Source organism: Streptomyces prunicolor, from assembly GCF_045162825.1.
Classification (GTDB): domain Bacteria; phylum Actinomycetota; class Actinomycetes; order Streptomycetales; family Streptomycetaceae; genus Streptomyces; species Streptomyces prunicolor.
Window position 1 is genome coordinate 10623046 of sequence record NZ_CP108676.1, and the last position, 55152, is coordinate 10678197.

Genomic DNA, 55152 nt, shown 5'->3' on the forward strand with positions numbered 1-55152 from the left:
ACAGCTCGAAGACCTCGCGCAGCACGAACACCGCACGCTCGGTGGGCCCGAGCGTCTCCAGCACGGTCAGCATCGCGATCGACACGTTCTCCGCGAGTTCGACGTCCTCGGCGACATCGGGACTCGTCAGCAAGGGTTCCGGCAGCCACTCGCCCACGTACTCCTCACGGCGCCGCGACACCGTGCGCAGCCGGTTGAGCGCCTGCCGGGTGACGAGCCGGACGAGGTACGACCTCGGGTCCCGCACCTGTGACCGGTCGACGTCGGCCCAGCGCAGCCAGGACTCCTGCAACACGTCCTCCGCGTCGGCCGCCGACCCGAGCATCTCGTAGGCGACCGTGAACAGGAGGCCGCGATGGACGACGAAGGGGTCCTCGCTCACGCCATTGGCAGTCATGCCGTCGACGCTACGTCGGCGCCGGCGTGCGCCGTCCGGGATGCCAGCGGAATCTCGCACGAGTCCGCGTAGCCCTGCGAGGTGATCCCGTGCGCGGTGTTGCACCTGGCCGCCATGTTGGCGAAGCCGATGAACACGGTGAGTTCGACGAGCGCGGCCGGGCCGAGACGGTCGAGCAGGCTCTGGGACAGCTCGTCGGTGACGGTCGGCGGGGTGTTCGTCATGGCCTCCGCGTACGCGAGCACGTCCCGCTCCAGCGGTGTGAAGACCTCCGACTGCCGCCAGCGCGGGACCTGGCTCGCCTTGGCCAGGTCCAGGTTCTGGTTCAGCGCGTGGAAGTAGTTGACGTCGAGGCACCAGCTGCAGCCGACCTGCGCCGCGACGGCCATGTGCGCGAACGTCTTGAGGCTCGGGTCGGCCGCGTCCCACGTGCCCACCTTGGCCGCGAACTCCTGGTTGGCCGCGGCGAGTTGGGGCTGGTTCCACAGCACTTCGACGGGCTCGGGGACGGCCCCGAGCTGCTTGATCATGTGGTCGCGGAGCTCGGCGGGAAGCTCGGCCTTCGGAAGGCGAGGTGTCACGGTGTTCTCCTTGTACGTGTGTTGTACGTGTGCCTGGTCGGCGGTTCGGCATGAAGACACCGGCGGGCTCGCGGATGTGACACCGATGGCGCGCGGATGTGGCACCGGGATCGGGCACTCCGGTCGGCCTCCTGCTTGGTCACTCCGTGCGCGGGTACTCGGCCGACATGCTGATCGCCGAGAACGAACACGTGGAGCTCGCCATGTCCGGTGCCGCCATGGGCTTGGTGGTGGCCTTTGCCGGTGGTCTCGTCATCGTCGCGTTGCTGGTGTGGGCTGTCCGGCTGGGCATCAAGGTGCGACAGCGGGAACCGGCCCCGCCGCGCCCGGACGAGCAGCCCCGGCTGCCGGAATCCGGCCCCGTCGGGGAAATCAGGCAACAGCGGGAGCGTCCGCGCTGGAACGAGGGGACCGGCGGTTCCTGATGGCCGGCACCCGGACCGTGCGGGCGGGCCGCCGCAGCCTCTCCGTCCACCGGCCCGACAAGGTGCTGTTCCCCGCCGACGAGAACGGCAAGGAGTACACGAAGGGCGACCTCGTCGCGTACTACCGGGCCGTCGCCCCCTTCATGCTGCCGCAGCTGCGCGGACGCCCGTTGATGCTGGAACGGCACCCGGACGGCATCGACGGTCCCCGGTTCATGCAGAAGAACGTCCCGGCGCACTACCCGGAATGGATCAAGCGCGTCGAGGTGTCCAAGGAAGGCGGCACGGTCACCCATCTGGTCTGCGACGACACCGCCACCCTCGTGTATCTCGCCGACCAGGCCTGCCTCACCCCGCACCGCTGGCTGTCCCGGACCGGCCGACTCCACCGGCCCGACCGCCTGGTGTTCGACCTCGACCCCTCGGACGCGGGAAAGGGGAGCGACTTCGCCGCCGTACGTCAAGCCGCCCTGCTGCTGCGTGAGTTGCTCGACGAAGTACGGCTGCCGTCCGCGCCGATGACCACCGGCTCGCGCGGTCTGCACCTGGTGGTGCCCCTCGACGGGCGGGAGGACTTCGACACGGTACGCGCCTTCGCCAAGGACGTCGCCGACCACCTCGCCGAGGCACACCCCGACCGACTCACCACGGCGGCACGCAAGAAGGACCGCGGGGAACGCCTCTACCTCGACATACAGCGCAACGGCTACGCCCAGACCGCCGTCGCCCCCTACGCCGTCCGCGCCGAGCCCGGCGCCCCGGTCGCCGTCCCCATCAGCTGGGACCAACTCGACGACCGGGACCTCGACGCCCGGTGCTGGACCATCACCGACGCCGTGGACCAGGCCCGCACCAACCCCTGGGCAGGACTGGCGAGTCGGGGGCGTTCCCTCACCCCGGCCGGTCGACGACTCGACGGCCTGCGCGGCTGAACCACCACGACGACTGACGGCTCCCGCCCCGGGTACTCACCGGTTCATGCGGATGAGCGTGGTGGACGTGGGCTCGAACACGGTGCGGCTCGTGGTGGCGGACCTGGAGGACGGCGCACCGCTGCCCGTGCACACGGCCAAGTGGAAGTTACGGCTCTCCGAGCGCGTCGGGCAGCCGTACGGGGAGATCCCCGAGGACTCTGTACGCCACCTCGTGCAGGCGGTGGCGGCCGCCGCGGAGACCGCCCGGCACTGGGGCGCGGCGGGCCCAATCGCCTTCGCCACAGCGGTGGTTCGCGGCGCACCGAACCGGCTCGACGTGCTCCGCTCCGTGCGCACCGAGACCGGCGTACGGCTGTGCACACTGCCGGGAGAGGTGGAGGGCGAGCTGACGTTCCTCGGCGCCCGGCGCTGGATGGGCTGGCGCGCGGGCCCGCTCGCCCTGTTCGACATCGGCGGCGGCTCCTTCGAAGTCGCCTTCGGACGCGGCCGGTTGCCCGACTTCGTGGCGTCCCTACCCCTCGGCGCGGGCCGCCTGACCCGTGATTTCCTCTACGGCCAGGACCCGCCGCCCGAGCGTGCGGTCAAGGCGCTGCGTCGCGAGGTACGGCACCAACTGCGGGACGTGGCCGCACGGATCCGCTGGGAAGGGCCCCGCACCACCGTCGTCACGTCCCGCACCTTCCAGCAGCTGGCCCGCCTCTGCGGCGCCGCTCCCGGACGTCAAGGTCCCTTTGTGGAACGGCGGTTGGCGCGGGCGGAACTGCGTGTGGGCCTCGACCGGCTGGCCGCCCTCGCGGCCTCCGAGCGGGCCCTGCTCCCCGGCGTCTCGGCACCGCGCGCCGCGCAGAGCCTGGCCGGAGCCGTGGTCGGGCACACGGTCATGAAGCTCGCGGGCATCAGGACCGTGACCGTCTGCCCCTGGGGCATCCGTGAAGGAGTGCTGCTGCGGTACATCGAGGACGGCGGGTCGTGGTGGACGGAGATGACGCGGCGCAGCGACGACGCGGAAGCCGCCGGTGCGGTCGCCCTGCGGATCGCGCCGGTGCCGAAGCCGACCCACGCCGGTGGGTAGTTGACGTCCGTACCGCGCCGACCTACGCCGGGCGTGCGATCTCGGCGACCGCCGTGGAGATCCGCTGTTGCAGGTCCGTGGGCAGCGGCGCTCCATTGACCGAGTCGACGAGTTCTACGGCCAGTTGATGGAGCTTGGTGTTCGTGTGCTGCGAGACGTCGACCAGGACGCTCCACGCGTCCTCGGGACTGAGGCCGAAGGAGGCCATCAGCACTCCGCGGGCCAGGTCGATGACCGGCCGGGTCAGCATCGCGCGCTTGAGCTGCCCGACCTCGACGCGCAGCTCCTCGGCCTCGTCGGACACGCCGTTCTCCTCCATCAGGTCGTGCGCCGTGGGGGAATGTCCGCGCCAGGCGTTGACCACCCCGTCGGCGGCCGTAGGTCCTGGCGCGTGGCTGAACAGCGACGACGTGTCGGTGAGCGCGAACAGCCTCTCGACCCCGGCGCTGACGGCCCGGACGCCGAGCGTCTTGCCGTCCGCCAGGGCGAGTCGGCGCACCGACAGCAGGACGTTGAGCCCGGCGCAGTCGCAGAAACCGACTCCGGCCAGATCGAGGTCCAGCCCTCCGGGTGAACCGGCGAGTGCCCGTCGCAGGGCGCTCCGCACCGCTTCTTCTGTGTCGATGTCGATCTCCCCGGAGACCACGACGACCGTCCGGTTACCGGCAGGTCGCGTCACTATCTTCAAGGAGGCGGAAACCGACAAGGGATCCACCGCAGGGACGGGTGACACGGCACAGATCGTCCGGACCCCGCTCCTGAGAGGAGCGCTACGTTCGTGTTCTTGCATGGCAGCCGCTCCCGAGGCATCCGCCCTGTTTTCTGCCCGGTCAAGTCTCACCCGCTGCATTTAGCGCGTCAAGATATACATGAAATCTTTTTCGTGTCTCTAGATACGTGAAAGATGGGGCCTATGCTGGGGGTCATGGACGGAGTATCCGAGACACACGCAGGGTGGACGTTCCTCACCAGCCATGCCCGAGTACTGGCCGCGATCGCCGAGGACCACCGCACCCGTATCCGTGACATCGCCGTGCGGTGCAGGCTCACCGAGAGAGCCGTACAGAAGATCATTTCCGACCTGGAACAGGACGGCTATCTCAGCCACACGCGGGAGGGGCGGACCAATGCGTACCGGATCCAGCCGGGGACCATCCTCCGGCACCCGGCCGAGGCCGGAATGACCGTCGAGGCGCTGCTGTCCACCCTCGCGCAGCACGACGCGCAGCGCGAGCACTCGGGCACGCCGACGGGTGAGCGGGACTCCGAACTCGCGGAGTGACCCGCGGAGTTGGCGGGAGTCGGGAGTCATGCGGAAACCGCGCCCGAGCGGCCCGCCACTACAGCCGTCAGCGCGCGGCGACCGATGGCGGTTCCGCTCCGTCCTGATCGCTCAGGGGGACCCCAGGGCTGTGTCGACGTATCCGCGCAATGGATCCAGCCCGTCCGATTCGTCATTGTTTATAACGTTCTGGCGTCTAGGGGTCATCGCTTTCGCGCATTTGTTTCAGCGTGCCGAGTGCGGGCAGGCGCAGGGTGAGTGCTTCGGACAGGAGGCACGTCCGTGGGAGCCGGCGTATGCCGGATCGCGGGTGTGTTGCACCTGATCCGTGCGTGCCCGCTCCCATGGGGACCGTCCGTCGACAACCCCCAAAGGGAGTTGCAAGCACCATGGACACAGTCACCGTCACTCGGAAGCGCCATCCGCACGACGACGCCCCCCGTACCGCCGCCGCCTTCGCCCGCCTCTCGCACCTGCCCGGCGGCCCCGAACGGGACGCCCTGCGCGACGAACTCGTCCGCGTCTGGCTCCCCATGTCCGAACGCATCGCCGGCCGCTATCGGGGAAAGGGCGAGCCCTACGAGGACCTGCGCCAGGTCGCGGCCCTCGGTCTCGTCAAGGCCGTCGACGGCTACGACCCCGAGCGCGGCCACGCCTTCGAGAGCTACGCCGTCCCGACCGTCACCGGCGAGATCAAACGCCACTTCCGCGACCACATGTGGGCCCTGCACGTGCCCCGGCGCGTCCAGGAACTCCGCAACAGGGTGCGCGTCGCCCTCCGGGACCTCGCCGCCACCGGTTCGGACCGGCGTCCGAGCGTCGCCGAGCTCGCCGAGCACACGCAGCTGAGCGAGGAGGACGTACAGGCCGGTCTGGAGGCGCTGGACAGCTTCACCGCGCTCTCGCTGGACGCCGAGACGCCGGGTGAGGACGCGGGTATGACGCTCGTCGGGCTGCTGGGGGAGTGGGACGCCGGATTCGACCTGGTCGTCGACCGCGAGGCGGTCAAGCCCGCCCTGCTTACACTGCCCGAACGCGAGCGCATGATCCTCTACCTCCGTTTCTTCCAGGGCATGACCCAGAGTCGTATAGCGGAGCAGCTCGGCGTCTCCCAGATGCATGTCTCCCGACTGATCACCCACTCCTGCGCCGCCGTGCGCGAACGCGTACTGGCCGACGCCGCCTGACCGCGCCGGGGAGGGAGGCCGGCCGCCCCGCGGGAGTGTTCCCGGGGCGGCCGGTGGCGGGCTCACTGCCGAACCCTCCCGGGAGCGGTTGGGCAGTGATCGGCCCTCTTCGGACTACCGGGCTGGGCGCGGTTCAAACAACGACCGGCCCACCGGGCGGACGCGTCGCCCGGCGTGCTCGCGCAGTGACAGGCCGGTGAAGTGGGGGGTTCCCGGTCGACTCCCAGGGGGCCGCCGTACCCTCAACAGCGCCGAACGCAGGGCGTGTTGGGTGGTTCCGGTTGCGGTCGGGGAGAGTACGTACGGGACGTCCCGGCGTACCGGTATGCTCTCGACTGTTGTCTGACGGCAACTATGGTCGTGGGAAATCGTGCGGTGGGGAGGGCAGGGCCATGGTGGTGCCACAGCCGCGGGCCGACGACCTGCTGTCGGTGGGTGGCGAAGGGGCCGGCCCGGAACCCTGGGTGGCCTGGCAGCCCGCTGTTCTGCTGGTCGAGGACGACGCCGGTGACGCGCTGTTGGTGGAGGAACTGGTCGCCGACAGCGCGCTGAAGATACGGCTGCAGTGGGTGCGGTCGATGGCCGAGGCCGCCGAGGCACTCGCGGTCGATGTGCCGGACTGTGTGCTGCTCGACCTGCACCTGCCGGACGCCCAGGGCCTCGAAGCGCTCTCCCGGGTACGCGCGAGCGCCGAGCGGGCGGCTGTCGTGGTCCTCACCGGCCTCGCCGAGGAGGAGACCGGGCTGGCCGCCGTCGCCGCCGGCGCACAGGACTACCTGGTCAAGGGCCGGGTCGAGCCGGGCCTCTTCGGCAGGGCCGTGCGCTACGCGATCCAGCGCAAGCAGGCCGAGCGGGCGGCCGTGGCGCTCCAGGCCAGCCGCATGCAGGCCCAGGAGAACGCCCGCCTGGAACGAGGACTGCTGCCCCGCCCCCTGCTGCGCGGCGAGGGCGTCGAAGCGGTGGCCCGCTACCGCCCCGGCCGCGCGCAGGCACTGCTCGGCGGCGACTTCTACGACATCGTGCAGAGCGTCGACGGCACCGTCCACGCGGTGGTCGGCGACGTCTCCGGGCACGGTCCCGACGAGGCCGCCCTCGGTGTGGCCCTGCGCATCGCCTGGCGCACGCTGGTCCTCAGCGGTGTCACGGGCGCCGAACAGGTGGCCCGGCTGGAGGAACTCCTGGTCGCCGAGCGCGCCCGCAGCGAGGTCTTCGCCACCCTCGTCAGCCTCGTTGTCGCACCCGGCGAACGTACGGCCAAAGTCGTGCGGGCCGGACACCACGGGCTGCTGATGCGGGACGGCGGCCGCGTGGAGTGGGTCGAGGTACCCGGCGGCCCGGCACTGGGCGTGGTCCCCGGCCACGCGGACTGGCCCGTCGAGGAACTGGCTGTACCGACCGATGCCGCCGTGGTGCTCTTCACCGACGGCCTCTTCGAGGGGCATGTCGGGCGAGGCTCGGAGCGACTGGGGGAGGACGGGCTGCTACGGCTCGCACGGGAACGGGCCGCGCTGGCACCGGAGCCGTTCGTCGATGAACTGATCGCCCGCGCCGAGAGCCTGGCCGAGGCGCAGGGCGGCCTGGCGGACGACGTGGCCGTGCTGCATCTGCACTGGACATGAAGCGGCAGCTGCCCCGGACATGATTCACCGCGCCGGAAATGAGCAGGTGGGACGAGAGGATGTCGAAACGAGACGAACGGTGAGGGACATGGCGGGCGGAACAGGGATCGGGCGCCGGTTGACGGTGCAGGGATGGTTCTTCCTGGCGCTGTCGCTCATGGTGCTCCTGGTGGTGATCGGTACCGCGATCGGCGCCAACCTGCTGAGCCAGACCGCCCGGGTCACCGACGATCTGCTGCTGCGGGTCCAGCCCTCCCAGACCGAGGCGTACCGACTCCAGGCCGCCCTGGTCAACCAGGAGACCGGCATCCGCGGCTACGCGATCGCCGCCGACAAGCAGTTCCTCGCGCCCTACGTCAGTGGTCAGCAGGACGAGGCCCGCGCGGCCGCCCGGCTGCGCGGACTACTCCGCGACCGACCCGAACTCCTCGCCGATCTGAGCGCGGTGGAGCGCGGGGCGGCCGCCTGGCGCACGGACTACGGCGCGCCCCTCACCGCCGCCGTCACCCCCGGCCGGCCGCACGCCGTCGATCAGGCCACCGTGGACAGCGGCAAGCACGAGTTCGACCAGCTGCGCACCCTCTGGGCGAAGCAGAACGCCGACCTCGCGAAAGCCGTGAAGGAGGGCCGCGCCCACCTCGCCCACCAGCGGACCGTGCGCGACACCGTCCTCAGCGCCATGGTCGCCGCCTTCCTGCTGACCGGCATCGTCCTGGCTTTCCTCGTACGACTGCTCGTGACCCGGCCCCTTGAGGCGCTGAGCAAGGCGACGGAACAGGTCGCGGGCGGCGACTTCGCGCACCGCATCACCGGGGACGGCCCGGTCGACCTCACCGCGGTGGCCGGAGCCGTCGAGGGCATGCGCAGACGGATCGTCGCCGAACTCGACGCCTCCCGCGACCAGGAGGTGATACTGAGCCGACAGGCCGCCGAGCTGGACGCCCAGGCCGTCGAACTGCGCCGGTCCAACGCCGAGTTGGAGCAGTTCGCCTACGTCGCCTCGCACGATCTGCAGGAGCCGCTGCGCAAGGTCGCCTCGTTCTGCCAGCTGTTGGAGAAGCGGTACGGGGACAAGCTCGACGACCGCGGTCTCCAGTACATCGACTTCGCCGTCGACGGCGCCAAACGCATGCAGGTGCTCATCAACGACCTGCTCACCTTCTCCCGCGTCGGACGCCTCGACGACACCCGGGAGAAGGTCGGTCTCGGCCCGGCACTGGACAAGGCGCTGCGGAACCTCGCGGCGGCCGTCGAGGAGTCGGAGGCCCGGATCGACCGGCCCGAGACCCTGCCCGAGATCGTCGGCGACCCGACACTGTTGACGATGCTCTGGCAGAACCTCGTGGGCAACGCCCTGAAGTTCCGCCACCCGGACCGTGCCCCGCATGTGACCGTCACCTGCGACCCCGACCCCGAGAACCCCGGCATGTGGCGCGTGTGCGTCGCCGACAACGGCATCGGCATCCCCGAGGAGTTCACCGACAAGGTCTTCGTCATCTTCCAGCGGCTGCACAGTCGCGACGCCTATGGCGGCACCGGCATCGGACTCGCCCTCTGCAAGAAGATCGTCGAACACCACGGCGGCCGGATCTGGATCGACTCCCGTGTCGGCGAGGGCACCCGGTTCTGCTTCACGCTCCCGTCCGCCGATGCGACCGACGCCATCGAAGCCACGGAGACCGCCGAACCCGGCGACGACTCCGGCACCTCCCCCTCCACAGACGAGAAGGCCCTCACATGACCCTCCCTGGCGCGACCCCGATCGACGTCCTCCTGGTGGAGGACGATCCCGGCGACGAACTGATGACCCGGGAAGCCTTCGAGGACAACAAGATCGGCAACACCCTGCACGTCGTCCGGGACGGCGAGGAGGCCCTCGACTTCCTCTACAAGCGCGGCGAGCACATCGACGCCCCGCGACCCGACCTGATCCTCCTCGACCTCAACCTCCCGAAGTACGACGGCCGCCAGGTCCTGGAGAAGATCAAGTCCGACCCGGATCTCGCGCACATTCCCGTCGTCGTCCTGACCACCTCCTCGGCCGAGGAGGACATCCTGCGCAGCTACAAACTGCACGCCAACGCCTATGTCACCAAGCCGGTCGACCTCGACCAGTTCATCGCCGCGGTCCGGCAGATCGACGACTTCTTCGTGCAGGTCGTCCGGCTGCCCCACCGCTTCGGCTGAGGCGCTAGGGTCGTTCGTAAGGAGTGACGAATCCGGTGTCGAGTTGGTGAGGGCCATGATGTCGGAGGAAGACCGAGCCGACGAGATCACCGGGGTGTTCCTGCACAGGCTGCCGGAGGACACCTGGTGGTGGTCGGACGAGATGTTCCGCCTGCTCGGCTACGAACCCGACGCCGTCACGCCCGGCGCCAAGCTGCTGCGCGGCCACGTCCACGGCGAGGACCAGGCCGGGCTCGACAGCGCCCTGGAACACGGCAGGACCACCGGTCTCCCCTTCAGTTGCTATCTCCGCGTGGTCGGCACGCCGCACGAGGAACGCGGCGTCGTCCTGGTCGGCGACGGCCGCACCGGCGACGACGGCCAGGTGGTCGTGCTGCGCGGGTTCGCCGTCGACGTGACCAAGTCGGTACGGGAGGAGGCACGGCGTGCCGCCGACTCCGACATCGAGCGGGCCCGCGTCTCGCAGGAGGACATCGACCTCGCGCGCGGTGTGCTCATGGGCCTCTACGGCATCGACGCGGACGTCGCGATGCGCGTCCTGCGCCGCCACTCCCAGTACGCCAACGTCAAACTCCGCACGCTTGCCCAGTCCGTGCGCGAGGCCGCGCCCACGGCACCCGGCCGACCCCAGCACGACCTGCACCAGCGGATCTCGTCCGTGCTCTACCCCGACCGCGACTGAGCGGGCGTCCAAGCTCCCGGAGACGGGGTCGCTTGGGGGTGGGAATCTCGGGTAGGCCAACCCCATGAGCGGCGAATCACCACACTGCCGACTTCCCTGAGGTTTCGAACGCGTGGCACCGCACGGGGAGGCGGACCGGAAACCGGCGCAGGCGGACAGCACGGACGTCGCCGCGGGCCGGATCGCCGATGCCGTGGACGGACTGGCCGAGCTGTGGAGCCTGGCGGCGGCGGAGGCGTCGGTACGGCTCTCGCCGCATCAACTGCGCGCGCTGCACGCCCTCCAGGCCACACCGGGCGCGAATCTGACCATGCTCGCCGAACGGCTCGACGCGGGTCTGCCCACGGTGAGCCGGCTCTGCGACCGGCTGGAGGCGGCAGGCCTGCTGCTCAGGGACGCGGCACCGCACAACCGCCGGGAAATACAACTGAGCCTCACCGCACACGGCCGCGACGTGCTCGCCGAGGTGGCCGACCTCAGGTCCCGGGCGCTGACCGAGGTCGTACGCGGTATGGAGCCGGACGACCGCGCGGCCCTGGAGCGCGGCCTGCGGGCGTTCGTCGAGGCGCAACAGATTCGGGCGCCGGGCGAGAGTGGTTGATCACGGCGTCGCGGGGTCGCGTCCGTTCCAGTCCAGGCAGACCACGGCGGCGTCGGCGGTCAGGTCGGTGCTGCCGAAGTGCTCGACCAGGCTCGCCACCACCGAGCGCGCGACCTCCTGCGGAGCCTGCGTCGGCGCCGCGTCGAGCGCCCGGCGCAGTGCGTCCTCGCCGAACAGAAGGCCCTCCGGTGAACGGGCCCCGTGCACGCCGGTGCTCACCGCCACGAGCCGGTCCCCGGGCCGTACGGTGAAGATCTGCTCCTCGTAGGCGGTCTCCTCGAACATGCCGAGGGGGAGCTGTGCCTCCAGTTCGATCTGCTGCACCGTGTCGCCGCGGCGGCGGTACAGGCGGGGCGAGCCCGCGTCGACGGCCTGGACCGTGCCCGTCGCCAGGTCGAAGCGGAGCAGCAGGGTCGAGGCGTACACCTTGCCGCCGAACTGGGCGTACACGGCCTGGTCGGCAAGGCGCGCCTGGTCGGAGAGGCTCACGCCGGCCCGGCGGCCGTTGCGCAGGGCGCCCACCGTCACGCTGGTGAGCAAGGAGGCGTCGATGCCGCGGCCCATGCCGTCGGTGACCGTCAGGGTGAGCCGGCTGCCGTCGGTGCTCCAGTCGAAGTTGTCGCCGCCGACGGTGTACGCGGGCTCCAGATGGGCGCCGATCACGAACTCCGGGCGCCCGCAGCCGCGCCCCGGCAGGAGCTGCCACTGCATCTCGGCGGCGAGCGTGAGCCGTCGCGTACGGCGGGCCAGGAGGTACAGGTCGGTGTCGCGTTCCGCCGTGGCGATCTCGTGGCCCAGCGCGGTAGCGAACTCGGCGAGCGCGCGCACCCCGGCGGTGTCGGCACCGGCGGCGGGCAGCCGGGCGGAGAGGACACCGAGGCGGTCGCCGCGCACGGTGACCGGGACGTGCACGCCGGCCGTCCCGTCCTGAGACGGTTCGACGACGGGCGTCTGCACGGTGAACGCCCGTCCCGCGGGACCGTCGTAGGCGGACAGCGGTTCGTTGGTGCCCGGTGGCGGGGCGACCGGACGCAGCACGCGCAGGCCGTAGTCGGCGAGGAGGAGGGTGACATCCCGGGCTCCTGCTCGGTCACCGAGCAGGCGTCGAGCCGTCTCCACGAGTGCGTTGGGCGGGGCCGACCGCAACTCGCTCTCCACAGAGGGGAGCGGCTCAGAGGTGCTCACGGCGTTCACCCTTCCGGCTCAGTGTCTTCACACTAGCGTCACGCCGGTGGGCGCGGGGTGCGACGGTCACCGCCCGCGCCAGTCCAGGCACACCACCAAGGCGTCGTCGTCCGGAGTGGGCGTGCCGCGATGGCCGGTCAGCTCGCGCAGTACGGCCGGCGGCACCTCGGCGGCGGGCAGCAGCCGCGTGTGCTGGATCGCCCGCGCCAGCGCCGCGTCCCCGTACGCCTCACCCTTGGGCGAGGCCACGGCGTACACCCCGTCGCTGACGAACAGGAGCCGGTCCCCGGGCTCGATCCGGAAGTCCTGCTCGACGTAGTCGGTCTCCTCGAACATGCCCAGCGGCAGCTGCGCGTCGAAGGCGATCCGCTCCACCACCCCGTCCCGCAGCCGCAGCGTCTGCGGCGATCCGGCGTCCACCACCCGGGCCTGCCCGGTGGTGAGGTCGAAGTCGAACATCAACACGGACATATGGCTACGGCCCTGGTAGTGGGCGTACACGGCCTGGTCCGCGAGGGCCGCCTGGTCGGCGAGGGGGATGCCCGCCCGGCGCGCGTTGCGCAGGGCGTTGACCGTCAGGTTCGTCAGGAGTGATGCCTCTATGCCCTCGCCCATGCCGTTCGAGGCGTAGAGCGTGAGGTGGTCGGCGGTGGCGGACCAGTCGAAGTTGTCCCCGTGGATCGCGTACGCGGGCTCCAGCTGCGCGCCCAGGTCGAACTCGGAGCGGGAGCACGAGCGGCCGGGCAGCAGCTGCCACTGCATCTCCGCCGCCAGCGTCAGCCGGTCCTTGCGCCGGGCCCGCAGATACAGGTCCGTGTCGCGCTCGGCGACCAGCACCTCGTGCCCCAACACCTCGGCCAGCTCGGCCAGTTCGGGCAGGCACGCGCGTACGTGGTCGCCGCCGGGCAGCGTCACCGAGAGCACGCCGAGACGGTCCCCGCGCACGCTGATCGGCAGGTGGACGCGCACGCTGCCGTCGCCCAAGTTGCCCTCCACGAACGGTTCTTGGGCACCGAAGGCCCGGCCCGCCGGGGTGTTGTGCACGGAGACCGGCGGCAGGGTGTGCGGCAGTTCGGTCACGGGCTGGAGCACGGTCAGGCCGTAGTCGGCCATGAGCAGGTCCACGGAGTCCGCCCCGTACAGCCTGCCCAGCTCGCGGCCGACGACGTCGGGCAGCTCATGAGGGGCCGCCGTGCGCAAGGCGCGCTCGACAGCCAGGAATCTGTTCACGATCGTAGGTATGCCAATCTCTCACCCGAGGCACGCGTCGCCCGCTCTGCGGTGGGCCGTACGGCCCCGGCGTCACGTGTCGTCTCGTCCATCCGTGTCTGTTGCGCGTGCCTAGTAGGCTGGGGTTCGTCCCTGTGCCTGCGAGAGTGTGACCGTGACGTCCTTCCACCCCCGCCCCGAACCCGACGAGGTCGCGCGCGTCACCTCTACGGCCGCGGAACTACTGGAAGTCCTTTGGGGACGCGCCTCGACGGCGCCCGCGTCCGCCTCCCAGTTGCGCGTCCTGTTCATCCTGGAGCACCACGAGGGCATCAACCTGCGGACCCTCGCCGACCACCTCGCCTCGACCCCGCCGTCGACCAGCCGGCTGTGCGACCGTCTGCAGGCCGCCGGGTTCGTCGACCGCGAGGTGAGCCCCACGGACCGGCGCGAGGTGCGCCTGTACCTCAGCAGCCTGGGGCGGTCCTTCCTGTCGGACCTGCGGGCTCGGCGTGAGGAGGCGCTCGGGGCGGTGCTGGCGCAGATGCCGGCCGCCGGGCGCAGCGCGCTGCTCACCGGCCTTGAGGCGTTCTGCGCGGTGGCGGCGGCGCAGATACACGACCAAGAGGACTCTTCCGGCAGCCGTACCGCCTGACCGGGCCGCCCGACAGCCGACCGCTCGGTGGCTGTCCGTTGTTCGTGGCCGGTGCACGGAGTGGCCCCCGCCGACCGGGACATCCCAGATCCTTCCCCCTGCTGCGACGACACCCGCTACTTTCTTGCCTCATGGCCATAGTTGTCAAACGGCAAGTGTCACGGGTGCCGGTGCCGACGTGTGGTCGAGCAGGGGAAGTTCGGTGCAGGTTGTGGGCCGGTCAGCCGAGCTCGGCGCCCTTGGCCGCGGCCTCGGACTCGGAGTGCGCGTCACCGGTGGCGAGCGTGCCGCCCGCGCTCTCCAGGTGCGCCCGCACGAACCACTGGAACTGCTCCAGGTCGCGCAGCTGCCCGATCAGCAGATCCTCGGTCGCGGGGTCGATGTCGCCCGCCACCTTGACCGCGGCCCGGACGTCCTCGATCAACCCCGTGTAGACGAGGTTGAGCGCGCCCAGGTGGGCGATTGCGTCGGCCCGGCCGATGGAGTAGTCGTCCCAGGTGCGCTCGGCGACCAGCGTGCCCGGGGTGCCCGGTGCGACCCCGCCGAGCGCGGCGATGCGCTCGGCCACGTCGTCGGCCATCTCGCGTACTTGGTCGACCTGCGGGTCGATCATCTCGTGCACGGCGATGAAGTGCGGCCCGACGACGTTCCAGTGCACGTGCTTCAACGTCAGGTGGAGATCGTTCAGCGAGTGGAGCCGCAGCCGCAGCACGCCGATCAGCCGGCCCGCGGCCTCGCGCTGGACACCGGGAACGGTGTACTTCGGGGTCAGGTCCTTGATCTCCTCGGTCATGGTTCACCTCTGGTCATTCGGTAGGGCGTGCGGTTCCTTACCTGGTCACGGGTGCCCCTGTCCGGCGAGGTCAGACATCCCGTTTGTGCGTGATACGTCACGAACGGGATGTGGGCCGTCCGCCGGGCAGGAGATCCTGGATCTTCGCCTTGAATCCCTGCCTGAGCACGGCGGCGCGATCACTGTCGCCCTTGAGGACGGAGGACGCGGCGGCCTCGATCTGCTCCAGGGACGAGTGCGGCGGGATCGGTGGTACGGCGGGATCGGTCACGAAGTCCAGCACGCACGGCCGGTCGGCGGCGAGCGCGCTCTCCCAGGCGCCGGTCACCTCGTCCGGCTTCTCCACCCGGATGCCGGTCAGGCCCAGGGAGCGGGCGAAGTCGGCGTAGGCGACGTCCGGGATCGACTGCGAGGGCAGGAACTGCGGGGCGCCCTCCAAGCCGCGCATCTCCCAAGTCACCTGATTCAGATCCCGGTTGTTGAGCACGGCGACGATGAGCCGCGGATCCGCCCATTCCTGCCAGTACTTGGCGACGGTGATCAGCTCGGCCATGCCGTTCATCTGCATCGCCCCGTCCCCGACGAGCGCGATGGCCGGCCGGTCACCGTGCGCGAACTTCGCACCGATGGCATACGGCACACCCGCCCCCATCGAGGCGAGCGTCCCCGACAGCGAGCCGCGCATCGCACCGCTCAACTTCAGGTGCCGGGCATACCAGTTGGCGGCCGAACCGGAGTCGGCGGACAGGATCACGTCGTCCGGGAGCAGACCGCTGAGCGCGTGCACGACGTATTCGGGGTTGACCGGATCGGCCTCGACGGCGGCCCGCCGCTCCATGACCTCCCACCAACGGGCCACATTGGCCTCGATCTTGACCCGCCACGCCGGATCCTCCAGCTGCTCCAGCAACGGCAGCAGTCGACGCAGCGTCGCGCCGGCGTCACCGACGAGATTCACCTCGAAGGGATAGCGCATCCCCACCATGTGCGGATCGATGTCGATCTGCACGGCCCGCGCCTTCCCGAACTTCGGCAGGAACTGCGAGTAGGGGAACGACGACCCGATCACCAGCAGCGAGTCGCACTCACGCATCATCTCGTACGACGGTCGGGTACCCAACAGCCCGATCGCGCCCGTGACATAGGGCAGTTCGTCGTCCAACGCATCTTTACCGAGCAGGGCTTTGGCGACCCCGGCGCCGAGCCGGTCGGCGACCGCCTGCACCTCCGCACGGGCACCCCGGGCGCCCTGCCCGATCAAGATGGCTGTCTTTCCACCGGAGTTGAGGACATCGGCGGCCCGCCGCAGATCGTCGTCGTCCGGCACCGTCGTGTAGTGCGGCATGCCGGGACTGGACGGCACCATCTTGAAGGCGTGCTCGGGCGGGGCGTAGGGGAGATCCTGGACGTCGGCCGGGATGATCACGGCGGTTACCGTGCGGCGGGCCATGGCGGTGCGCAGCGCCCGGTCGAGGACGTTCGGCAACTGCTCCGGGACGGTGACCATCTCGCAGTAGTCGGAGGCGACGTCCTTGTAGAGGCTCAGCAGATCGACCTCCTGCTGGTAACTGCCGCCCAGGGCACTGCGGTTGGTCTGCCCGACGATCGCGACGACGGGAACGTGGTCGAGCTTCGCGTCGTAGAGGCCGTTGAGGAGATGGATGGCGCCGGGTCCCGAAGTAGCCACGCAGACACCGACCTTGCCGGAGAACTTGGCGTACCCGACGGCCTCGAACGCGGCCATCTCCTCGTGCCGGGCCTGGACGAAACGGGGGGTGTCGTCCGCGCGGCCCCAGGCGGCGAGCAGGCCGTTGATGCCGTCGCCCGGGTAGGCGAAGACGTGGGTGACGTCCCACTCGCGCAATCGCTGGAGGAGGTGGTCCGAGACCTTGGTGACCATGGGCGGGGGTCCTTCCGATGGGGGTGTCCGTCCGGTACGGACCTTCGGGTACCCCGGAAGTCGCCCCGACGACATGCCGCGGGCCGGAAGCCCTCGGCCTCCGGCCCGTTGTGCGGCCCCTGTTGCCCCGACTCGTCAGTCGTCACCTCTGACGATGTTGCCCTCGGTGAGCGTCTGCGGAGGCGGTGTCACGCTGTTGTCGTCGACGGGTGGGATACAGGTGCGTACGGCCTTCCCGCTACGGCGACGGGCCTTCGCCCAACCGGTCTCGGGCGGCAGATGCCGTTCTTCCTTCTTGACGGTGCGCGCGGTCACAGCGCTTCAACTTCTCTCTCTGTGTGAAATGTGTGGTCCCTTGAGCCAACCGTTCGGGTCCCCTCCGGGCACGGAATCAAACGCCGCCGGGCGGACTCGGCTCGCGGACCGTGGCGATCAACTCCGGGCGAACTCAAGAAGGTCGGCGTTGAACCGCTCGGCGAATTTCGGCACCATCGCCAGGCCGTGCGGAGCGCCCGGATACACCTTGTAGATCGCGTCCTTGACGAGCTTCGACGATTTGTCGCCGGAGGCCACGATGGGAACGATCTGATCGTCGTCGCCGTGCACGATCAATGTCGGGACGTCGATCTTCTTGAGGTCTTCGGTGAGATCGGTCTCGGAGAATGCCTTGACGCAGTCATAAGCGCCCTTGATCCCCACGGTCATGCTCCAGAGCCAGAACTCGTCCCGGGTTCCCTGGGTGACGGTCGAGTCGTCCCGGTTGGCGCCGTAGAACGGGGCGCTGAGATCTTTGTAGAACTGCGAACGATCCGCCGCCACACCGTTGCGGATGTCGTCGAAGACGTTGATCGGCAGCCCTTCGGGATTCGCGTCCGTCTTGAGCATGAGCGGCGGGATCGCCCCGAGCAGAACGGCCTTGGCGACCCGGCCGGAGCCGTGCCGGCCGATGTAGCGGGTGACCTCACCGCCGCCGGTCGAGTGCCCGACCAGGATCACGTCATGGAGATCCAGGGCCTCGATGACCGACGCCAGGTCGTCGGCGTACGTGTCGAGGTTGTTGCCGTCCCAGGGCTGACCGGAACGCCCGCCGCCACGCCGGTCGTGGGCCACGGCCCGGAAGCCGTTGTCGGCCATCAACTTCAGTTGGGGATCCCACGCGTCGGCGGTCAGCGGCCAACCGTGGGAGAAGACGACGGGCTGCCCCGCGCCCCAGTCCTTGTAGAAGATCTGCGTGCCGTCGGAGCTGGTGGCGAAGGGCATGGTGTGTTCCTCCAGAAATGATCGAACTGTTTGAGTACGTCACACGGAGATTCGACGACGGCAATGGGGTCAGCGGCGAGCGGCGACCGGAATGAGCACGTCGACCACAACACTCTAGGCGAGGCGAGGAACTTCCGCGTGTCGAGCGAATTCCTGGCCGTTTCCACCGTAACCCGGGGGTGGAGCGAAAAACGTCAGACCGCAGTTCGATCTTTCACACCCGTGCGATGGCTACCGTTTCGGCCATGCCAGAACTGACAGCAAGGAACGTCGGCCCGTCCGGAATCGAGATCGCCTACGAACGTTTCGGTGGCCCCGGGTCGCCGCCGGTCCTCCTGATCATGGGAGCGGGCGCCCAGATGATCAATTGGCCGGAGGAATTCTGCCAGGCGCTGGTAGACCGGGGTCTGCACGTGATCCGGTTCGACGCGCGCGACTCCGGCCGCTCGACCCATTTCCCCGACGCACCCGTACCGGACTTCGCGGCGGCCCTGGCCGGCGACCTCTCCACGGCGTCCTACACACTCTCCGACCTGGCGGCCGACGCCGTGGGCCTGCTCGACGCGCTCGGCATCACCGGGGCACACCTCGTCGGCTCGTCGATGGGCGGGATGATCGCCCAGATGATCGCGATCGAGTACCCGGAGCGGGTCCGCTCGCTCACCTCGATGATGTCCACGACCGGCGAGCGGGGTGTGGGGGAGGCCGACTTCTCTCTGTTCGCCGAACTGGGAGCACCCCCGCAGGACCGGGAGGCCTTCGTCGAGTGGCAGGTGCGCGCCCTGCGGCTCGCCGCGTCCCCGGGCTTCGCGTTCGACGCGGTCGCGGCGGCCGAGCGGGCCGGACGTGTCTTCGACCGGGGCTACGACGCTCTCGGCATCCAGAGGCAGGGCCTCGCGGTGGTGGCCACGGGCGACCGTACCGAACGGCTGCGGTCACTGCGGGTGCCCGCACTGGTGGTGCACGGCGCCGACGACCTCGTGTGCGACGTGAGCGGCGGTCGCGCCACGGCCGCCGCCGTTCCGGGCGCCGACCTGCTGATCCTGGAGGGAATGGGCCACGGCCTCCCGCGCGAACTGTGGCCCGAACTCGCCGACCGCATCGGCGAGTTCGTCCACCACGCCGAGACGGTCACCGCCTGACCGCTAACCCCGGTCCGAGTCGCCGCGTGCCCACCGCGCGGCTCGGACCGTCCCCTCCCTGATGTCCCGCTGGGGGAGTTGAAGGCCGAGTGAGATCTCCAGAGCGTGGAAGTACAGCTCGAAGTCGTGGAACAGCTCGGGGTGGTCCAGTTCGGCGTGGCGCACGGCCCGGTTGAGGAAGTCGAGTTGGCCGCCCCGGTAGTACGGGGCTCGGCCCCGCTTGTACCGGATCAGCTCCAGCATGCCCCAGTCGTCGTCGATGCGACGGCCGTCGCGTACGTAGTCGAAGGTGTAGATGGCCTTCGCGGAGGTAGCGGTCAATCTCACGGTCTCCGTGACACCGAGTCGGGCGAGAGCGGAGCTGTCGGCGCGGATGCCGGGCGGTGTCTCGTGGTACATCAGAAACGCCCAGCCGCCCGCCTCCCCGAAGTAGAAGGTCTGCCAGTCGGTCTCCCAGCCTTCGAGGCGGGGGTCGTCCCCGTCGCGCAGATCCAACAGCCTTGTCCCTGCGGTGACTTGTTCCGGGTCGGCTCCGTGGAGCAGGGCGATCCGCTCGGCGCTGACGCCCTCGCCGCGGAAGAAGGCGAGGGTGGTGCAGGGGTCCTGGTCGCGCCATCCGCGGACGATCCAGGCGAAGCGCTCCAGCGGGTCACGTCCACACGGCCGCGTCGTCTGCGTACGGTCCATGTCGGCTACGTCGCTCATGCCGCCGTCGCGGAATCTGCTTCCCCATACGGGGTTGATCCGGTCCAGCAACTCGGCCTGCCCGCTGACCAGATTGACGGCGGGACCGCGGCCGGGGGAGTGGGTCACGATGTGTTCGGTGAGATCGTGGACCGCCTGCTCCGCGACGAAGTACAGCACCTGGTCGTGGTCCTGGGTGGCGAAGACCTCCCGGTGGGTGTCCCGGTAACCGCGTACGGTGCCGTCCTCGTCCAGGACGAGGAAGAGGCCGCTGGTATCGACCGCACCGTGCCTGTGCTGGTCCCGCGATGTGCGGACGGGCGGGAACATCACGTCGTCGAGCAGGTCGGAGCCCGCCGCTATGGTGTGCCACGCGCGTCTGAGCGCGTCCTCCGTTGTCTGCATGGGCGTCAGTATGCAAGGGACCACTCTTGTGATCGCCGCCGGGCCTCTGTTCAAGTGGCGGGACAGGCACGGTAGTTGCGGACACCTGGACGCCCGTGTCCCGGCAACCAGGCTCGCCATCGCCTGTGACCTCGCCCGGTGTCACCACGGCACGCTCACCCTCATGGGCCGGGCCCCCGGCGCGAGTTTCGTGCTGCGGCTGCCCCGGGCGTCGGACTCCGGCGCCGGCAATGATGTGCCACCCAGGCACCGGAGTTGGCCCGTAGCAGGGAAATGCGTTGGACAACTCACCGGCAGGCGGCGACCGTTGGCGGAATGCGACAGGAGAAGATCTGGGACGCCGATACCGCCCAGCGGTACGACACCCCCGGCACCGGCATGTTCGCGCCCGGCACGCTGGAGCCGACCGTGGACCGCCTCGCACATCTCGCGGGGGACGGGGCGGCACTTGAATTCGCCATCGGGACCGGCCGGGTCGCCGTCCCGCTCGCCGAGCGTGGAGTCCCGGTCACCGGCATCGAGTTGTCGGTGCCGATGGTGGAGCAACTGCGCACCAAGACCGACGAAGCGACGATCCCCGTGATCATCGGCGACATGGCGACCACCGTCGTCCCGGCACGTACAGCCTCGTCTATCTCGTCTACAACACGATCTCGAACCTGCTCACCCAGGCCGAGCAGGTCGAGTGTTTCCGCAACGCCGCCCGTCATCTCACGCCCGGCGGACGGTTCGTGATCGAGCTCTGGGTACCGGAACTGCGCAAACTCCCGCCGGGTCAGAAGGCGACCGTCTGGCGGACCGACTCCGACTACATCGGCCTGGACACCTACGACGTCCTGCGCCAGCACGTCGTGTCGCACCACTTCCGGTACGACGAGACCGAGCAGGCGCGGCTGTACCGCAGTCCTCACCGGTACATCTGGCCGGCCGAACTCGACCTCATGGCGCAGCTGGCCGGGTTCGAGCTGGAGAGCAGGCACGGGGACTGGTCCGGCGCCGACTTCACCGCCGAATCGCGCCAACATGTCTCCGTCTACCGGGTGCCGCCGACGCCGTAGCCGCCTCAACTCGGCGGTGCGATACGGCACTTACGGCACCTGTGTCCCACCACCCGCTGCGCCCTCCGGGGCGTCCGTCAAGGGGATCCGGGCGGTGATGCGTTTGCCGACGGATTCGCGCTGAGCCTCGAAACCTCGCGCCACGGCCCGTACGATCTCCAGGCCGTGCTGGCCGACCCGTTGGGCGTCGGCGGCACGGGCGACCGGCAGCACCGGGTCGGAGTCCCACACCTCCACCTCGACCTGGGAATCGACGATCCGCAGATCCATCAACACCGGACCGGGCGCGTACTTACGGGCGTTGGTGACCAACTCGCTGACCACCAGCTGAGTGAGATCCATGGCGCGGGCCGACACCGGCAGCCCATACTCGACCTGCGCCCGGGCCAGGAATGTCGCGGCCAGCCGACGGGCCTCGGCGATGCAGGAGCCGTCGCCGTCCAACGCCACGGTGGACCGAAGGGCCGGGGCCTGCGGTGCTGGGTCGTCGTCCTCCGATGAATCTGGTTGCATCCGGATCGTTTCACCGCCTTCCGCGTTCCCGCGCATACCCCGTGAAGCGATGCGCACTCCGTCAATCTCCGTCGACTCCACCGGACACAAGCATCAACCGTACGATGCGGGGCAGCACTTCGGATGAAAATCCTGATCCGTAACGCTCACCGACCTGTGTATGAGGACAGATGGCGCACACCGAACAAGCGGGGCAGCCGGGGCGGTTGTCGGTCAGGACCGACGTCGTCGACGGAACCTTGGTCGTGGCTGTTGCCGGAGAGATCGACCAGCAGACAGGCGGCACACTGAGGGAGGCGCTGGAGCCACCGGAGGGCGCCGCACCGCGCATTGTCATCGACCTGCACCACGTCACCTTCATGGACTCCAGCGGCATCAACATTCTCATCGCCGTACACACCGCTCTCGTCGAAGCGGGCGGCTGGCTGCGCTTGGCCGGGGCCGCCGCACCCGTGCTGCGCGTCATCCAACTCGTCGGTATCGACGGCTTCATCGAATGCCACCCGACGGTCCAACAGGCCCTTGAGGGCTGACTGTTGCGGTGCCCGTGAAATTTACTGTGGGGTGGCCGCAGACCACCCGACTGCCCACACCCGCCGCGGACTTGAAGGCGGACGGCGACCGGCGCATCGTCGACCAGCTCTTGGCCCGGGCTGCTCTCCTACGCCCCGCTCGCCTCGCTCGTGATCGCGGCGAGTTCCTGATCGAGCGCCGGAGCGATACCGCCGACGTCGCGGCCGACGCGCCGCCGTACCCTCCGTACGAAGTCCGCGGTGTCCGCGACGGGCAGCCACACGCGTGCGACGGACGGGGAGCCGAGGGCCACCTCGATGCCCGCGAGCGGGTCCGGCGCGGGTCGTACGGTGATGTCTCCGTCGCCGGCCGGGTACATCAGGCCCAGCGCGAGCAGCTCCCAGGCAAAGGTCCAGGTGACCTCCATGCCGTCGGGCCCGACCAACACCAGCCGCACCGCCAGGCAGTCGTCCGGCCGGTACACCAACTCCGTGGCGACGACGGCCCCTTCGTCTTCCGCCAGCACCACGAACCCGGTCATGCCGACCCTCAGGGGATTGCCGCCCGAGTACTTCCTCACGACAGCAACTCCCGTTCCCAGGAAGAGGAGTTCGGCGCGATCACATCAGGCACGACGAGACTCCTCGCACAGGAAGAAGGCAGACCTGCCTGCCGAAGCACTGGACTGCGCTCGCTTGTGCCCCGTCCGTACGGTCCGAAACAGATCAGCCTCGATCCCCGGATCCCACTTGGACACAAAGGTGTTGAGCAGACCGGCGTGATGGGTGAACTCGCGGTAGTGGTCCGTCGCGACACGGTTGCGCTCGAAGCGTCCCTCGACACGCTGATCGACTGCCTGCGCGGGCACGATGACCGTTGACGTGGGTGCGGGGCCTGTTCGCCGGTCGTGCAGATCGGCGAACAGGCCCCGCATTGTTGCTAGTTGCTAGTTGCTAGTTGCTAGTTACGACGGCCCGCCGGGCCGTGGCTGACCGAGTCCTGGTCCCCTGTGCCGGAGACCGGCCCGGAGGTGTCGGAACCGGTGCCGGTGCCGGACTTGGGTTCCTGGGTGCGGTCGGCGTTGCCGGGCCACCAGGCGGCGTGGCCGATCAGGGCGGTGAGGCTCGGCGTGAAGAACATCGCCATCACGAAGGCGGCGACGGCGATGCCGAAGGAGACGGCGAAGCCCATCTCCGTGAGCAGCGCGTTGCCCGCCAGCATCATCGTCGCGAAGGTCGCCGCGAGGATGAAACCGGCCGCGGCCACGGTGGGCCCCGCGTGCCGTAGCGCCATGCTCGCCGCCTCGCGCGGATCGCGGCCCTCGCGGGCCTCCTCGCGGAGCCGGGCGATCATGAGGATGTTGTAGTCCGTGCCGATGGCGACCACGAAGAGATACATGATCACCGGGAGCATGAACATCAGCCCCGGGTGTCCCTGCGCGTCCTGGAAGATCCAGACGGTCGCCCCGAGGGTGGCGCCGAAGCCGAGACCCACCGAGGCGATCAGGTACCACGGCGCGACCACGCTGCGCAGCAGCAGCCCCAGGATCAGCATGATCAGCAGGGCGGCGACGGGGAACACGGTCCGGTAGTCGTGGTTGACCGCCGCGTTGATGTCCTTGTAGATCGAGGACATACCGCCGACCACCGCCTCGGTGCCGTCGGGCGCGGCGGAGTGCGCGACGTCGCGCACCCGGCCCACGGTGTCGATCGCCTTCTCCGTGGACGCCTCGTACTTCAACGTGACGGTGAAGTCCGCCGTGGTGCCGCCCGGGTTGACCTGGCTCATGCGGGCGCTCGCGACGCCGTCCACGGCCCCGAGCTTCTCCGCGTAGGAGGTGAACGCGGTCTTGTCGAGCGGCTTGCCGTCGGTGCTGGAGAGATAGACGTCGGTGGGGGCCGCGGCGCCCGCCGAGTACGCCTTCTGCATCTCGTCCTGGACGACCATCGACTCCTTGGTCTTGGGCATGGAACCCGAGGCCAGGTCGAAGGTGGCCTTGTAGCCGAGGGTGCCCAGCGACAGCGCGACGAGAACGAGCCCGGAGAGCGCGGCCGCCAGCGCGGGCCGGCGCTGCACACCGCGTCCGAGAGCCGCGAACCGGGCGTTCTCCGGCTCCCGTTGCCAGGACTTGGAGGGCCAGAAGACCTTCGGCCCGATCAGCGACACCACGGCCGGGATCAGGGTCAGGCCCGCGATCAGGGTGACGGTGACCGAGATGGCCAGCGCCGGGCCCATCTGCTTGAGGAAGCCCAGCGTGGACAGCACCAGCGCGAGGAACGCGATGATGACCGCGCCGGCCGCCGAGGCGATGGCCTCGCCGACCCGGGCGACCGCGTTGACCATGGCCTGCTTCGGTTCGTCACCCGCCCGCAGACGTTCTCGGTACCGGAACATCAGGAACAGGAAGTAGTCCGTGCCCACGCCGAACAGCACGACGATCAGGATCGACGAGACGGAACTGTTGGCCTGGAGGCCGAACAGCTTGGTGGCGTACGCGATCAGCCCGTTGGCGATGGACGCCACCACGCCGATCAGGACCAGCGGCAGGACGGCGAGGATCGGCGCCCGGAAGATGATCAGCAGGGTCACCAGAATGATGAGGAAGGTGCCGATGCCGATCAGTGCCTCCCCGCGCTTCGAGGAGTCCTGCTGGTCGAGGGCCTGCGCGGCGGAACCGCCGAGCTTCACTTCGAGGTCCGTGCCCTTGGCCAGCTGTTTGACGTCGTCGCGCAACACCTTCGCGGCATCCGCCTGCACGGGCTGACCGGCCTTCTTGCTGTCCATCTGGACCAGGGTCATGGTGTACCTGCCGTCCTTGGACGGCTGGCCGGGGACCACCTTCTGCACCTGGTCGATGTGCTTCTTGCCCAGCTCGGTCGTGATCCGGGCGACATCCTGCTGGTCGGCGGCGGTGAGCTTGCCGCCGTCGGTGCGCTGGTACAGCGCGATCGCGGACGGGGTGAACGCGCTGGGGAACGCCTTCGCCTGGAGATCCGCCGCTTTGATGGACTCGTAGCTCTTGGGCAGGAAACTGCTCTCGTCACTGTTGGAGGGCAGGCCGGGCGCGGTGGCGACAATCGCCACCGCCGCGATCAGCCAGGCCACGATCGTCCAGACGGGGTGTCTGACGACTCCAGTGCCTATACGTCGAAACATGCGGGAGGTCCTCCTGGGAAGGAAGATCACCGCAGCCCGGGGAGCGGACCCCGGCATCGGCGACCCCGACCGGTCCTCACCCGTGGGCCGGTCGAACGGTTGTCTTTCGTCTTGTCCTATCGGTCACGCGTGAAGATTCATAACACACGCATAGTCGCGGCACAGGTCCGCACGAACGGGTGGTTGTCTGTGACCCGTCCTCCTCCACCACGTTGTGCCGCGGGGCGGCACGCTCGCCGCCTGTGGAGACCGCCCGCCCGGCGGGTGCCAGGAGAGGAAATCATGGGAGCAGCGAAGTGGTCCACGGCTTTTGGAGCCGCGGGGTTGGTCCTCGTGGCCGTGACGGTATCGGCCACCGCCCAGGGACAGACGCCGCACGCACACCTGGCCGGACGTGTCGTCCTCACCAACACGGACAACGGCCGGACGGTGCCCGCGAGTTCGGGTGGCGATGTCGAGATCCGGCTCACCCACTCCCGCGAGCGCGGATTCACCTACACCTGGACCGCTCCGGAGTCCGGTGACTCGGCGGTGCTCGGGCACGCTTCCGACGCCACGTACCCGTCCGGAGACGCCACCGCCGTCTTCCACGCGGCATCCGCCGGCGCCGCCACCGTCACCGCGCAACGCCGCTGCGTCCCCGACCCCGGCAGCCTCTGCCCCCTGCTCGTCGAGACCTGGAAGGTGACGATCGAGGTGAAGTGACCCGGTGGCCGGTCGGCCGGGACCTCGGTGTCGGTAGGGTGCTTCCGGAGGTGGTCAAGTGGCCGACACTGTGCGGGAGTTGAGCGAGTCGCCGGAATCCACGACCGTGGTGGTCATCGGTGCGGGCCCGGCCGGCCTGACCGTCGCGAACCTGTTGCGGCGCAGCGGGATCGACTGCGTCGTCCTGGAGCGGCAGACCCGCGAGTACGTGGCACAGCGCCAGCGGGCAGGCATCGTCGAGACCCGCGCCGTCCGGATGTTCGACTCCTGGGGGCTGGCCGACCGCGTGCTGGGCGGTGTCCCGCACGACGGCATCCTGGAGCTCCGGGTCGACGGCGAGACACACCTGGTGAACGACTACGACGGCTCCGAGGGCCCCACGGCCCGCCTCTGCCCCCAGCAGATGCTGGTCCAGAAGCTCACCGCCGCCTACCTGGAGGACGGCGGCGACCTGCGCTTCGAGGCCGCCGACGTCTCCCTGCACGACCTGACCGACGACCGCCCCACCGTCCGCTACCGCACCGCGGACGGCGGCCTCCGGACGATCACCTGCTCCTACGTCGCGGGCTGCGACGGCGACCACGGCATCAGCCGCACGGCCGTCCCGGACGGGGCCCTCACGCCGTACGCCTTCGATCACGGGATCGGCTGGCTGACGGTCATGGCCGACGCCCCGCCGCCCGCCCACCCGCTCCTGGCCGTCAGCCCGCAGGGCTTCGCGGCCCACTTCCCGCGCGGCCCGTACGCCAGCCGCTACTACCTCCAGTGCCCGCCGGACGATCGCCCCGACGCCTGGTCCGACGCCCGCGTCTGGGACGCGCTGCGCACCCGGCTCGGCGACCCGGCCCTCGTCTCCGGCCCGATCACCGACCGCGAGATCTTCCGGCTCCGCAGCCTGGTCCACGACCCGATGCAGTACGGCCGCCTCTTCCTCGTCGGCGACGCCGCGCACATCGTCTCGCCGATGGGCGGCAAGGGGATGAACCTCGCTCTCTACGACGCCGATCTCTTCGCCCGAGCCGTACGGGACGCCGTCCATGACGGTGACGACACCGCCCTGCGCAGCTACTCGCAGCGATGTCTGCGCCGGGTCTGGAGCGACCAGGAGTTCTCCCACTGGATGACCCGGATGCTCCACGACGCGGGTGACGCCACCAACTCCGGTCCATTTCACCGGAGTTTGGCCCGCGCCCGGCTCGACCGGCTCTTCACCTCACCCGGCGCGGCCGGCGCCTTCTCCGAACTCATGACGGGGATGGACTTCGGAGAGGGCGCCGGGCCGCAACCGCGTTGACCTGTCAGGCTGTTGAGCCCTCGACGGTCAGGTGCCGGGCGAAGAAGCGGACCGCGCTGTCCGCCTCGAACCTGGGCAGTTCCTTGTGCGTGCCCGAGTTGATGTGCAGCGACTTCTCCTTCGAGGCGAAGGCGTCGAACAACGCGAGACCGGATGAGCGGGGGATGTGTTCGTCGTCCCACTGCAACGCGAACTCGATCGGGACGATGATCCGCCGCGCCGACTCGGCGAGGGTCTCGTCGTACCAGAAGAGGCCCAACACCGCGGCGGTGATGCGGGGTTCGCCCGCCGTCAGCGGTACCCCGATCGCGGTGCCCATGTTCAGGCCGTAGTAGCCGACGGGTCCTTCGGCGCCGATCTCCGGGAGTTCCTGGAGGGCGTCCAGGGTCGCGAGCCACTCCAGTACGGCTCGCTCGGCGAGGTGGGCGTTGTAGCGGACGACAATCTCGCCGACCGGTTCGCCCGCCGCCATCTTCCGTTGCATCAAGGCGATTTCGCGCTCGTCGTGCGGTGTGCGCGGGCGGTCGCCGTGGCCGGGGGCGTCGATGGTGGCGACGTGGAAGCCTGCGCCGTTCACGAGGCGCTCCGCACGGCCCGCCATGGCGGGCGACTTCCTGTGGTTGCCGCCGCCGTGGCCCATCAGGACCAGGGGAGCGCGTTCGGAGGCGGAGGCTGCGGGGGACCAGAGCGCGCCGGTGACCTCGCCGACGGCGAAGTCGCGGACGAGAACACCGTTCGACGATGTCTCGGCGGTGAAGTACAGGGATCTTTGGGAGAGTTCCATGATGGTGCCTTTCGGGATCGCCTTGGTGTGAAGCGCTCCCGGCGACACCTATGCCGCTGGCCCAACCGTGGAAAAGAGGGGGAGCACCCACCTGGATACTGCGTTCATGGGTCTCACCTCCTCGTGCGGTGTCACGGCCAACGGCAAGTTAGCAGCCCGCTTGTCGTCGCGGCCAACATTTTTCCGTCCCGGGGCTGCTGCATGCGCGTACATCTAATGTTCTTGACATCTTCCAGGGCCGACGACGTAGGTTGAGGCGATCGCTCCCGGACAGGTGGAGGCCCCGATGCGTGTACGCGACGCCGCACCCCACGGTGCCGTCCCGGGCGCGTGGCTGATCATCCGGCGGCATGTCGACTACTGCCGTACCGCCTCCGCCGTCTGTCCTTCCACACGCCCCTGACCCCTGCCGGCTCCCTCGGGCCGGCCGTCTCGACGTGTTCTCGGAAGGAACCCCATGTCCGGCCCCGCCCTGCGGCTCGCCCTCGAAATCGACGGCGACGGTGCCCATTCCGCGGCCTGGCGCCGCGCCGCCCACTCGCCCGACCAGCTCCTGAGCCCGCGCCGGGTGGCCCGTGTCGCCGCCGCCGCGGAGAACGCCGGGTTCACCCTGCTCACCCTGGACGACAGCGCGCTTCCGCCCGGTGCCGGATCCGACGTGGTCGGCCGGATCGGTGCGGTGGAGCGGGCCGCGTTCATCGCCGCGTCGACGAGTGTCGTCGGCGTCGCGCCGGTCGTGCCGCTCACCTATGCCGAACCCTTCCATGTCTCAAGCCAGTTGGCGTCCCTGGACCACATCTCGGTCGGGCGCGCCGGGTGGGTGGTGAGCGAGGAGACGCGGCCCGAGGCGGCCGCCGTCTGGGGGCGCCCGCTCGTCGACGGGGCCCTGGCCCGGGCCCGTGAGTCCCGCGACGGCGTCGAGGTCGTCCGCGCCCTGTGGGACTCCTGGGAGGACGACGCGGTCATCCGCTCCGTCGCCACCAGCCGCTACCTCGACCGCGACCGGCTGCACTACGTCGACTTCACCGCCGACACCTACACCGTGAAGGGCCCGGCGATCGTGCCGCGTCCACCACAGGGCCAACTCGTCGTACTCGGCAGCCCGGAGCGTGTACCCGGCGATCAACTCGACGTCGCCCTCGTCACGGGCCGCGACCTCGCAGCCGTCACCACGAGTGCGTCCGCCGCCGGAACGCCGCGTACTTTCGCTGAGGTCGAAGTCGTCCTCGACACTGCCTGCGCCACGGCCGAGGAACGCCTCGCCGACCTTGAGCGGCATGGAAGTTGGAGCGACCGGGGACGGCTGCGCCACATCGGTTCCGCCGCCGGACTGGCCGCTCTGCTGGGGGAGTTGAGGGGAGTGGTGGACGGAGTGCGCCTGCACCCGCTGGTGTTGGACGAGGACCTCCCGGAGCTGTCCCGGCTGGTCCTGCCCCACCTCTTCGAACGGCGGTACGCCGTACGGCCGTTGCCCGCCGCGACCTTGCGCACCCACCTGGGCCTGGACCGGCCCGCCAACCGCTACGCCGCCGCGGCCGCCCAGGAGGACGCACGATGACCCGCACCGACCCCCTCGACGTCCCCCGCCCGGATGCCCGACTCCACCTCGGTGTCTTCTTCCAGGGCGTCAACCACTGGACCGTCTGGTCCGACCCGGCCAGCGGTTCGCAGATCGACCCCGCCAACTTCCGGCGCGTCGCCCAGACCGCCGAACGAGGCCTGTTCGACGCGTTCTTCCTGGGGGAGGGGCTGCGGCTGCGTGAGGTCGACGGTCAGATCCACGACCTCGACGTCGCCGGGCGGCCCGACGCCATCACCCAACTCGCCGCCCTGGCCGCCGTGACGGAGCGCATCGGTCTGGTCAGCACGTCCAACACCACCTTCAACGAACCCGCCGACCTCGCCCGCCGCCTGTCCGGCCTCGACCTGCTCTCCGAGGGCCGCGCCGGCTGGAACGTGGTGACCACCGACAACGCCTGGACCGGCGCCAACTTCCGCCGCGGCGGCTACCTCGACCACGCCGACCGCTACCGCCGCGCCGAGGAGTTCCTCACCGTCGCCCGCGCGATCTGGGACAGCTGGCAGGACGCGGCCGGGTCCGGCGCGGCCGACGCCCCGGCCTGGGCGGCACCCGGCGCCGTACGCCAAGTCCGCCACCAGGGAACGCAGTTCGACGTCGACCTCGCCCCCACCCTCCCGCGCAGCACCCAGGGCCACCCGGTGATCTTCCAGGCCGGGGACTCCGGCGAGGGCCGGGACTTCGCCGCCCGCAACGCCGACGTCATCTTCTCCGCGCACGGCAACGACTTTGACGACGCGCTCGCCTTCGCCGACGACCTGCGGCGCCGACTGCGGGCCGTCGGCCGCCCCGAGGACGACCTGCGCATCCTCCCGGGCACCGAGATCATCATCGGCGCCACGGAGGAGGAGGCCCTGGAGAAGAAGCGCTGGATCCGTCTCCAACAGGTTACGCCCGCAACCGCGTTGGGGATCGCCGGGCTCCTCTGGGGCATCGACCTCTCCGGCCGCGACGCCGACGGGCCGCTGCCCAAGGAGGACCCGGTCGTCGCCGAGAACGACGGTTCCTTCGGTGCGCGACGGATCGCCGACCCGCGCCAAGTCGTCGCCGAATGGCGGGAGAAGGCCGACGCGAACCGCTGGTCGCTGCGCGAGACCGTCATCGCGCTCGGCCCCCAGCGCGGCCACGTCGGCACCCCGGCGGGACTGGCCGACAAGTTCGCCCACTTCGTCCGGCACGGCGCCGTCGACGGCTTCAACGTCACCCCGTATCTGATCCCCGACGGCCTGGACGACATCGTGGACCTGCTCGTCCCCGCACTCCAGGAACGCGGCGTCTACCGCACCGAGTACACCGGTACGACCCTGCGTGAACACCTGGACCTGCGCGAACCCCTCACCCACCGCACCACGACGGACCGGCGCCGAGCGGGCTGACCCACCGGCACTTGCGGGTGTGCCGGTAATGAATGCGAAGCCGTTCCCATTGATCCCGGCTGATGGGTGCACGGTCACCGCTCGTGAAGCAGGCGCAGGCCCAGCGGAGTCGCCGAGTGCCGTACGAACTGGCCCTCCCGGCGACTGGCGATCAGACCTCCGTCGCGCAGTACGCCGAGCTGGTAACTGGCGCTGGGCAGCGCGATGTCGGCCGCCGTCGCCACCTCGGACGTCGTACGCGCTCCATGACTGGCGAGACCCACCAGGACGACCGCCCGGGTACGGCCCAGCAGCCGCTCCAGCCCGTCCTTGCTCGCGCGGACGATCTCCAGGGGCTGCTTGGCGACCGGGTGGACGAGCACCGGCCCGAGCATGGGATCCGCGAGCGCGGTGGGCCTGCGCCAGCAGAAGTACGACGGGATGAGCAGCAGGCCGCGCCCTTCGAGATGGAGTTCGCGGTCGACGGGATAGTCCACCTCCAGGACGGGAGCCTGCCAACGGGCGTGCGGGCGCAGCGTGTTGAGCAGCGCGGAGGTGCCTCCGTCGAGGAGCGCGCGCGAGCGCAGCTCGACGTCGTTGCCGACGGCTGTGCGGATGTGGGGCCAGTACGGTTCGAGCAGTGTCTTGCAGGACAGTTCGAGGGCCCGCGTCAGCGTCCCCAGGGCCTTGGTGCCCGGTCGGTCGAGAGTGGACACCCAGGACGGCAGCGGACGGGACTCGGCGAGTCGCCCCAGCTCACGGGTCAGCCGGGTGCGGGAGGTGGCCCGCACCTCGTCGAGACCGACGGCCAGACCGCCGCCCGTGACCGACGGCGTGAGGAAGTCGGGGATGTAGCCCACGGGCGGAATCAGCGTCTGTAACGGCGCCAGGGCCCGCCGGGCCCGCGGATCCTTCGCCAACGCCTCGCGCACCGACCGACGCCAGTGCCCGTACTCCAGCGCCCCCTGCCGCGCGTCCAACCGGCAGACACCGCACACGAGTTCCCAGAGCGCATGCGGCTGACGAGCGACCCGGATGTTCTGCAGATCCTGCGACGTGAAGTGGATACGGAGCATGCGGCCTCTTTCCTACGCGTCGTCGGTGCGCAGTGTCGGTGGGCGTGCAGCCGCGCGAGAACCGGCGCGTCTCTAAGGGGGACGACTCAGGGGCACGCATGGTTGTCGAAGGGGGACGGAGGGCCGTATCAGGCCGAACCTCCCCGCTCACGGGGCGTCTTCAGCCCGGCCTCGACGGACACCGGCAGCCGGTTCTCCGCCGGCGGCAGCGGGCAGGTGGCCAGGTCGGTGTAGGCGCACGGCAGATTCGTCGCGCGGTTGAAGTCGAGGACGACCGTGCCGTCGGCGGCCGGCTGGGCGAGCGCGAGGGCTCGGTTCGCGGCGTAGGTGGTCACCCCGGAGGTGGCGTCGGTGAAGAGCAACAACAGTCCGCCGGGCCCCCGCCCGGGGAACGCGGTCAGGGCCAGCGGTCGCCCGTCCAACTCGAACTCGACCCGGCCCGGCGCGTCGTACACGTGCTCCAGCCCCTCGACCGCCGCGCCCACGGTCGTCGGACGCGGCGAGTCGAAGGCCGTGTAACGTCCCCGCACCACCCAGCGGGGATCCGGCGCGTAGGCAGGCGTACCGGCGAACGCGGTGCGCAGCGGCGCGTCCGGATGCCGGGGCCGCACGATGTCGTTCCCGCCCCGTCTGGCCACCTCGATCACGGCGTCGCCCCACACCGCGTCGACCCCGCCCCGCTCGGGCAGCACACCGAAGCGGTGCTCACCGCGCACCGGCGTCCCCGCCACGACCAGTTCCTCACCGTCGTCGAGGGCTACGGCTACCCCGTCGTCGTCGGTCCACCAGGCACCCGGCGCGTCCGGGAACCGCTGCGGCCGGTCGTCGAGCCAGTGCAGCCCGGTGATCGCCAGGAACCCGTGCGGAGCGGCGAGCCGTTCCTCCTGCCCGCGATACCACTCCAGCCAGTCCTGGGTGAAGGTCTGGAGGCCCGTCGTATTCAGGTCCACGGTCATGGTCGCTGCTCCTTCGTCGCGCTGGGCCCGGTCCTGAAGCGGGGCCGTACCAGTGGCAACCCCGGTCGCCCGGCGGGGGATTCCGGCTCGTGTGTGACAGCTTCGTGTCAGGCCGGAGGAGGGGCGGGCCGCCGTGCGCTCCTGCGACGCGCCCGCACCACCCGGCGGGCCACCATCCACCCGTACGTGGGACGGCATTGTTCGATTTTGAGCCGCTAGCATTTTGTGCACGCCGAGCCATGAAATTGCATGACGGGATTTCATGGGGCCTCCACCTGTGCGGTTTCGGGGCCGCGTCGAAGAAGGCCGGAAAAATGGGCTTGTCGAACGGAGAGGGTTCTTCTCTGATGCAGGACTTCACGAACGGAATGGCCGCCGACCTCATCCCGGGAACGTGGGTGAAGAGCCGTAAGTCCGAAGCGAACGGCATGTGCGTCGAGCTGGCCGCGCTGCCCCGAGGCGGCGTGGCCGTACGGAACTCGACCGACCCGGGCGGACCCGCGCTGATCTTCACCGCCGAGGAGCTGGGCGCATTCCTCGACGGCGCGAAGAGGGGGGAGTTCGACACCTTCGGCAGTCCCAACTAGGCGTCGGAGTACATAAGTTCGGGCAACTCCTCCGGGGTGGGCGTGTCATCATGTGAAGGTGACTGCCCATTGAAGGAGAAAGCGTGTTCCCGGACCCGATTCCGATCAATCGTCTGGCCCGGCATACGGCCGGGCCGGACACGACAAAGACCGCCGCCATCATCATGCTCGGTCTTGCCGTCAAGGATTTACGCGATGCCGCCGGACTCACGCAGAAAGAGCTGGCGAAGGCCATCCTCGTTTCGAACTCGACCATCAGCCGTCTGGAGAATGCCGACTCGATGCCCGAGGGGCGCACGGTCGAAGCGGTGATGGCGTATCTGAAACTCGACGGACCGGCCCGGGACAATGTGACGATGCTGTTCTCCCGCGCCCAGGAACCGGAGTGGTTCCAGAACAGATTCGACGACTGCACCCCCGACTACCTGCGGCGGCTTCTCGGTCTCGAGTCCGTCGCCATCGGCCTCACCACGTATGACGTACGTCTGGTGTCGGGCTTGCTGCAGACTCCGGCGTACGCGAGCTGCATCCTCCGCACGGGCCTGCACCTCACCGAGTGGGACAGCCCCGAGATGGCGTTACGGGTCGCCATGCGCCGGGAGCGGCAGGAGCGGGTGTTCGGCCAGGCCGAGCCGCCGCGCTGTGTGTTCCTCATGGACGAGTCCGTCCTGCTGCGGCGGGCCGGCTCGGACGAGGTGATGCGCGGCCAGATGCTCCACCTCGCGGAGCTGGCCGGGCTCCCGCACATCACCATCCGCTTCGTGCTCCTCGACCGGATGATCGCGGGCAACGAGGCGTCGATGGCGGGCGGCATGGCCCACCTCCAGTTCGGCCGCGGCGGCCTTCCCGACCTCGTCTACGTCGAGGGCTACCGCAAGGCCGACTACTACAACAAGCCCGCGCTGAGCGCCGAGGAGCGGGCGAAGCCCTGGCCGACGAAGGAGAACGACTTCGAACGGCATCTCCAGCTCCTGCTGCGCATCCAGGGCGAGGCGTGTGCCTCACCCATGGAGAGCCGGCGCATGCTGGACGAGGCCGTCGCGAGGTATTCCTAGTCGCAGGGATTGCTGGCCGCCGGGCCCCGCTAATTCCGGGGTGGTACCTTCCCCAGCCCGCCGAACTCCGTCCATTCGATGCTGCGTTGGCGTTGCTGGAGCTCGGAGTCGGGTCGCCAGTCGGTCACATCGACGAGTCCCGGGTCCTGCACGAGGAGCTTCTCGAAGATCTCCGCCACGTCCGCTTCCTCCCGGACCCTGCCCCAATTGCCCCCGGTCTGGACCCGCATGAGCTCGGTGACGTCGTCGCGGACCTTCTGATCGTCGCTCACCAGCTGGCACACGACGACGAAGCTGCCCGGGGCGAGCTCGTCAACGACCCGCTCCACAAAGGCCTTTGGGTCGGCGCTGTCCGGCAGGCAGTGCAGTACGGAGATGAACAGGGCCGCCGCCGGCTCGGCGAAGTCGATGAGCCGGGTGAAGTCCGGGTGCCCGAAGATGGTCTCGGTGTCCGTCATGTCGACCGACAGGATCGCGGTGTTGTCGTTCTCGTCGAGCAGGGACTGGCCCAGCGACAGGACGACGGGATCGTTGTCGATATAGACGACATGGGATTCGGGGTCGACTTCCTGCGCGATCTGATGCACATTGCGCTGCGTCGGAAGGCCCGAGCCGAAGTCGATGAACTGCCTGATTCCGTGCTGTTCTGCCAGCACCCGCACCACGCGCTGGAGGAACCACCGGTTGTTCAGCGCGATCTCGCGCGAGGTGGGTGCCACCTCCAGCAGTAACTCGCAGGCATTCCGGTCTGCTTCGAAGTTGTTGCTGCCGCCCAGTAGCCAGTCGTACATCCGTGCCGCGCTGGGCAACGACAGATCGACATGATTCTTCTCCACCAACGGCCCGTCCCCTCGCCGAATCCGCCCCATCCGAAGTGGAGTCGCCCATCCTAGGAGGGCGGCACCCGGCCGCACCACCGCTGGTTCGGGTGAACCGTGGCGCAGACCGGCGAAAGGTGGCGGATCTCGGCATCCGGCAGGCGACCGCGTACGCCGGAGGGGTCACAGGTGCCTCAAGGGCGCCTCCGTGTCGACGAGTTGCGGAAGGGTTCGACGCGCGGCGGCGAGAGCCGCTTCGACCACGGACGGTTCGGTACCCATCAGCTCGGCCGCCTCGGCGACACGGAACCCCAGCAGGCGGCACAGCACCCAGCTGTCCGCGCACGCGGCGTTGGGGAGCCGCTGGTAGAGGACGGCCAGGACCGGTTTCTGCGGCGCGGAACGCTCGCTCTGCCGCTCGACCTGATGGCGGAGTTCTTCCCAGACCTCGGCGGCGGGGCAGGGCTGGCACATCAGCCACTCCCACCGTGCGCGGGCGGCCGTCAGCGTGGCTTCCACGACAGCGGAGGACCGTACGCCCGCGGACAGACGGGCCTCGGCGTAGAGCGTGTAGCGGGGGGAGTTCCGTTCGGCGAAGGCCGCGAACCCGAGGTCCGCGATCACCGGATTAACCGTCGCTGACGTGGAGTGGCCGCAGGGGGAGTGGCTCGGCGGCACGGAAGAATGAGGGGCGCTCGGTGAATCGGTTCGTTCATTTGGTTTATTCCTTGTGCATCTGCTTCATCCCGGGGACGTGATGGAGAACCTTTCCCCGGCGGTCCGCCAAGTGGGCCCAAAAGGAAACTACCGCGTGGAACAGGGCGGTTGAGCTGTCCCGCCCATCCATGCAAAGTCATTTTTGCGCCCATAACATCGCGGTCAGCAGGGGTCGAATTTCATCGGGATTCGAGCCATTCTGGTGGCGAAGGGGAAGCTCCAGTACCTCTTCGATCCTTTTCGATCAGCCTCGCGGAGTGACGATCATGAGCACCTTCCCGACCGCACGAGATGTCAGGACCACCCCCGAAGGACTCCTGTGGGAGCCGAGCCCACGCTGGGTGCGAGGCCGCAAGGGCGACACCACCGTCGTGGACAGCAGGCACCCCGTCCTCGTGTGGGAGCCCGCCGTACCCGTACCGACGTACGCCTTCCCGCACGACGAGGTCCGCGAGGACCTGCTCAGCCCGGCGAAGAACCCGCCGACCGGCACGCACACCGGGTCACGGATCTTCTACGACCTTCAGATCGCGGATGAGTCGGTGGAGAACGCGGCCTGGACCTACCCGGCGGACGACCTGGCCGAATACATCGCCTTCGAGTGGTTCCGGCGGGTCGGGCGCGGGCTGGACCACTGGTACGAGGAGGAGGAAGAAATCTTCATCCACCCCCGCGACCCGCACAAGCGAGTGGACGCCGTCCCCGGCAGCCGGCACGTCCGGGTCGAGATCGGCGGCACGGTCGTCGCCGACACCCACCGCCCGGTGCTGCTCTTCGAGACCGGCCTGCCGACCCGGTACTACATCCCGCGCGAGGACGTCCGCCTGGACCTGTTCGAACCGACCGACCACAGCACCGGGTGCCCGTACAAGGGCACCGCCACGTACTGGTCGTGGCAGGGCGAGCCCGGTGTTCCCGGCGTTCCCGGTGTCCCGCCGAACATCGTCTGGAGCTACCCGGAGCCGCTGCCCGCCGTCGGTGCCGTAAAGGATCTGCTCGCCTTCTACAACGAGGCGGTCGACATCGTCGTGGACGGCGAGGCACTGGAGCGCCCGGTCACGCCGTTCACCGAGGCGCTCTCGGGGCAGTCGTCGACGTGACGGTACCGGTGAAGTCCAGCCCTGTTGGTTCGAGTTGAGGTGAAACACCGACAACCGGGCAGTCGACTCCTTGCACATGCCTCTTCGACGGTTGTCGTGCTCCGGAACTGGCAAAGGGATGTTGAAGGATATTGATGGAGAGTCACAAAAAGGATGAGAAGAAGCAGGAGCCGAAGCGCAAGGTGCTCGATCTGACCGCTGTGCAGGTGGTGGCGAGTGCGCTTGCCACCGTGGTGGGCGCGGTCCTCGCGTCCCTGTTGGGGGTGGCCGGGACGATCATCGGCGCCGCCGTGGTCAGCGCCAGCGCCACCACCGGCGCCGCGGTCTTCCAGCACGCCTTCCGGCGCACGGGCGAAGGGATCCGCAGAAGAGTGCCGTCGGTGGCGATGGCGATGGCGCTGACGCCGAGTGAGGAGCGGGCCGTACAACGCGCGGACGCCCGGGCGGCGTTCGCGTTACCGGACGACACCTCGGCCGATGCCGCGACACCGTCCGACGCCCTCTCCGACGAGGAGTCGGTGACCACGTATCGTGCGGCCGGCACCGGATCCTTCTGGAAGTCCATCGGCTGGAAGAAGTACGCCCTGGCGACAGGCCTGGTGTTCGCGCTGGCGATGGTCACGGTGACCGCGGCGGAGTTCGTCATGGGCAAGCCGTTGGCGGCCGCGGTCAGGAACGAGTCCGGCAAGGGCACTTCGCTGGGGGGTGGCTCGGCCGCCAAGAACACTCCGGCACAGAGCCCGACACCCACGCCGCTGACGTCCAGCAGCGCGGGGTCGTATTCGGGTGGCACCGCCTCGCCGTCCGCGAGCGCAAAGCCGGAGACCGGTTCCAGCTCCGGTGCCCGCCCGAGCCACAGCGCCGCCTCCAGCCCCGCGGCATCGGCATCGTCCGTACCGTCCGCGAGCGGTGACGCCGTGAACAGCCCCGACGCCACCGCTCCTTGAGCTCGGCCGACCCTACTGAGGCGTCCGGCTCGCGTCGGCCAGCGCCCGGTGATCGGGATCGCCGGGAGGAAGGTCCAGCTGCCTCCCGAACCGCCGCGAGGCCAGCAGCGCGAGCAGCGCCGTGAGCGCCGCCAGCGCGGCGAGTACGGCCATCAGGCCCGCGAACCAGGGCGGGGCGGCGGTGATCCGCAGCGCCTGCGAGAGGCGTGAGGAGTGGAACCGCCCGTCGAACAACTGAAGGGCGGCCAGCGCGGCCGGCACCACCACGGACACGGCGAGCACGAACAGGCCGCCGTGCAGGATCAGCGCCGGTGCCAGCAGAACGCACAGGATCGAGACACCGAGTGCGAACCCGTAGGCGGTGCCGGAGGCTCCGTCACGGTGCAGCGGGAAGTACGACAGCCCGCACAGCACGAGCGCCGCCGCCGCGATCAGCCTCGGCCAGAGCGGGAGAGCGGTGCGCCGTGCCGTCGTACGCGGACGGCGTGGACGGCGCCGACGAACAGCCGGACGGTCGCCCGCGCGGTCTGGATCGCGCGGGTCCGCCGGGGTTCGTCCGGGCGACGGTTCGGACAACGGAGCGGCGGATCGATCCGCCGTCGGCCCCGAGGCCTGGGTGGATGCGCCCTGCTGCTCGGCTTGCTCGGTATCCTCCGCTTCCTCGGCCAGGCGGCCGATTAGCTGGACGAGTTCCTCGACGGGCCGGCCGGCCGCGGCCCGCACCGCCTCCTCGCCGCAGTGCGGCTCCAGCGGAGCCCGCTGCAACAGGGCCATGAGCCGGGTGACGTCCTCGACGGGCCGGTGTTCGGCGGCCGCGCGGATCGCCTCGTCGGCACAGTCGGGGTTGCGCGGCGGCCGGGTCAGCAGGGTCACCAGACGCGTGACGTCCTCCACGGAACGATCGACACCGACCGCTCGTAGGGCGTCGATGGTGGCCTGCGCGTACTTCGGTGACTGCTCCAGCAAGGTGATGAGCTGGAGGACCTCCTCGAGCGGCCGGTCGGCGACGGCGGCGTGCACCAGGCGGTGCATCGGGTCGACGTTCTCGCCCTCGGGATCGGTCTGGGCGGGACCCTCTTGCGACGGACGTGACGTCGGCGGCGATCCGTCGGCGGGCCCTCCGTCGGAGGGCGCGAGCGGATGGGCCGCGATGCCGTGAGGTATCTCGGGTTGGTCCGGGCTGGGCGAGAAAGAGCGGGTGGTCATGCTCGGCTCCATGAAGAGGGAGAACCTGCTATCGCCCCCCGAAGCGCGATGAACAAGCTGATCCCGTCCATTACTAGGCCGCCGCCAGGCCCCCCGCCACGCGAATACGCCACCCGTGTGACGCCGCCGCCCCGCCGCGCGTGCCCTCGCGGGGCTCACCCGCTCATCCGTTCGGTGGCCGTCTGCTCGCACGGCGCGCGGGCCGTGCGTCAGATGGGATCAGCGCGTTCCGGGGGCCGCGTGAGAAGCGGCGGGCGGCGGGTACGCGGGAAATCGTCGGAAAACGGATGGAGGAGAGCGTCGTGCCGCGAGGTTCCAGCGCGAAGCGTGAGCGGCAGTACGAGCACATCAAGGAAGGTGCCGAGGAGCGCGGGGTCTCCGAGGGCAGGGCGAAGGAGATCGCCGCGCGTACCGTGAACAAGGAGCGGGCCCGCGCCGGTGAGTCCGCGACCGCGAGCAGGACATCCACCCGGGACCGGAAGTCCGCCCCGCAGCGCGGCGGTGAGCGCTCCCACAGCGGAGCGCGGGGACCGACGAGGGACCAGCTGTACGCGGAGGCCAAGAAGCGTGGAATCGACGGCCGTTCGTCGATGAACAAGCAGCAACTGGCGAAGGCCCTCGGCCGCTGATCCGTCTGACCGACGCCCAACTCGAACCCAAGGAGAGTGACCCCGATGGCCACCGTGTCCCTGACCGGAGCCTCCAAGGAGGACGCCGCCACCGTTTTCGGCGTCCTGCGGACGGCGTTCCCCACCGACCGGCCCTCCGACGACGTGCCCCAGGAACAGCCGGGCGGCCGAACCGCCGTATGGACAGCGGAGTTCGAGCCCACGCAGGAGTGGATCCCGACCGACCCGATCCCTCTGGAGGGCTCGGTGTCCGCCACGCTGCAGGGTGGCTACGTCGCCGTGGACCAGCTTCGCGAGGCTCTGGACGTCACGTTCGCCGTGGACGAGCGGGGCACGGCGTCGGGTGACCAGGAGAAGGAGGTCGACCTGAGACTCACGACGAAGCGGTGACGGGAGGGGCGCCGGCAGTCAACTCCTCGCACACACACGGTGTTGTCAGGAGCTGTACGTGGAACGGGCCTGATTGACGGCCCGGAGAGACGCGCCGTACTCTCCCCCTGTAGTGATGGCATAAGGAAGCTGGTGGAATTCCAGCACGGTCGCGCCACTGTGAGCCCGCCGCCGCGAGGTGGAGGGCGAGTCAGACACTGAACCCTCACTCGCCCGTACACGCAAGGGACGCACGATCCCGAAGGAGGGCTCACCTTGAGCAGCAGCATTTCCACACCCCGTCCGGTGTCCACGCCGGTTGTCCTGCCGGTCTCGAAGTCGATCGTCTGGCTGGTCGGCACCGCGCTGATCGCGCTGGCCGTCTACTACTTCGTCGGTGTCGACCAGGGCGCCGTGTCGGTGTTCGGCAACGACACGCACGTCCACGAGTTCGTCCACGACGCCCGCCACTTCCTCGGTTTCCCCTGCCACTGACCCTCCGCCGGCACCTGGAAGTACGGACAACTCGACATGGAAAAGAAGCTCATACTGCGCGGCATACTCGCCGGCGCAGTCGCGGGCCTGCTCGCGTTCGTGTTCGCGCGCATCTTCGCCGAGCCACAGATCGCGAAGGCCATCGACTACGAGAGCGGCCGTGACGCCGCCCAGAACGCCCTGGACAAGGCGGCCGGCCTGCCCGTCGAGGGCCACGAACATGAACTGTTCAGCCGCACCATCCAGGCCAACGTCGGCATCGGCGCCGGCATGATCCTCTTCGGCATGGCGATGGGCGCCCTGTTCGCCGTCGCCTACGCCGTCTGCCTGGGCCGCACCGGCGCGCTGCGGGCCCGCAACCTGGCGCTCCTCGTCGCCGGTGGCGGCTTCCTCGGCATGTACCTGGTGCCGTTCCTGAAGTACCCGGCCAACCCGCCCGCGATCGGTCACGAAGAGACCATCCAGCAGCGCAGCGCCCTGTACTTGATCATGGTCGTCTGCTCCGTCGCCTTCCTCGCGGGAGCCGTCTACCTCGGCAAGCACCTGCAGGCCCGCTTCGGGAACTGGAACGCCTCTCTCCTGGCCGGCGCCGCGTTCGTCGTCGCGATCGGGATCGTCATGCTGCTTCTTCCGCAGCTGGGCCATCTCTCGTACAACAAGGCCAACTTCGGCAACCAGGCCACCGAGACACCGCTGCCGCTGAAGGACGACAAGGGCACCATCGTCTACCCGGGCTTCCCGGCCGACGTGCTGTTCACCTTCCGCTTCTACTCCGTGGGCGCGCAGCTCATCCTCTGGACGGCCCTCGGCCTGATCTTCGGCCCCTTGGCGGAACGTCTGCTGCAGCCCGCGCGTCCGGACGCCAACGCCCCCTCGCAGGAGCCGGATCCCGTCCCGGCGTAAGCGACGAGTTCTGCTACGACGAGCGCGGTGATCGATGCGATCACCGCGCTCGGTCCGTTCTCACGGTTTGCGGGCGACTCCGACGTACAGCGGGATCTCGTCGGTCTGACCGTCCTGTTCTTCGGGCTCGGGGTGCCAGAGCGCGGCGAGTGCTATGCCGGGGGCGACCAGCTCAAGTCCCTCGAAGAAGCTGGTGAATTCGGCGCGTGAGCGTACTTGGGCAGAGGTACCGCCCTTGCGGTAGACCTCGACGACGCGTTCCCAGGTCTCCGGATCGAAGTCTCCGGTCGCGTGGGAAAGGGCCACGTGGCTTCCGGGCGGCAGTGAGTCGAGCAGTTCGCCCACGATGCGACGGGGGTCGTCCTCATCCGCCACCAGGTGCAGGAGGGCCACCAAGAACAGGGCGATCGGTTGCTCGAAGTCCAGCTGTTCTCTCGCCGCCGCGAGGATCTTCTGCGGCTCGGCGCTGGGGCCTACGGGGGCACAGACCCCAGCGCCGGCTCCGCCCGCGCCAACTGCCGGTTGTCGTACGGGCGGAGTGCGCTACCTGTCGATGGCTAAGGCCGTACGGCACCGGGCCACCGGACAGGGGCTAAGCGGCCAACTCGCGCAGCGGTAGGCCGCGGAGCAGTTCCAGGACCTGGCCGGTGTCGTCGGCAATGAGGCACTGCTCGATACGGCGCAGACTGTGATCGACGGCGAGTTCACCCACGGCCGCGCGCTCGACCCACCGTCCTTTACCAAAGCGGCCGGACTCGGTCACGACAGGCTTGGCATCGTTGGGGATCTCAACCCGGTACGCATAGTTGGTGCCCTCGTGGTGTTTCCCAGTTTCTCTGGGACGTGATCGACGACGAGTAGGCCACCGACGGTTGCCTTAGAGGTCGTTTCATTCTGTTGTTTCATCCTTGGATGCGGCTTTGGTGTGCTGGTGTCGGGTCTCGCCAGGAGATGGTGTTCTCTCCGGTGAGGCGGCGGGTCATCAGGTCGGTCATGGCGAGGTGGATCATGGCTTCGGAGCGGTGCGGGTGGGTTTCGTAGTCGCGGGCCAGGCGTCGGTGCATCATCAGCCAGCCGTAGGTCCGTTCCACCGCCCAGCGTTTCGGGATCGGGGTGAATCCCCTGGTCCCGGGGGTGCGTTGGACGATTTGAAGGTCGATGCCGAGGGTAGCGGCGTGCTCGACGAAGTGCTTGCGGTAGCCGCCGTCGACCCAGACTTTGCCTAGGCCGGGGTGGTCGGCGGCGGCCTGTTCCAGGAGGGTGCGGCCGGCCGTGGAGTCCTGGACGCCCGCTGCCGTGACCAGGACTGCCAGCAGGAGGCCGAGGGTGTCGGTGATGATGCTGCGCTTGTGGCCTACGAGCTTCTTGCCCGCGTCGATGCCCTGACTCCGCGCGGGGACACTGGTGGAGGTCTTGACGCTCTGCGCGTCGATCACGCCGGCGGACGGGGCGGCACTGCGGCCTTCCTGCTGTCGTATCAACTCCCGCAGCAGGCCGTTGAGCTGGGCGAAGACACCGTCCTTCTGCCAGCTGGCGAAGTAGCCGTAGACACTCTGGTGCGGCGGGAAGTCGTGCGGGAGGTAGGCCCATTGGCAGCCGCTGCGGTCCACGTACAGGATCGCGTTCATGATCTCGCGCAGGTCGTGCCGTGGCGGCCGGCCGAAGTCCAGGGCCCGGCTGCGGCGCTCGAGGCGCCAGGCGGACAGCACCGGCTCGATCAATTCCCAGCGGGCGTCGGACAGGTCACTCGGATACGCGCGGCGGTCCGTCATGAACTGGGCATACCGCCGCCCGGGGGCGTGCGCCCAGGTGTGCATCCTGCCGTATCGAAGCACGGGACAGACCCGGGCGTCCTGGAATGAGACAGGCGTAAACAGACCTCCACCCCATCCGCCACACCACCAGACTCACCAGGAAGAACCCTCTCCGTGGACTCGCCAGCACCACACCGAGAGGCAGAACAAACCAACCTATAGCGCCGCACTCAAGGCGAAAACGACCTCTTAGAAGTCATCTCAATTGGCTCGGTAGGGTGTGGGCCGTGGTGGGGATCGTTGAACGGCTGGTGCCGGATGAGTTGTGGGAGTTGTTCCAGCGCGTGGTACCGGAGGCTCCTTCGTGGCCTCAGGGGGGTGGTCGGCGGCGGCACGGTGACCGTGAGGTGCTGGTGGCGATCTTGTTCGTAGCGACCTCGGGGTGCACGTGGCAGCAGTTGCCCGCCGCGTCATTCGGCCCGTCCGGGGCCACGGCCCACCGCCGGTTCGCCGAGTGGTCCAAGGCCAGGGTGTGGGCCAAGCTCCACCGCCTGGTCCTCGACGAGCTCGGCTTCCGGGGAGAGCCGGACTGGTCGAGGTGTGCGATCGACTCGGTGAACATGCGGGCCTTGAAAAGGGGGATCTGACAGGTCCGAATCCTGTCGACCGGGGCAAGTACGGGTCGAAGATCCATCTGATCACCGACCGGACCGGTCTGCCCATCTCCGTCGGCATCTCGGCGGCAAACCTGCACGACAGTCAGGCCCTGATCCCCCTGGTGAAGGGCATGCCCCCGATCTGCTCCCGCCGCGGCCGACGCCGACGCAAGCCCGGCAAGCTCCACGCCGACAAGGGCTACGACTACCGCCACCTGCGGCAATGGCTCTCAAGCCGAGGCATCCGACACCGCATCGCCCGCAAAGGAATTGAGTCCTCACAGCGACTCGGACGACACCGGTGGACCATCGAACGCACCATGTCCTGGCTCGCCGGCTGCCGACGACTCCACCGGCGCTATGAACGCAAAGCCGACCACTTCCTTGCCTTCACCAGCATCGCCTGCATCCTCATCTGCTACCGCAGACTCAAGACGGCTCCAGGCGTTGTGAAAGCTGCGCCATGATGGCCCGTGTGAGCGAAGAAGCTACGTTTGAGGCCGTGTCACGCCTGTACCAAGAGTTCATGGAGTTGCCCTTTCCTCCCAGATTGGGTGGCGCGGACCGTGCCGCCTTCGACCTGGTGATGCTGGACTCGGACACCGCAGCCTGCATTTTCATCTGGATCAAGAACGGCGGCGAGCTCGAAGCGCGGAACCGAAGCATTCTGCTTCGCTGCATCGACCGCCTAGACCGGGTCATACCTGTACTCAGCGAAGCGGACGACCCTGAGTACTGGCACCGCCTGCATGAGATGGCTCAACTTGTCGCGGATTCCCCACACGTAGCCGCCAAATGAGATGCCCTCTAACGCTCTGAATGACGGAGCGTCGTTGGAGAACCTCGACATCATCACCCTCAATCAGAAGGGAAACAAGTTCAAAATGTGCCCTAATTGTCAGACGTGGGTGCCGGGCACGGTCAGGAGTGTGCTCAGCGGATGAGCGGACTCGATAATGCTTCCCGGCATCAGAGATTGCGTGATGCATTCTCTGACGCAACCCGAATTGACCTAGGGCCGGCCTCTGTCGATCATGTGTCCGGGCTCTATGAAGAGGCTGGTTATGACGTAGGGGCGGAATTGCGTGGATTCTTCGAAGAGTATCGAGAGATGTCCATTTCGTGGATGTATCGCGAGATGGAAGTGGGTGTACAAATTAGCGCAGAAGAAGCCCTTTCCATCTACCCCGGTAACATTCGCGTATTTTCTCAGAGGGTAGGACGCCCCCTGGTCCCTGTTGGCTCTGCGTTCGCCACCGAAGAGGCGGTACTGATCGCGGGCGATGGGGACGTATTTCTCGCTGGTGATGCCGGAATGCAGTACGTCGGGAACGGATTTCTGCAATCCATGCAGGCCCTGATCTCTGAAACCTGGGACAAAACCTTCTTCTGAAGGGCGTGGTCTCAAATTCTGCATGAGGTTCCGCCGGTTTGATGGTGCGTCGCTTGTGCGTCTTTGAGTCGGCGTTACACGTCTTCCCTCGGGCAGGCGCGATGCGTGCTCGGATCTTGGACGGGGGCAGGGGAACGCCGAAGGGCACGGCCCGTCATGATCATGTGATTTCACTCGCAAGATCGTGAAGGCCGCGCCCTCGTGCCATCCTGTCCGAGCGTGCCCACCTCTCGTCAACTCGCCGATCAGCTCGGCGTCGAGGCTGAGGCGTTGTGCACGCCCGCGAAGTTCCCCTCGAGCCTGGAGGTGGTCGGCTCCGTGCCCGACCCCTGTCGTACGCGCGCATCCACGTTATGCAGACCTGCCGCCCGCGAGCTGTCCGGCATGGCGCCGGACCGGGTGGTGGCCGGACCTCTGATCAGCGTCTCCGACGGCACCTCCCGGGCCCGGTGACACCACCCCCCCCCAGGTCATGCCTTCGACAGGGGGACACAGTCATGCCGGGCCCGGAAGCCAGCGGCCCCATTGCGGAACCGCGGAAAACATAACGGAGGATGTCCACAATGATCTGGGCATGCCGGTCCGGGCTTCCACCACCAAGGTCGGCGCCATGCGAATCCCGGGTCGCACGGACCGCTCCTGGAGGACCTGGCGGATTTTTCTTCCCATGGCGGGAGGTGCGCACTAGTCATGCTGGGAGTCGGGTTTGTCCGCGAGTTCTTCGAGGTCCCGGTCGATCTTCCGGGGATCCATGAACTCACGCGCTCGGACGCCGGGGAATGGCAGGGGATCGCGGCCTTCGCCGTTACGTACCTCGCCGACTCGCCGGTGGTTGCTGAGTTCACCGAAACCGAGCAGTGCCTTCTGGGCTGTGGCGAGAATCTCGTAGGCTGCTCGTCATTGTTCACCGACGGATCGTGGGTCTGGCGCTGTGACCTCGGGCATTACGTAGGACGCCACGGCGTGACGTTGCCGTTGGAATTCGTCGAGCGGATGCGACTGTTCGACTGGAAGCCACCCGTGGATGTCGTAGATGGGTCGTTGGCGCGTCTGGCTGTGCAGACCGCCTGGCAGGTCGCCTGATGTGTTTCATCAACATGACGGGTCGGCACAGGGACATCAGCCGCTGCTGGAACTCGGCTGCGCGGTTCTGAGGAAAGGGACAAGTAAGTGACAGGCTCACGTGCGGAACGCCGTTCCGCCGGTACCGAGACCATGCTGGACGTGCTGCTGCGCTGGACATGGATCCGGCGTCGTACGCCTGCGCGGGACATCGCCGACTTCGACGGTGGGCAACCGCTGCGGGTCGTCGGGTTCACGCAGACCATCGGTGGGATGGTCAAGGTCTCGGTCGGCAAGGGCAAGCAGGTGGCGAGACTGAGGCAGGGGTATCTCCGGCTCGCCGCCGGTGAGGCGCCGGTCTGGAGCGATACGCGGGGCGGCCGGAGCGCGACCCTTCAGGCGCCGTTTTGGCTGAAGCCGGCGGGCGGGAAGGTGCGGCTCGCGCCGAAGTTCGAGCGGTACGAACTCGTCACGGGCGCGGGGACGTACGACCTCGCTGTGCCGAAGAGGGACGGGGAACTGATGCGGCACACGTTCGGTAGTGAGGCGGGGCTTCGGTGAGCGGCGGGTGAGTCGGTGCGGAGCTGGCGTGTCGGGGTCGAGGCAACACGCCGGCTCCGAGCGGCCGATCCAGGGTGCCCGCGACCGCCGGGTGAGTTGAGCGTGTCAATTGACCCGGGTGGTGGCCATGTTCCTGATGAAGCCGCTTCGCATGATCGGCCCGGCCCGGCTCGGGAAGCGGGTGCCCACTTCGCTGCAATCGCCTCGATCCGCGCCATCCTGTTCTGAGAGGCGTGTCGTGGCTGTCGGGCACGGTTCCGGTGTCGGAGCAGCACGATTGCGACCGCCCTGTCGGAGGGTGACATTGGTGTTCCGGCCGCCCGGAACACCCGTGGGTGTGGCCATGTGCGGCCACAGTGCGGCCGGACGCCTTTGGGCCGGGTAACACAGGGTGTCACGGCGGAACTGTTCGCATGTGCTCTGATCAGGCAGAACAGCACAGGGCGGCATGAGCCGGAATCAGCCGTCACGAACCCCCGTGTTCTCGTCATGCGCAGGTCTCGGGTTCGAATCCCGAAGGCGGCTCTGAGGTGAACCCCAGGTCGGGACTCTGACCTGGGGTTTCTTGTTTCGGTTGACCTTGGAATCTCGGCAAATCGGGCACTGTCTGTCTGTGCATCGTAATGCGTAGGTCGGAGATTTGGTTTCTGTGACGAGATCGACGATCCAACGCTCTGACCTGGCCATTTCCTTGCTTTCGGCGGACGGGTCATGCTGGTGCAAAGGGTCCGGGTGGACAAGCGGTGGACAGCCGTGCGTGACCCTCCATCAGGGGCTCTTGCGGCCCCTGGGCGATGGGCGAAATCCGCTGGTCTCCGATGGGGCGATGGGCGTCGTCGGGACTGTCCGGTCCGGACAGATGTCCCGCCCGGGTCAGGTCTGTCGATGATTGGCCGTGAGTGCAGGTATTGGCCCATCGGAGCAAGGGCATTGACTGCGCCGGTGCATGCGGGAGCGGCGTCCTGTTTCAGAGTGAGATCAGCCTTTCAGGTTCGGTGCTCTCCGCGCGCTGGGTCCCAAGACACGTGGTCCGGCAGGGCGCGGCGGAGCTCCCTGGTCATCTGCAAGTCGAAGTCCCGGGCCTCGTCCGTACGAAGGCTGCCCGGCCGGACGGCGGGTGTGGTGAGAACGCGGGCGGAATCCTCCCGATCGGCGGCCTGGTGGGGCAACTGGAGCTCGGCGCCGCTCAGTTCACGACTGTGCTGGTCGAACCTGAGCTCGTCGGGGGTGTCCACAGTCAGGCTGACTGCCGAAGGCGTCGCGCAGGAACCGCCCGCGTTTCTCGACGTTTGCGTACATCGCGATGCGCACACGGAAGTCCCGGAAGTCCAAACACGGGGTGATGTGCAGTGGATCGGCTGTCACCGTCGTGGTCCAGTCGTCGTCGAGGGTGAGTCTCATGGGGTGTGCCGCCTCATCCTCAGCGCCTTCACGGCACGGAAACGCAGCGTGTCGAACTCGGTCACCAGTTTCCGTAGTCGTCGACCATGGTGGCGATGAGGTCGAGCAGGGCGTCGGCCCGGTGCCGGTCCTCTTGTTGGTTGCGCAGGGCTTCATCGGCCGCCTGGAGGCGGGCAAGGGCTGTCGGTTCGCCGTCCACCAGGTCATCGACCAGCGGCGTGGTGACCAGGTCCAGACACTCGGTGAGCAGTCGACGGGTGGTGTCGGACGGCAGGTGGGGATCGGGGTCGGTTAGCCCGGGGGTCAAGTACCGGGCGGGGTCGGTCAGGCTCCAGCCGACGACTGCGCCCTGCTGGACAAGGAGCGCTACGTCTGGGGCGATGCCGATGCGGGCCTCCAGCGGCTCGTCGAGGACGTCGAGGTCGCGCAGACAGGTCAGCACGGCATCGCCGGGGGCACGGCACAGAACCGTGCACATTTCATGCCGGAAGTTCTTGACCTCGTCCGCACGGAGCCCGCCCGGGCGTACCGCGGGCATGACGGGAAGGCGGGCGGCGTCCTCGGCGGAGGCGGACTCCTCCGGCATCCGGAGTTCGGCCCCGACCAGTTGTCGGCCGCTCGGGTCGAAGCGGAACACGTCAGGGAGGTCCCAGAGCCAGTCCTGGCTGCCGAACGTGTCCGCGAGGAACTTTTCTCGTTCCACCCTGTCCGCATAAGGGGAAACGATCAAGAAAGTACCCAGGAGCCGGGGAACGAGGTGGAGTGGTTCGTCCGTCACGGTCGCCCACCAGCCGCCGTTGAACTTCAGTTTCGTCGTCATCACTGCCTCATCTGATCCGCACTGCCGGAGGCTGGAAGCCGCCGTCCTTGGCGGGAATCGTGCCCTTCACGATGGCCTCGTCAGTCACCGGCGCACCGGGGTCCGTGAGCTTGCCGCCGAGCGCGTTGGCCCCGGAGTGGCCCTTGATGCCCGACGGTCCGTACGCCGTGATGGCCTGGCCCTGGGTGTTGCCGGGGCCGTCGATCACCACGATGTCGTCGCCCTGTCTGAAGGTGAATGTCCCGGCCATGCCCGTCGAGTGGTAGACGGCGTCAGGGTTCTTCAGGATCTCGATGACCCGTTCGTCGGTGAAGGCGTGTCGGGTGTCCCCGTGGTAGTCGAAACGCTTCTTGAACTCCCCGTTGTTTGCCCTGTCGATGATGCCGTCCAGGATCTTGTCGATCCGCTTCTGGGCCCGCTCCTCCCTCGTGTATTTGGGCATGAGCCCCAGCGGGTCGCACCCGCTGTGCGGGTTGTCCACGGACGTGAGGGGGTCGGGGGAGGTGTAGCGGCCGGTCTCGGGGTCGTAGTGGCGGAAGCAGTTGTAGTGGAGGCCGGTCTCGGGGTCGTAGTACTGGCCGGGGAAACGCAGTGGGGTGTATGCGTGGGCGTCACGGGGCCAGGCCGTGGTGCCCCAGAGCGTGCTCCGGGTGCGCCAGGCGATGTCGCCCGTGTCGTCGATGAGTTCGGTCGGTGTGCCGACGAGGTCCGTGGCGATGGCGAAGAACCTGCGGTCGATCTCCTCCTGGCGGTCGTCGGCCGTGAGGATGCGCTCGGTCTGGGCCAGGGGGACGACGTCACGGTGGTCCCAGGTCAGGGCGACTGCGTGCGGGACGTCCGGCTGGTGGCTGGTCTGTTCGCACAGGGGCAGGCCGTCCCAGGTGAACCGGACCTCCTCGACCACGCTCTCGCCGTCGGCCGCCAGGCGTTGTTTCGCGGTGCGGCGGCCGAGCGGGTCGTAGCGGTATCTCCACCGGGTCCCGTCGGGGGCGGTCACGGAGGTGAGGCGGTTCTCCGTGTCCCATGTGTAGCGCCAGGTGTCCGGCTTGCGGGAGAGGCGGCTCTTCTGCCGCAGGACGACCCGGCCGAGGGCGTCGTGTTCGAAGCGGACGTCTCCGGCGCGGGTGAGGGTGGTGCCGGTGTAGGCGCGCGATCCGGTGGCCTCGCGGCCGGGGTGGCCGGAGGGCCAGGACGCCGAGGTCTGGTTGCCGGCGTCGTCGTAGGCGTACCGCTCCGTCCATCCCTGGGCGTGGACGGCGGTGACTCGGCCCACGCGGTCGAGATCGAAGGTGCGGGCGCCCGACAACCGGTCCACGACAGAGGTCAAGTGGCCGTCGGCGCGGTAGGAGTAGGCGCGGCTGTTGACGTCGCGGTCCCCGGCGGTGATCTGTTGCGTGGCGAGCCGTCCGGCTTCGTCCCAGGCCGAGGTCATGGTGATCGCGTCGCCGAAGACGCGGGCGAGCTCCCGGCCGGCGGCGTCGTGTGGCGCAGACCGCCCTGGCCGGACTCCCGTTCACCGCCAAGGAGTTGTTCACCGACATGGCGGTTGCCGTCGCGCCGGTGGCGCGAGGACTCGTCCGGGTTCGGGAGGCGGCCGCGGCGGCTCGGGAGATCATGACGGACCTGCCGATGGACGGCACAGGTGTCGCGACCCTGTCCGACCGCTGGAGATCGGTGACACGGCATCTGCTGGCGGGCGTCGGCTGCGAACTCGGGCAGATCGTCTTTCCGTACCTGGAGAAGTGCACGGAGCTGGAAAGGACGAAGATCCTCGAAACGGTCCGGAGTATCTTGAGACGGGCAGCCTCGGGGAGACCGGTCGCGCTCTGAACTGCCACCGCAACACCGTGTTGAACCGGCTCAACGCGTTCGAGAAGTACACGGGGCTCGATGTGCAGCGGCCTTATGACGCGGCTGCCGTGATCATTTCCCCGGAGTAGGGGTGAGGTCGGACTTGCCGAGCGTCACCTGAAGTTGCTGCGGCCAGCCCGCAAGAGGGAAGCCGAGCCGGCCGGGTCACACCTGTTCAAACCGCTGCGGCAGGTCATCGAGTCGATCAATCAGACCTTCAAGGGGCAGCTCAACCTGGAACGACACGGCGGCAAGAGCCCCGCAGGGGTGTCAAGCGATCACTCACGGCCTACGATCACTGACCGCAACGACACTCCTTGGGCTCATTCATCTAGGCCACCGGCAAAGGAGGGCAGCCGCAGGATTCGCGGTGCATGAAGGCGGGGTTGATGGTGACCTTGCGTGGCGGCAGCGTGGGGGTTGTGATGCGGGTCAGGGCCATGGAGACGGCCTGTTCGCCGATGGACAGGGCGGGTTGAGCCATGGCGGTCAGCCGGGGGTGGAAGAGGTCGGCCCATTCGAAGTCGTCGAACGACACGAGGGCCATGTCACCGGGGACCGTCAGACCGGCGTCGCGCAGGGCGCGCATGGCGCCGATCGTCATACGGTTGTTTCCGACGACCAGGGCTGTGGGCGGCTGCGGGAGCGAGAGGAGTCGTCCGATGGCCGCTTCCGCGCCCTCTTCGCTGGAGTCGCCGTCGGCTTCGTAGGAGAGCTCGGCTTCGATGCCGTTGCGGCGCAGGCCGAGTCGGTAGCCGTCGCGGCGCTCAAGGGTGGTGGTGAGGCCGCCGCGTCCGGTGATCATGGCGATGCGCGTGTGTCCGACGGATGCCAGATGGTCCACGAGGACCGCGGTGGGTTCGGTGTTGTCGACGGCGACCTGGTCAATGGCGGCGGGAACGAAGCGGTCGATGGCGATGACGGGGACGTCGACCTTGTCGGCGTACCGGATGGCCTGGGCCCCGTCGCCGGAGGCGGCCAGGATGATCGCGCTGACCCTGCGGCGCAGCAGCTCGCTGACCGCCTTGATCTCCGTGTCGGCCTCGTCGTGGGTGTCCGCCAGCAGCACCGAGTACCCGGCCGCCGAGGCGTCCCGGTCGATGCCGTGGACGACGTTGCTGAAGTAGGGGTTGGACAGGGCGGACATGGCCAGACCAATGGTCCCGTAGCCCGTGCTGTCCAGGGCGCGGGCGACCGGGTCGGGAACGTAACCGGTCTCGGCGACGGCGTTCAGCACCGTGCGTACCGTCGCCGGGGCGACCGGCCGGGTCTTGTTGAGCACGTGCGACACCGTCGATACGGATACGCCCGCCCGACGGGCCACATCGGACATGGTGGGTGTCTGCCGGGGTGCTCTGCCTGCCATGCCCGGATCCTATCCAAGCTCGCCGAGCACGAGATCGGCCCGCGGGACGGTGCCGCGGATGAGGGAACTGGTCTCCTCGTCGACTCCGAGGGTCTTCTCGCGTGCCGCCTCAGGGGTGAAGCCGTAGCTGATGTAGCGGCGGATGAGCCGGTCGCGCCGGGGCTCCGGTAGGGCGTCCAGGAACCAGCTCTCGTCCAGCAGGTTCTTGATCCGAAGCCAGGGGTCCTGCGTGGCCAGCAGGAAGTTGCCGTCGACGACGACCAGCCGGTGGCGCGGCGCGACCTCGATCGCGCCCGCCACGGCGTCCTCCAGGTCGCGGTCGAATTCCGGCCACCACACGGTGTTCGTGGTCTCCTCGCGCGTACGGCGAAGGAGGGCCAGGAAGCCGTCGGCGTCGAAGGTGTCGATCGTGCCCTTCCTGGCCGACTGGCCCCGGGCCTCGATGACCTTGTGGGCGAGATGGAATCCGTCCATGGACACCGCCACCGCCAGCCCAGGCTGTTCCTTCTCCAGCCGGGCCAGAAGCTGTTCGGCGAACGTGGACTTGCCGGCGCCGGGCTCTCCGACGATGCCGAGCAACGCCCGGCCGTCCCGGGCCAGATGGAGGGCCCGTTCGGTGAGGGCGTCCAGGGAGGGATTGCCGTAGAGCGGGCTGCTGTTCGGGCCGGTTTCACCGTCGGTGCGGTTGCTGCCGGTGAGCGTCATTCGGGGGACTCCGACGGGTGGGGGGAGGCGGGCTTCTCGTCGGGCATGTGCTGGGTCGTGCTCTCCAGGAGTGTGCCGTCGGCTTCCATCCGCAGGGCGCCGGTCATCAGACCCACGACTTCGGTCATCGTGCACGTCTTGGGCGAGACCACGGCGACGCGCCTGCCCAGGCGGTGCACGTGGATGCGGTCGGCGATCTCGAAGACCTGCGGCATGTCGTGGCTGATGAGGACGACGGGGACGCCTCGGTCGCGGATCCGCGCGATGAGGTCCAGGACCTGACGGGACTCCCGTACGCCCAGGGCCGCGGTCGGCTCGTCCATGATGATCAGCCGGGTGCCGAACATGGCCGCCCTGGCCACCGCCACGGCCTGGCGCTGGCCGCCGGACAGGGTGCCGACGAGCTGGGTGATGTCCTGGATGGTGGCGATGCCGAGCCGGTCGAGCTGTTCGGCGGCCTGGGTGCGCATCTTCTTGTGGTCGAGCATGCGCAGCCCCGAGCCCAGGAAGCCCTCACGGCGCAGCGGCCGGCCCAGGAAGAGATTCGTGGCGATGTCCATCTGCGGGGCGACGGCGAGGGTCTGGTAGACGGTCTCGATGCCTGCCGCGCGTGCGTCGCGCGGCCCGTGGAAGTGGACCGGCCGGCCGTCCAGTTCGACGGTTCCCGCGTCCGGGACGAGGGCCCCGGTGAGAGCCTTGATCAGGCTCGACTTGCCCGCGCCGTTGTCCCCGACGACGGCGAGGACCTCACCGGCGCGGATCTCGAAGTCGGACTCGTTGATGGCCACGACATTGCCGTAGCGCTTGACCAGTCCGCTCGCGCGCAGCACCACGTCGGCGGTGTGCGGCGCGGGCAGGGACGCGGTGTCTGATCGGGGCTGGTTCATGCTGCCCTCCTGCGGACGACACGGTCGACCGCGACGGCGACGATGACGAGGATGCCGGTGGCGACCTGCTGGTACAGGCTGTCGATGCCGGCCTGGGTCAACCCGTTGGCCAGGACCGTCACTACCAGGGCACCCAGGACGGTGCCGGGGATGCCGCCGCGCCCGCCGAAGAGACTGGTACCGCCGATCACCACGGCGGTGATGCTGTCCAGGTTGCCGGTCTGGAAGGCGTTCGGGTCGGCGTTGGGGATACGGCCCAGTGCCTGCCAGGCGGCGATCGCGTAGACGAACCCGGCCAGCACGTACACGCTCAGCAGGGTGCGCCGGGTGTTGATGCCGGTCAGCCGGGCCGCTTCCTCGTCGTCGCCCACGGCGTAGACGTTGCGGCCCCAGGAGGTCTGGGTGAGCAGGAACCACAGACCCACGGCCAGGATGAGCGCCACGCCCATGCCGTAGGTGACCTCGATCTGCCCGAACAGGTAGGACTGCTTGCCCAGGAAGGTCAGCACGCCGGACGGTACGGCGAAGCTCTCGCCGTTGGCGTACAGCTGGCCGGTCGCGGTCAGCACGCTGAGCACGCCGAGGGTGACGATGAAGGGAGGCAGCCGCAGCCGGGTCACCAGCGCACCCGACACGGCACCGATGGCCGTGCACAACAGGACGCCGACGAGGAGCGCCAG

At 68.9% G+C, this 55152-nt stretch carries 61 protein-coding genes, 3 pseudogenes and 1 riboswitch (2 of these 65 cut by a window edge); of the genes and pseudogenes, 35 read left to right on the plus strand and 29 right to left on the minus strand.

The genetic code is table 11. From position 1 onward, the window contains the following. Positions 1-382, minus strand: the 5' end (the start) of a protein-coding gene (locus OG588_RS48000) for an RNA polymerase sigma-70 factor (RefSeq protein ID WP_405953400.1). The gene continues 485 nt to the left of window position 1, outside the view; 382 of the gene's 867 nt are visible here — the first part of the coding sequence; the start codon lies at positions 380-382; the stop codon falls past the left edge of the window. 11 nt (positions 383-393) lie between these two features. Further along, on the minus strand, positions 394-978 hold the full coding sequence (locus OG588_RS48005; protein ID WP_405952821.1) for a carboxymuconolactone decarboxylase family protein: 585 nt from the start codon (positions 976-978) through the stop codon (positions 394-396). A gap of 167 nt (positions 979-1145) precedes the next feature. Between OG588_RS48005 and OG588_RS48010 the strand changes: the two genes are divergently transcribed. The 3 genes from OG588_RS48010 to OG588_RS48020 are packed head-to-tail and all read left to right on the plus strand — an operon-like array spanning position 1146 to position 3410. After that, positions 1146-1403, plus strand: coding sequence for a DUF6479 family protein (locus OG588_RS48010; RefSeq protein WP_405952822.1), 258 nt, complete (start codon positions 1146-1148; stop codon positions 1401-1403). Next, entirely contained in the window at positions 1403-2335 is a 933-nt protein-coding gene (gene ligD, locus OG588_RS48015) for a non-homologous end-joining DNA ligase (RefSeq protein ID WP_405952823.1), read from the plus strand. Before OG588_RS48010 ends, ligD begins: the two co-directional genes overlap by 1 nt. 46 nt (positions 2336-2381) lie before the next feature. Continuing rightward, positions 2382-3410: a Ppx/GppA family phosphatase gene (locus OG588_RS48020; RefSeq protein ID WP_405952824.1), complete on the plus strand. Its 1029-nt coding sequence runs from the start codon at positions 2382-2384 to the stop codon at positions 3408-3410. Positions 3411-3432: 22 nt separating this feature from the next. Here the strand turns inward: OG588_RS48020 and OG588_RS48025 are convergent, their stop codons facing one another. Further along, positions 3433-4089 (minus strand): STAS domain-containing protein, encoded by a 657-nt coding sequence (locus tag OG588_RS48025; protein WP_405952825.1) that lies wholly within the window; start codon positions 4087-4089, stop codon positions 3433-3435. 246 nt (positions 4090-4335) lie between these two features. Between OG588_RS48025 and OG588_RS48030 the strand changes: the two genes are divergently transcribed. From OG588_RS48030 to OG588_RS48060, 7 genes are all read left to right on the plus strand, one after another. Beyond that, a complete protein-coding gene (locus OG588_RS48030) occupies positions 4336-4692 on the plus strand; it encodes a helix-turn-helix transcriptional regulator (RefSeq protein WP_405952826.1) in 357 nt (118 codons plus the stop codon). Between the two features lie 389 nt (positions 4693-5081). Next, positions 5082-5879: a SigB/SigF/SigG family RNA polymerase sigma factor gene (locus OG588_RS48035; protein ID WP_405952827.1), complete on the plus strand. Its 798-nt coding sequence runs from the start codon at positions 5082-5084 to the stop codon at positions 5877-5879. 392 nt (positions 5880-6271) lie between these two features. Next, entirely contained in the window at positions 6272-7498 is a 1227-nt protein-coding gene (locus OG588_RS48040; protein WP_405952828.1) for a PP2C family protein-serine/threonine phosphatase, read from the plus strand. Between the two features lie 88 nt (positions 7499-7586). Further along, complete coding sequence (locus OG588_RS48045) at positions 7587-9239, plus strand: ATP-binding protein (protein ID WP_405952829.1); 1653 nt, start codon at positions 7587-7589, stop codon at positions 9237-9239. After that, complete coding sequence (locus OG588_RS48050; protein ID WP_366097729.1) at positions 9236-9685, plus strand: response regulator; 450 nt, start codon at positions 9236-9238, stop codon at positions 9683-9685. The genes OG588_RS48045 and OG588_RS48050 overlap by 4 nt, the downstream gene beginning before the upstream one ends. A 55-nt stretch (positions 9686-9740) precedes the next feature. Continuing rightward, positions 9741-10367, plus strand: a complete 627-nt coding sequence (locus OG588_RS48055; protein WP_405952830.1) for a PAS and ANTAR domain-containing protein — start codon at positions 9741-9743, stop codon at positions 10365-10367. 112 nt (positions 10368-10479) lie between these two features. Then, positions 10480-10968, plus strand: a complete 489-nt coding sequence (locus OG588_RS48060) for a MarR family winged helix-turn-helix transcriptional regulator (RefSeq protein ID WP_405952831.1) — start codon at positions 10480-10482, stop codon at positions 10966-10968. Here the strand turns inward: OG588_RS48060 and OG588_RS48065 are convergent, their stop codons facing one another. Together OG588_RS48065 and OG588_RS48070 are read right to left on the minus strand one after the other, a co-directional pair. Then, entirely contained in the window at positions 10969-12162 is a 1194-nt protein-coding gene (locus tag OG588_RS48065; RefSeq protein WP_405952832.1) for a PP2C family protein-serine/threonine phosphatase, read from the minus strand. Between the two features lie 57 nt (positions 12163-12219). Further along, the gene (locus tag OG588_RS48070) at positions 12220-13383 is read right to left on the minus strand and encodes a PP2C family protein-serine/threonine phosphatase (protein WP_405952833.1); all 1164 of its coding nucleotides are present in this window, start codon (positions 13381-13383) and stop codon (positions 12220-12222) included. A gap of 148 nt (positions 13384-13531) precedes the next feature. Here OG588_RS48070 and OG588_RS48075 point away from each other — a divergent pair, with 148 nt between their 5' ends. Beyond that, complete coding sequence (locus tag OG588_RS48075) at positions 13532-14017, plus strand: MarR family transcriptional regulator (protein ID WP_366097734.1); 486 nt, start codon at positions 13532-13534, stop codon at positions 14015-14017. Between the two features lie 220 nt (positions 14018-14237). Here the strand turns inward: OG588_RS48075 and OG588_RS48080 are convergent, their stop codons facing one another. From OG588_RS48080 to OG588_RS48095, 4 genes are all read right to left on the minus strand, one after another. Beyond that, positions 14238-14810 carry a Dps family protein gene (locus OG588_RS48080; protein ID WP_405952834.1) on the minus strand — a complete coding sequence of 191 codons (573 nt, stop codon included), beginning with the start codon at positions 14808-14810 and terminating at the stop codon, positions 14238-14240. 97 nt (positions 14811-14907) lie between these two features. Beyond that, a complete protein-coding gene (locus OG588_RS48085) occupies positions 14908-16710 on the minus strand; it encodes a thiamine pyrophosphate-requiring protein (RefSeq protein ID WP_405952835.1) in 1803 nt (600 codons plus the stop codon). Between the two features lie 135 nt (positions 16711-16845). Next, positions 16846-17025, minus strand: coding sequence for a hypothetical protein (locus OG588_RS48090; RefSeq protein ID WP_405952836.1), 180 nt, complete (start codon positions 17023-17025; stop codon positions 16846-16848). A 117-nt stretch (positions 17026-17142) separates the two neighbouring features. Beyond that, on the minus strand, positions 17143-17970 hold the full coding sequence (locus OG588_RS48095; RefSeq protein ID WP_393049542.1) for an alpha/beta fold hydrolase: 828 nt from the start codon (positions 17968-17970) through the stop codon (positions 17143-17145). A gap of 245 nt (positions 17971-18215) precedes the next feature. On the opposite strand from OG588_RS48095, the gene OG588_RS48100 reads away from it, so the two are divergent. Continuing rightward, on the plus strand, positions 18216-19112 hold the full coding sequence (locus OG588_RS48100) for an alpha/beta fold hydrolase (RefSeq protein ID WP_405952837.1): 897 nt from the start codon (positions 18216-18218) through the stop codon (positions 19110-19112). A gap of 3 nt (positions 19113-19115) precedes the next feature. Here the strand turns inward: OG588_RS48100 and OG588_RS48105 are convergent, their stop codons facing one another. Continuing rightward, positions 19116-20201 (minus strand): hypothetical protein, encoded by a 1086-nt coding sequence (locus tag OG588_RS48105; RefSeq protein ID WP_405952838.1) that lies wholly within the window; start codon positions 20199-20201, stop codon positions 19116-19118. A gap of 315 nt (positions 20202-20516) precedes the next feature. Between OG588_RS48105 and OG588_RS48110 the strand changes: the two are divergent. Continuing rightward, a pseudogene (locus OG588_RS48110) lies at positions 20517-21259 on the plus strand (class I SAM-dependent DNA methyltransferase). A 30-nt stretch (positions 21260-21289) separates the two neighbouring features. On the opposite strand, the gene OG588_RS48115 reads toward OG588_RS48110, so the two are convergent. Further along, entirely contained in the window at positions 21290-21772 is a 483-nt protein-coding gene (locus OG588_RS48115) for an ATP-binding protein (RefSeq protein WP_405952839.1), read from the minus strand. Positions 21773-21942: 170 nt separating this feature from the next. Between OG588_RS48115 and OG588_RS48120 the strand changes: the two genes are divergently transcribed. After that, the gene (locus OG588_RS48120; RefSeq protein WP_405952840.1) at positions 21943-22305 is read left to right on the plus strand and encodes an STAS domain-containing protein; all 363 of its coding nucleotides are present in this window, start codon (positions 21943-21945) and stop codon (positions 22303-22305) included. Between the two features lie 128 nt (positions 22306-22433). Here the strand turns inward: OG588_RS48120 and OG588_RS48125 are convergent, their stop codons facing one another. The 3 genes from OG588_RS48125 to OG588_RS48135 are packed head-to-tail and all read right to left on the minus strand — an operon-like array spanning position 22434 to position 25441. Next, a complete protein-coding gene (locus OG588_RS48125; RefSeq protein WP_405952841.1) occupies positions 22434-22865 on the minus strand; it encodes an SsgA family sporulation/cell division regulator in 432 nt (143 codons plus the stop codon). 45 nt (positions 22866-22910) lie between these two features. After that, positions 22911-23219: a hypothetical protein gene (locus OG588_RS48130; protein WP_405952842.1), complete on the minus strand. Its 309-nt coding sequence runs from the start codon at positions 23217-23219 to the stop codon at positions 22911-22913. A 26-nt stretch (positions 23220-23245) separates the two neighbouring features. Further along, positions 23246-25441, minus strand: coding sequence for an MMPL family transporter (locus OG588_RS48135; RefSeq protein ID WP_405952843.1), 2196 nt, complete (start codon positions 25439-25441; stop codon positions 23246-23248). A gap of 282 nt (positions 25442-25723) precedes the next feature. Between OG588_RS48135 and OG588_RS48140 the strand changes: the two genes are divergently transcribed. Further along, positions 25724-26146: a hypothetical protein gene (locus OG588_RS48140; RefSeq protein ID WP_405952844.1), complete on the plus strand. Its 423-nt coding sequence runs from the start codon at positions 25724-25726 to the stop codon at positions 26144-26146. Positions 26147-26204: 58 nt separating this feature from the next. Then, positions 26205-27440, plus strand: coding sequence for a 4-hydroxybenzoate 3-monooxygenase (locus OG588_RS48145; protein WP_405952845.1), 1236 nt, complete (start codon positions 26205-26207; stop codon positions 27438-27440). 4 nt (positions 27441-27444) lie between these two features. On the opposite strand, the gene OG588_RS48150 is transcribed toward OG588_RS48145, so the two are convergent. After that, positions 27445-28224 carry an alpha/beta hydrolase gene (locus OG588_RS48150; RefSeq protein ID WP_405952846.1) on the minus strand — a complete coding sequence of 260 codons (780 nt, stop codon included), beginning with the start codon at positions 28222-28224 and terminating at the stop codon, positions 27445-27447. A gap of 457 nt (positions 28225-28681) precedes the next feature. On the opposite strand from OG588_RS48150, the gene OG588_RS48155 reads away from it, so the two are divergent. Further along, entirely contained in the window at positions 28682-29782 is a 1101-nt protein-coding gene (locus OG588_RS48155) for an LLM class flavin-dependent oxidoreductase (RefSeq protein WP_405952847.1), read from the plus strand. Next, positions 29779-31179, plus strand: coding sequence for an NtaA/DmoA family FMN-dependent monooxygenase (locus OG588_RS48160; protein WP_405952848.1), 1401 nt, complete (start codon positions 29779-29781; stop codon positions 31177-31179). Before OG588_RS48155 ends, OG588_RS48160 begins: the two co-directional genes overlap by 4 nt. Positions 31180-31253: 74 nt before the next feature. On the opposite strand, the gene OG588_RS48165 is transcribed toward OG588_RS48160, so the two are convergent. Together OG588_RS48165 and OG588_RS48170 are read right to left on the minus strand one after the other, a co-directional pair. Continuing rightward, on the minus strand, positions 31254-32234 hold the full coding sequence (locus OG588_RS48165; protein ID WP_405952849.1) for an ArsR/SmtB family transcription factor: 981 nt from the start codon (positions 32232-32234) through the stop codon (positions 31254-31256). A gap of 128 nt (positions 32235-32362) precedes the next feature. Beyond that, positions 32363-33190, minus strand: a complete 828-nt coding sequence (locus OG588_RS48170; RefSeq protein ID WP_405952850.1) for a DUF1684 domain-containing protein — start codon at positions 33188-33190, stop codon at positions 32363-32365. Between the two features lie 347 nt (positions 33191-33537). On the opposite strand from OG588_RS48170, the gene OG588_RS48175 reads away from it, so the two are divergent. After that, positions 33538-33777 carry a DUF397 domain-containing protein gene (locus OG588_RS48175; RefSeq protein ID WP_405952851.1) on the plus strand — a complete coding sequence of 80 codons (240 nt, stop codon included), beginning with the start codon at positions 33538-33540 and terminating at the stop codon, positions 33775-33777. Between the two features lie 83 nt (positions 33778-33860). Beyond that, positions 33861-34832 (plus strand): helix-turn-helix domain-containing protein, encoded by a 972-nt coding sequence (locus OG588_RS48180; protein WP_405952852.1) that lies wholly within the window; start codon positions 33861-33863, stop codon positions 34830-34832. A gap of 29 nt (positions 34833-34861) precedes the next feature. On the opposite strand, the gene OG588_RS48185 is transcribed toward OG588_RS48180, so the two are convergent. Both OG588_RS48185 and OG588_RS48190 read right to left on the minus strand, forming a co-directional pair. Next, entirely contained in the window at positions 34862-35701 is an 840-nt protein-coding gene (locus OG588_RS48185; RefSeq protein ID WP_405952853.1) for an SAM-dependent methyltransferase, read from the minus strand. A gap of 132 nt (positions 35702-35833) precedes the next feature. After that, positions 35834-36274 (minus strand): hypothetical protein, encoded by a 441-nt coding sequence (locus tag OG588_RS48190; protein WP_405952854.1) that lies wholly within the window; start codon positions 36272-36274, stop codon positions 35834-35836. Between the two features lie 359 nt (positions 36275-36633). On the opposite strand from OG588_RS48190, the gene OG588_RS48195 reads away from it, so the two are divergent. Then, on the plus strand, positions 36634-37467 hold the full coding sequence (locus OG588_RS48195) for a DUF427 domain-containing protein (protein WP_405952855.1): 834 nt from the start codon (positions 36634-36636) through the stop codon (positions 37465-37467). A gap of 134 nt (positions 37468-37601) precedes the next feature. Continuing rightward, positions 37602-38414, plus strand: a complete 813-nt coding sequence (locus tag OG588_RS48200) for a hypothetical protein (protein ID WP_405952856.1) — start codon at positions 37602-37604, stop codon at positions 38412-38414. A 12-nt stretch (positions 38415-38426) separates the two neighbouring features. On the opposite strand, the gene OG588_RS48205 is transcribed toward OG588_RS48200, so the two are convergent. After that, positions 38427-39620 carry a hypothetical protein gene (locus tag OG588_RS48205; protein WP_405952857.1) on the minus strand — a complete coding sequence of 398 codons (1194 nt, stop codon included), beginning with the start codon at positions 39618-39620 and terminating at the stop codon, positions 38427-38429. Positions 39621-39922: 302 nt separating this feature from the next. Here OG588_RS48205 and OG588_RS48210 point away from each other — a divergent pair, with 302 nt between their 5' ends. The 4 genes from OG588_RS48210 (at position 39923) to OG588_RS48225 (ending at position 42016) form a co-directional block, all read left to right on the plus strand. Next, positions 39923-40249: a plasmid stabilization protein gene (locus OG588_RS48210; protein WP_405952858.1), complete on the plus strand. Its 327-nt coding sequence runs from the start codon at positions 39923-39925 to the stop codon at positions 40247-40249. 45 nt (positions 40250-40294) lie between these two features. Next, complete coding sequence (locus tag OG588_RS48215) at positions 40295-40639, plus strand: hypothetical protein (protein ID WP_405952859.1); 345 nt, start codon at positions 40295-40297, stop codon at positions 40637-40639. A gap of 124 nt (positions 40640-40763) precedes the next feature. Then, positions 40764-40837, plus strand: a riboswitch (cobalamin riboswitch). Positions 40838-40960: 123 nt separating this feature from the next. Continuing rightward, positions 40961-41113 carry a CbtB-domain containing protein gene (locus OG588_RS48220; protein ID WP_245607520.1) on the plus strand — a complete coding sequence of 51 codons (153 nt, stop codon included), beginning with the start codon at positions 40961-40963 and terminating at the stop codon, positions 41111-41113. 36 nt (positions 41114-41149) lie between these two features. After that, positions 41150-42016, plus strand: coding sequence for a CbtA family protein (locus OG588_RS48225; RefSeq protein WP_405952860.1), 867 nt, complete (start codon positions 41150-41152; stop codon positions 42014-42016). Between the two features lie 60 nt (positions 42017-42076). On the opposite strand, the gene OG588_RS48230 is transcribed toward OG588_RS48225, so the two are convergent. From OG588_RS48230 to OG588_RS48240, 3 genes are all read right to left on the minus strand, one after another. Then, complete coding sequence (locus OG588_RS48230; protein WP_405953401.1) at positions 42077-42466, minus strand: SAM-dependent methyltransferase; 390 nt, start codon at positions 42464-42466, stop codon at positions 42077-42079. A gap of 142 nt (positions 42467-42608) precedes the next feature. Continuing rightward, positions 42609-42779 carry a hypothetical protein gene (locus OG588_RS48235; RefSeq protein ID WP_405952861.1) on the minus strand — a complete coding sequence of 57 codons (171 nt, stop codon included), beginning with the start codon at positions 42777-42779 and terminating at the stop codon, positions 42609-42611. 139 nt (positions 42780-42918) lie between these two features. Further along, the gene (locus OG588_RS48240; RefSeq protein ID WP_405952862.1) at positions 42919-43788 is read right to left on the minus strand and encodes an IS5 family transposase; all 870 of its coding nucleotides are present in this window, start codon (positions 43786-43788) and stop codon (positions 42919-42921) included. A 278-nt stretch (positions 43789-44066) separates the two neighbouring features. Here OG588_RS48240 and OG588_RS48245 point away from each other — a divergent pair. The 6 genes from OG588_RS48245 to OG588_RS48270 all read left to right on the plus strand — a co-directional run bounded on the left by OG588_RS48245 (position 44067) and on the right by OG588_RS48270 (position 47442). After that, positions 44067-44893, plus strand: a protein-coding gene (locus OG588_RS48245) for an IS5 family transposase (RefSeq protein WP_405953402.1) whose coding sequence is annotated in 2 segments (ribosomal slippage) — positions 44067-44406 and positions 44406-44893 — 828 coding nt in all. Because the reading frame shifts where the segments join, the coding sequence is not laid out codon by codon here. A gap of 8 nt (positions 44894-44901) precedes the next feature. Continuing rightward, the gene (locus OG588_RS48250; protein WP_405952863.1) at positions 44902-45225 is read left to right on the plus strand and encodes a hypothetical protein; all 324 of its coding nucleotides are present in this window, start codon (positions 44902-44904) and stop codon (positions 45223-45225) included. Between the two features lie 141 nt (positions 45226-45366). Continuing rightward, positions 45367-45819 carry an SUKH-3 domain-containing protein gene (locus OG588_RS48255; protein ID WP_078623254.1) on the plus strand — a complete coding sequence of 151 codons (453 nt, stop codon included), beginning with the start codon at positions 45367-45369 and terminating at the stop codon, positions 45817-45819. A gap of 219 nt (positions 45820-46038) precedes the next feature. Continuing rightward, complete coding sequence (locus OG588_RS48260; RefSeq protein ID WP_405952864.1) at positions 46039-46272, plus strand: hypothetical protein; 234 nt, start codon at positions 46039-46041, stop codon at positions 46270-46272. A 237-nt stretch (positions 46273-46509) separates the two neighbouring features. Beyond that, positions 46510-46902: a hypothetical protein gene (locus tag OG588_RS48265; protein WP_405952865.1), complete on the plus strand. Its 393-nt coding sequence runs from the start codon at positions 46510-46512 to the stop codon at positions 46900-46902. Between the two features lie 87 nt (positions 46903-46989). After that, positions 46990-47442, plus strand: a complete 453-nt coding sequence (locus OG588_RS48270; protein WP_405952866.1) for a hypothetical protein — start codon at positions 46990-46992, stop codon at positions 47440-47442. Positions 47443-48904: 1462 nt separating this feature from the next. On the opposite strand, the gene OG588_RS48275 is transcribed toward OG588_RS48270, so the two are convergent. Beyond that, on the minus strand, positions 48905-49663 hold the full coding sequence (locus OG588_RS48275; RefSeq protein ID WP_405952867.1) for a hypothetical protein: 759 nt from the start codon (positions 49661-49663) through the stop codon (positions 48905-48907). Between the two features lie 7 nt (positions 49664-49670). Next, positions 49671-51146 (minus strand): annotated as a pseudogene (locus OG588_RS48280) (RHS repeat domain-containing protein); the annotation flags it as partial. On the opposite strand from OG588_RS48280, the gene OG588_RS48285 reads away from it, so the two are divergent. The 3 genes and pseudogenes from OG588_RS48285 to OG588_RS48295 all read left to right on the plus strand — a co-directional run. Continuing rightward, a complete protein-coding gene (locus tag OG588_RS48285) occupies positions 51146-51493 on the plus strand; it encodes a hypothetical protein (RefSeq protein ID WP_405952868.1) in 348 nt (115 codons plus the stop codon). The pseudogene OG588_RS48280 and the gene OG588_RS48285 sit on opposite strands and share 1 nt — an antisense overlap. 17 nt (positions 51494-51510) lie before the next feature. Beyond that, positions 51511-51603 (plus strand): hypothetical protein, encoded by a 93-nt coding sequence (locus tag OG588_RS48290; protein ID WP_405952869.1) that lies wholly within the window; start codon positions 51511-51513, stop codon positions 51601-51603. Positions 51604-51607: 4 nt separating this feature from the next. Next, a pseudogene (locus OG588_RS48295) lies at positions 51608-51787 on the plus strand (IS982 family transposase); the annotation flags it as partial. A 58-nt stretch (positions 51788-51845) separates the two neighbouring features. Here the strand turns inward: OG588_RS48295 and OG588_RS48300 are convergent. The 4 genes in view from OG588_RS48300 to OG588_RS48315 are tightly spaced (at most 9 nt apart) and all read right to left on the minus strand, a layout consistent with a single transcriptional unit that may run on beyond the window. Further along, a complete protein-coding gene (locus OG588_RS48300; RefSeq protein ID WP_405952870.1) occupies positions 51846-52880 on the minus strand; it encodes a LacI family DNA-binding transcriptional regulator in 1035 nt (344 codons plus the stop codon). A 9-nt stretch (positions 52881-52889) separates the two neighbouring features. Continuing rightward, entirely contained in the window at positions 52890-53585 is a 696-nt protein-coding gene (locus tag OG588_RS48305; RefSeq protein WP_405952871.1) for a nucleoside/nucleotide kinase family protein, read from the minus strand. After that, positions 53582-54472 (minus strand): ATP-binding cassette domain-containing protein, encoded by an 891-nt coding sequence (locus tag OG588_RS48310; RefSeq protein WP_405952872.1) that lies wholly within the window; start codon positions 54470-54472, stop codon positions 53582-53584. The genes OG588_RS48305 and OG588_RS48310 overlap by 4 nt, the downstream gene beginning before the upstream one ends. Next, on the minus strand, positions 54469-55152 hold the 3' portion of the coding sequence (locus OG588_RS48315; RefSeq protein ID WP_405952873.1) for an ABC transporter permease. It continues 333 nt past the right edge of the window; 684 of the gene's 1017 nt are visible here — the last part of the coding sequence; its start codon lies beyond the right edge, outside the window — the gene reads right to left on this strand; its stop codon occupies positions 54469-54471. The genes OG588_RS48310 and OG588_RS48315 overlap by 4 nt, the downstream gene beginning before the upstream one ends.

Excerpts from the sequence above, each read along its gene's own strand:
- OG588_RS48010 (WP_405952822.1), top strand. The coding sequence starts at position 1,146 with ATGCTGATCGCCGAGAACGAACACGTGGAGCTCGCCATGTCCGGTGCC.
- ligD (WP_405952823.1), top strand. The coding sequence starts at position 1,403 with ATGGCCGGCACCCGGACCGTGCGGGCGGGCCGCCGCAGCCTCTCCGTC.
- OG588_RS48020 (WP_405952824.1), top strand. The coding sequence starts at position 2,382 with ATGCGGATGAGCGTGGTGGACGTGGGCTCGAACACGGTGCGGCTCGTG.
- OG588_RS48030 (WP_405952826.1), top strand. The coding sequence starts at position 4,336 with ATGGACGGAGTATCCGAGACACACGCAGGGTGGACGTTCCTCACCAGC.
- OG588_RS48035 (WP_405952827.1), top strand. The coding sequence starts at position 5,082 with ATGGACACAGTCACCGTCACTCGGAAGCGCCATCCGCACGACGACGCC.
- OG588_RS48040 (WP_405952828.1), top strand. The coding sequence starts at position 6,272 with ATGGTGGTGCCACAGCCGCGGGCCGACGACCTGCTGTCGGTGGGTGGC.
- OG588_RS48045 (WP_405952829.1), top strand. The coding sequence starts at position 7,587 with ATGGCGGGCGGAACAGGGATCGGGCGCCGGTTGACGGTGCAGGGATGG.
- OG588_RS48050 (WP_366097729.1), top strand. The coding sequence starts at position 9,236 with ATGACCCTCCCTGGCGCGACCCCGATCGACGTCCTCCTGGTGGAGGAC.
- OG588_RS48055 (WP_405952830.1), top strand. The coding sequence starts at position 9,741 with ATGATGTCGGAGGAAGACCGAGCCGACGAGATCACCGGGGTGTTCCTG.
- OG588_RS48080 (WP_405952834.1), bottom strand. The coding sequence starts at position 14,810 with ATGACCGAGGAGATCAAGGACCTGACCCCGAAGTACACCGTTCCCGGT.
- OG588_RS48085 (WP_405952835.1), bottom strand. The coding sequence starts at position 16,710 with ATGGTCACCAAGGTCTCGGACCACCTCCTCCAGCGATTGCGCGAGTGG.
- OG588_RS48095 (WP_393049542.1), bottom strand. The coding sequence starts at position 17,970 with ATGCCCTTCGCCACCAGCTCCGACGGCACGCAGATCTTCTACAAGGAC.
- OG588_RS48100 (WP_405952837.1), top strand. The coding sequence starts at position 18,216 with ATGCCAGAACTGACAGCAAGGAACGTCGGCCCGTCCGGAATCGAGATC.
- OG588_RS48105 (WP_405952838.1), bottom strand. The coding sequence starts at position 20,201 with ATGCAGACAACGGAGGACGCGCTCAGACGCGCGTGGCACACCATAGCG.
- OG588_RS48115 (WP_405952839.1), bottom strand. The coding sequence starts at position 21,772 with ATGCAACCAGATTCATCGGAGGACGACGACCCAGCACCGCAGGCCCCG.
- OG588_RS48120 (WP_405952840.1), top strand. The coding sequence starts at position 21,943 with ATGGCGCACACCGAACAAGCGGGGCAGCCGGGGCGGTTGTCGGTCAGG.
- OG588_RS48130 (WP_405952842.1), bottom strand. The coding sequence starts at position 23,219 with ATGCGGGGCCTGTTCGCCGATCTGCACGACCGGCGAACAGGCCCCGCA.
- OG588_RS48135 (WP_405952843.1), bottom strand. The coding sequence starts at position 25,441 with ATGTTTCGACGTATAGGCACTGGAGTCGTCAGACACCCCGTCTGGACG.
- OG588_RS48140 (WP_405952844.1), top strand. The coding sequence starts at position 25,724 with ATGGGAGCAGCGAAGTGGTCCACGGCTTTTGGAGCCGCGGGGTTGGTC.
- OG588_RS48150 (WP_405952846.1), bottom strand. The coding sequence starts at position 28,224 with ATGGAACTCTCCCAAAGATCCCTGTACTTCACCGCCGAGACATCGTCG.
- OG588_RS48155 (WP_405952847.1), top strand. The coding sequence starts at position 28,682 with ATGTCCGGCCCCGCCCTGCGGCTCGCCCTCGAAATCGACGGCGACGGT.
- OG588_RS48160 (WP_405952848.1), top strand. The coding sequence starts at position 29,779 with ATGACCCGCACCGACCCCCTCGACGTCCCCCGCCCGGATGCCCGACTC.
- OG588_RS48165 (WP_405952849.1), bottom strand. The coding sequence starts at position 32,234 with ATGCTCCGTATCCACTTCACGTCGCAGGATCTGCAGAACATCCGGGTC.
- OG588_RS48170 (WP_405952850.1), bottom strand. The coding sequence starts at position 33,190 with ATGACCGTGGACCTGAATACGACGGGCCTCCAGACCTTCACCCAGGAC.
- OG588_RS48175 (WP_405952851.1), top strand. The coding sequence starts at position 33,538 with ATGCAGGACTTCACGAACGGAATGGCCGCCGACCTCATCCCGGGAACG.
- OG588_RS48185 (WP_405952853.1), bottom strand. The coding sequence starts at position 35,701 with ATGGGGCGGATTCGGCGAGGGGACGGGCCGTTGGTGGAGAAGAATCAT.
- OG588_RS48195 (WP_405952855.1), top strand. The coding sequence starts at position 36,634 with ATGAGCACCTTCCCGACCGCACGAGATGTCAGGACCACCCCCGAAGGA.
- OG588_RS48200 (WP_405952856.1), top strand. The coding sequence starts at position 37,602 with ATGGAGAGTCACAAAAAGGATGAGAAGAAGCAGGAGCCGAAGCGCAAG.
- OG588_RS48205 (WP_405952857.1), bottom strand. The coding sequence starts at position 39,620 with ATGACCACCCGCTCTTTCTCGCCCAGCCCGGACCAACCCGAGATACCT.
- OG588_RS48215 (WP_405952859.1), top strand. The coding sequence starts at position 40,295 with ATGGCCACCGTGTCCCTGACCGGAGCCTCCAAGGAGGACGCCGCCACC.
- OG588_RS48225 (WP_405952860.1), top strand. The coding sequence starts at position 41,150 with ATGGAAAAGAAGCTCATACTGCGCGGCATACTCGCCGGCGCAGTCGCG.
- OG588_RS48240 (WP_405952862.1), bottom strand. The coding sequence starts at position 43,788 with ATGACGGACCGCCGCGCGTATCCGAGTGACCTGTCCGACGCCCGCTGG.
- OG588_RS48255 (WP_078623254.1), top strand. The coding sequence starts at position 45,367 with ATGAGCGGACTCGATAATGCTTCCCGGCATCAGAGATTGCGTGATGCA.
- OG588_RS48265 (WP_405952865.1), top strand. The coding sequence starts at position 46,510 with ATGCTGGGAGTCGGGTTTGTCCGCGAGTTCTTCGAGGTCCCGGTCGAT.
- OG588_RS48275 (WP_405952867.1), bottom strand. The coding sequence starts at position 49,663 with ATGACGACGAAACTGAAGTTCAACGGCGGCTGGTGGGCGACCGTGACG.
- OG588_RS48300 (WP_405952870.1), bottom strand. The coding sequence starts at position 52,880 with ATGGCAGGCAGAGCACCCCGGCAGACACCCACCATGTCCGATGTGGCC.
- OG588_RS48305 (WP_405952871.1), bottom strand. The coding sequence starts at position 53,585 with ATGACGCTCACCGGCAGCAACCGCACCGACGGTGAAACCGGCCCGAAC.
- OG588_RS48310 (WP_405952872.1), bottom strand. The coding sequence starts at position 54,472 with ATGAACCAGCCCCGATCAGACACCGCGTCCCTGCCCGCGCCGCACACC.